Source organism: Sphingomonas phyllosphaerae, assembly GCF_036946485.1.
Taxonomy (GTDB): Bacteria; Pseudomonadota; Alphaproteobacteria; order Sphingomonadales; family Sphingomonadaceae; genus Sphingomonas; species Sphingomonas phyllosphaerae_E.
Window position 1 is genome coordinate 740,138 of record NZ_JAQIJA010000006.1, and the last position, 43,175, is coordinate 783,312.

The window sequence follows — 43,175 nt, forward strand, 5'->3', positions numbered from 1 at the left end:
GTTGACGATGTCCTTGGCGTCGAACTCGAAGTCGAGCCACGAGCCGCGATACGGGATCACGCGCGCCGCGAAGAGATACTTGCCCGAGGCGTGGGTCTTGCCGCGGTCGTGATCGAACAGCACGCCCGGCGAGCGGTGCATCTGACTGACGATGACGCGCTCGGTGCCGTTGATGAAGAAGGTGCCGTTCTCGGTCATGAGCGGCATGTCGCCCATGTAGACGTCCTGCTCCTTAATATCGAGCACCGAGCGGGTTTCCGTATCCGGATCCACCTCGAACACGATCAGGCGCAGCGTGACGCGCATCGGCGCCGCATAGGTGATGCCGCGCTGACGGCATTCCTCGACGTCGAACTTCGGCGGCTCCAGCTCGTAATTGACGAAGTCCAGCTCGGCGGTGCCGGCGAAGTCGCGGATCGGGAACACGCTGCGCAGCGTCTTCTCGAGACCCGAGACATAGCCGATCGACGCGTCGGAGCGCAGGAACTGCTCATAGCTCTCGCGCTGGACCTCGATCAGGTTCGGCATCTGCACCACTTCGTGGATGTTGCCGAATACCTTGCGGATGCGACGCTTGCGCGTGCCCGCCTTGTCGGTCCGCGCGGAGCCCGCGTCGATCGGATTGGTCGCCATAAAAGCTTGTGCCTCGTCAGCCGTCAAAATGCAGGCGCAGGGTGGAACGAAGAAAAGCCGATCGCAAAGATGCGTCGGCTTTCAGCGTCCTGAACCGCGGCTTCCCAATCCGATCGACACGCTGCGCAAGGCGCGCCGTTTCCCGGAAGCTGTGGTGATGGTGCGGATATAGGAGCGGGGAGGGGGCGTGTCAAACGCGGGGGGCGCCTCCGTCATCCCGGACTTGATCCGGGATCCCGCTTTTTCTTCTTTTATCCAAGCCGGGAAGAAGCGGGGCCCCGGATCAAGTCCGGGGCGACGGCGAGCGCGCACGAAAAAGGGGCGGCACCCGCGTGGGTGTCGCCCCTTTTCTGCTGGCGGCCACGTCATGGGGCTGAGCCCCATGACGTCGAACGAGCGGGCTTGGGCCGCTCGTCGGCCGGCCTCGTGTGAGGGGCGCGCCCCTCACACTTCGGCTTACTTCAGCTCGACAGTCGCGCCGGCTTCTTCCAGCTGCTTCTTGACCTTCTCGGCCTCGTCCTTGCTCACGCCTTCCTTGACGGGCTTCGGCGCGCCTTCGACGAGCGCCTTGGCTTCGGTCAGGCCAAGGCCGGTGATCGCACGGACTTCCTTGATGACGTTGATCTTCTTGCCACCGTCGCCGGTCAGGATCACGTCGAACTCGGTCTTCTCTTCAGCGGCCGGGGCGCCAGCGCCGCCGCCAGCTGCCGGAGCAGCCGCAACCGCCGCCGCGGCCGAAACGCCCCACTTCTCTTCGAGCAGCTTCGAGAGCTCGGCGGCCTCGAGGACGGTCAGTTCGCTCAGCTGGTCAACCAGCGCGTTCAGGTCTGCCATGATCTTACTTCCTATCTAAGACGGGGACAGGTGCCCCAAATTCCAAACATCAACAGGATGCCGCCCGAAATCAGGCCGCCTCCTTCTCCGAATAAGCTGCCAGCACGCGCGCGATCTGCGCGGCCGGGGCCTGGGTGATGGTCGCCAGCTTCGTGGCAGGCGCCACGATGAGGCCGACGATCTTCGCACGCAGCTCGTCCAGCGACGGCAGCGTGGCCAGTGCCTGCACGCCCGCCACGTCGAGCGGGGTCGCGCCCATCGCACCGCCGACGATCTCGAACTTGTCGGTCGTCTTGGCGAACTCGGCGGCGACCTTGGCGGCTGCGACCGGATCGGTCGAGGTCGCCAGCCCGACCGGACCGGTCAGCATGTCGCTGATCGAACCGTAATCGGTGCCGTCGAGGGCGATTCTGGCAAGCTTGTTCTTCGAGACCTTGTAGGTCGCGCCGGCGTCCCGCATCCGGTTGCGCAAGTCGGTCGACTGCGCCACCGTCATCCCCAGGTTGCGGGTGACGACCACCACGCCGACCTCGGAGAAGGTACGGTTGAGCTCGGCGACGGCCGCGGTCTTCTGACTACGATCCATGCCATTCTCCACATTGGGAAGGGACGTGCCGGAACACGCATCCTTCCGGGTACGAACCACCAGTCGCGCGGAAGCGCGAGCGGTGGCAAAGTCCAGCGATGGGGAATGACCGGCAACCCGCCGCACGATCATCGTGCCGGCGCAGGGAGCATCGATCCTGTCCCCGTCTCGGCGGGGAATTAAGGCCCAAGGGGCCACCCGCTGTCTCGGACGGTGTGCCATGCCCGCGAGCGGACCGGCGACGCGGCGGCCTATAGCGGATCGGGCGACGCGGTCAAGCGGGTTCGGGGTGTCACAAAATCGACGTCGATCTGTCGTGCGCCCGTCGCCGAACCTTCACGGCGCTGCCTTTCAACGCCGCGATAGGCGCCCGGGAAACTTGTTTTCAGGGACATTGTTATGACCAGCTTGCGCCACGACGATCCGATCGTATTCACCGACGGCGACGTCGACACCAATCCGTCCACCACCACGACGCTCGGCGAGCTGGTCGATAAGCGCTACTCGCGTCGCCAGATGATGGGCGGGATGAGCGCGATGACCACCGCCGCCTTCGGCGCGTCGATGCTCAGCGGCTGCGGCTCCGACGACAAGGACGGCGACGTCATCACCGTGGCGGATGGCTCGACCGTTCAAACGCAGGGCGGCCGCGTCGTCACGCTGACCTCGACCGCCAGCAGCAACGCGACCAGCACGAGCTGGACGCAGGTGAGCGGGCCCAGCCTGGCGCTGACGACCAGCGGCACCTCGGTCAGCTTCGTCGCGCCGAACGTCACGACGCCGACCAACGTCGTGCTGGCGTTCACCGCCACCAACGGCGGCGGGTCGAGCACGGAGCGTTCGACCGTCGTCATCAATCCCGCCACGCTCGATTTCACCGCGGTCGCCAAGAACAAGAACGACATCGTGACGGTGCCGAGCGGCTATACCGCCTCGGTGATCTATCGCTGCGGCGATCCGCTCACCTCGGGGGTCGCGGCCTATGCCAACGACGGCACCGACAGCAACTTCGCGCAGCGCGCCGGCGACAATCATGACGGTATGAGCTATTTCGGCCTCGCCGCCAGCGGGACGGCTCCGGACAGCAGCAACAACACCCGCGGGCTGCTCGTGCTCAACCACGAATATATCAACCCGGGCTACATGCACGTCGCCGGGCAGACCGGTATCTTGACGGGCGTCCGCACCGTCGAGGCCGAGGTCATCAAGGAGATCGAGGCGCATGGCGTCTCGGTCGTCGAGGTCACCCGCGCCGGCAACACCGGAGCATGGAGCTACGTGCAGGCCAGCACGCTCAACCGCCGCGTCACGCCGAACACGCCGGTCGCTTTCAGCGGCCCGGTGAAGGGCGATGCGATGCTGCGCACCGTCTATTCGAAGGACGGCACCACCGGTCGCGGCACGATCAACAATTGCGCGAACGGCGCGCTGCCGTGGGGCGATTACGCGACCTGCGAGGAAAACTGGGCCGGCTATTTCCGCCGCGACGCCGGTGACGCCGCGGTGCGCACCGCCGCCGGCAACACCAAGCAGAACGTCTCGCTGTCACGCTACGGCATCGGCGAGGCCGCGAAGGGCAACCACCTGTGGTCGACGGTCACGCCGGCGGATGCCACCAGCACCGTCTACCGCCGCTGGAATGCCACCGCCTCGGCGTCGCTCGCGGCGGACGGCACCGCCGATTTCCGCAACGAGCCCTATACGTTCGGCTGGGTGGTCGAGATCGACCCGTACAATCCCGCCTCGACCCCGCGCAAGCGCACTGCGCTGGGCCGCATGGCGCATGAAGGCGTGATGCCGGGCCGCGTGATCGCGGGCGTCAAGCCGGCCTTCTACATGGGTGACGACGGCCGTAACGAATATATCTACAAGTTCGTCTCTGCGACCGCCTGGTCGGCCGCCGATGCGACCCCGTCGGATCGGCTGGCGACCGGTGACAAATATCTCGACACCGGCACGCTGTACGTCGCCAAGTTCAACGCCGACGGCACCGGGCAGTGGCTGCCGCTGGTGTTCGGCCAGAACGGCCTCGACGCGAACAACGCGCGCTATCCCTTCGCCAGCCAGGCCGACGTGCTCGCCAACGCGCGCCTCGCCGGGGACGCGCTGGGCGCGACGCCGATGGACCGTCCGGAATGGACCGCGGTGAACCCGGTCAACGGCGAGATGTATTGCACGCTGACCAACAACTCGAGCCGTCGCGGCGTCGCCAACAGCAGCGGCACGCGCTCGATCGACCCCGCCAACCCGCGCGCCTATGTCGATACCCGCACGGATGGCAAGAACCCTGCGACGGGCAATGCCAATGGCCATATCGTCCGGCTGCGCGAAGCCAACGACTCGACCGAGTCGCTGACCTTCACCTGGGACGTCTATGCCTTCGGTGCGCGGTCGGGGTCGGATGCGGCCAACGTCAACCTGTCGGGGCTGGACGCGACCAACGACTTCTCGTCGCCGGACGGTCTGTGGTTCGGGCTGCCGACCAACGCGGGCGGGCAGGCGTCGCCGCTGCTGTTCGTCGAAACCGACGACGGCGCTTATACGGACGTGACCAACTGCATGTTGTTGATCGGGATGCCGGGCCGGGTCGGTGACGGCACCACCAAGTCGGTGACCAGCTCGTTCGGCGGCACTGCCACCACGACCGCGCGGGTCGGCGCGGCGCCGGGGGCGAAGCTGAAGCGCTTCTTGGTCGGGCCGAAGGAGTGCGAGGTCACCGGCATCACCTCGACTCCCGATGGTCGCTCGATCTTCATCAACATCCAGCATCCGGGCGAAGACGGCGATTACGCCAACATCACCTCGAACTGGCCGCAGAGCCAGGCGACGGGCACCGGCACCGGCCGTCCGCGCGCCGCGACGGTGGTGATCACCAAGAACGACGGCGGGGTCGTCGGGCTGTAAGCCCGGCCATGCGAAAACGGCGGCCGCGGTTCGAAGCCGCGGCCGCCGCATCTTTCGACCTTACCGTTCACCCCGAGGAGAGGCTGAGCCTGTCGAAGCCTCGTCTCGAAAGGGCTCGCCCGTGGCCGTGCTTCCAGGCGGCATTTCGACGTTGCTCAATGCCTCCTCAGCAAGAACGGTCGAATAACATTACCGCCCCCGCCGCGGCCCTCCGCGCGGTGCACCGCCACCGCCGTGACGCCGCTGCGGCGGGCCGCCGGCATTGCGGATCGGCACCGCGCCGCTCGGCATCGGCTCGATCCGCACGCCGCTCTCATCCTCGCCGTCGGCGTTCGCGGTCGCCTTGACCGCCGCCGCGAAGCGCCCGGCAAGCGCACGCGGCACCTGGAACTGCGTCTCGGTCGCGCCGATGCGGATCGCGCCGATCTCGGCCTTGGTGACATGCCCGCGGCGGCACAGCAGCGGCAGCACCCAGCGCGGATCGGCGTTCTGACGGCGGCCCACGTTCATGTGGAACCACACCACGTCGTCGAAGCCGTCGCGATGACCTTTTTGCTGGCGCTCGGTCATCTCGCTGCGATCGGCGAGTTCCTCGGGCGCGGGCAGCGACGCGCGCTGCGCCGCGACCAGCGCCGCGGCGATCTCTTCAGGCGAACGCTGCTTGAGCAGCTCGGCCGCCAGCGCCTGATCGTCGTCATCGACCTCGACCGGCGCGAGCAGGCGTTCGAGCAACCGCTCGCGATCCTTGGCGCGGATCGCCTCGGCGCTCGGCACCTCGCCCCATTCGGCGGCGATGCGCGCGCCGCGCAGCATCATCTCGACCCGGCGTCGGCGCGGATAGGGGACGATCAGCACCGCGGTGCCCTTCTTCCCCGCGCGCCCGGTGCGGCCCGAGCGGTGCTGCAACACCTCGGCATCGCGCGGCATTTCGACGTGGATGACGAGGCTGAGCGTCGGCAGGTCGATCCCGCGCGCGGCGACGTCGGTCGCGACGCACACCCGCGCGCGGCGATCGCGCAACGCCTGCAACGCATGGTTGCGCTCGTTCTGCGAATGCTCGCCCGACAGCGCCACCGCCGCGAAGCCGCGCTCGACCAGCCCGGCGTGGAGGTGCCGGACATTGTCGCGCGTCGCGCAGAACAGGATCGCGGTTTCCGCCTCGTAGAAGCGCAGCAGGTTGATGACCGCGTGCTCGATCTCGGACGGCGAGACGGTCACCGCGCGATAGGTGATGTCGCCGTGCCCGCGCTGCTCGCTGACCGTCGAGATGCGCAGCGCGTCGCGCTGATACGCCTTGGCCAGCGCGACGATCGGGCGCGGCAGCGTCGCGGAGAACAGCAAGGTGCGGCGCTCGGTCGGCGTCTGGTCGAGCAGCGCCTGCAGGTCGTCGCGGAAGCCCATGTCGAGCATCTCGTCGGCCTCGTCGAGCACCGCGGCGCGGATCTGCGACAGGTTCAGTGCGCCGCGCTCGGCGTGGTCGCGCAAGCGGCCCGGCGTACCGACGACGATATGCGCGCCATGGCCCAGCGCGCGGCGCTCGCGGCTGGCGTCCATGCCGCCGACGCAGGTCGCGATGCGCGCCCCTGCATAGAGCCAGGTCAGCTCCTTGGCGACCTGCAACGCCAGTTCGCGCGTCGGCGCGATCACCAGCGCGAGCGGTGGGCCGGCGACGGGCAGATTGCCGTCCTCGCCCAGCAATTGCTCGGCCATCGCAAGGCCGAAGGCGACGGTCTTGCCGGAGCCGGTCTGTGCGGAGACGAGCAGGTCGCGACCGTGCGCGACCTCGGCGGTCACCTCGGCCTGAACGGGGGTGAGCGCGGTGTAACCACGCGTGGCGAGCGCGCTGGCGAGCGCGGGGGGGAGATTCGGGAAGTCCATGAAGGCTCCCACATGGGCCTTTTGCTCGACAAATGCCAGTGGGAACGCAGCCCAAACCCGCCGCGTTTGGCACGCTCACCCGATAATCATGGAAATTCGCGCATGACGCTCCCTGCCGATCCGGTCTGGTTCATCACCGGTTGTTCGACCGGCTTCGGTCGTGAACTGGCGAAGCTGGTGCTCGCGCGCGGCTGGCGCGTGGCGGCGACGGCGCGCGATGCGGCGCGGGTCGCGGATCTGGGTGAGGGACACGGCGAGCGGCTGCTCGCGCTCGCGCTCGACGTCACCGAAGCGGGAGCGATTACCGCCGCGGTTGCCGCTGCCGAGGACCATTTCGGGCGGGTCGACGTGCTCGTGAACAATGCCGGCTACGGCTATCAGTCCAGCATCGAGGAGGGCGAGGAGGACGAGATCCGCGCACAATTCGACGCCAACGTCTTCGGCCTGTTCGCGATGACCCGCGCAGTGCTGCCGGGGATGCGGGAACGCCGGCAGGGCGCGATCGTCAACATCACCTCGGTCGCCGGGCTCGTCGGCTTCCCGTCGTCGGGCTATTATGCCGCGTCGAAACATGCGGTGGAGGGCTTCTCCGACGCGCTCGCCGCCGAGGTCGCGCCGCTCGGCATCGCGGTGACCTGCGTCGAGCCGGGGCCGTTCCGCACCGACTGGGCCGGCCGCTCGCTGCGCCAGACCGAGAGCCATATCGCCGATTACGCGGACACCGCTGCGGCACGGATGGCGAGCACCAAAGGCTATTCGGGCAATCAGCCCGGCGACCCGGTGCGCGCGGGCGAGGCGATGATCGCGGCGGTCACCCGCGACACGCCGCCGCGGCATCTGGTGCTCGGCAAATGGGGCTATGACGCGGTCACCAAGCGGTTGCGCGCGCGCGTCGCCGAGATCGAGGGACTTCGCGACGAAGCGCTCGGCGCGGATTACCCCGACGCTACCAGCGGTAGTTGAAGCTGACGCTGATCCGCTCGGCCTTGGCGGTGCTGGTCATCACCTCGTGCCGCAGCCAGCTTTCCCACAGGAACAGCGCGCCGTTGCGCGGCTCGGCATAGACGAACGTGCCGTCGCGCGGCGGTGCGGCCATCAGCATCGGCAGCCGCGGGTCCTCCAGCTTGAGCGCCCCCGATCCCTCGGGCACCGCGACATAGAAGGTGCCGGAGACGACGCTGTGCGGGTGGAGATGCCCGGAGTGCGTGCCACCCGGCTTCATGACGTTGACCCACAGGCTGTCGAGCTTGAGCCTGCGCCCGCCGAGATCGAACCCGGCCTCCTTGGCGAAGGCGGCGACATGGCGGTCGAGCAACTTCTTGAGGTCGGCGAACACCGGGTCCCGCAACGGCAGATCGTTGAGCGAGGCGTAGCTGGTGTAGCCGCGATAGCCATGCGCTTTCGACCAGCGCTTTCCTGCGACATCCTCCTCGGCGAGCGCGCGGCACGAGGCGTCGAGATCGGCGAGCAGCGCGGCGTCGGCGACGTCGGCGTCGTAGAACAGGGTCGGGAACAGCTGGCGGGTCGGCATCGTCATCATCCGTCGCGAGGGCATGGGCCTGTCCCGATCCGCCCTGAAAGCTGCGCGGCGTGGTGGCAAGCGCGAACACGCCTCGCACGGCGACGCGGCGCGCACCCCGCCACCTTCCGTCGCTCCTGCGAAGGCAGGAGCCTATGTCTGCTCGCCCCAGACGTGCGCGGCATGGGGAAGGAGAAGATTTGTTCGCGCAGAGGCGCAGAGGCGCAAAGAGGTGGCGCGAGATCGCGCCGTCAGCTTCGATCCGGACGCGTCACGCGGACGTCGTTGGTCGCTGCGCGAACCGTGCCAGCAGACGGCACCTCTCTGCGCCTCTGCGCCTCTGCGCCTCTGCGCCTCTGCGCCTCTGCGCGAATCAACCTACTTCTTCGGCCGAAGCGTGAAGAAGGTTTGTTCACGCGGAGGCGCGGAGAGTGCCGTGCGCGGCAATGTTTCGAGCTGGTCCGGCTGGCTCATGCCTTGCGCAAGTTGCTGAAGGTCTTCCGCTCGCCACGGGCACGTCAGCCTCCGCGTCTCCGCGCCTCCGCGTGAACCCCTGCTTTCGTACCCGACAGGATCACCCCAGCCGCAGCGCCACGTCGTTCATGAACCGCACGTCGTCGCCCTGCGCGAGCCACTCCGCCTCGGCCGCCAGCGCGCCGAGCACGTCGCTCAGCGCGTCGATCTCGCTCTTCGCATAATTGCCGAGGACGTGCCCGGTGACGCGATCCTTGTGCCCCGGATGCCCGATCCCGATCCGCACGCGGCGGAAGTCCGCCCCGAGATGCTGGTCGATCGAGCGCAGCCCGTTATGCCCGGCGGTGCCGCCGCCCTGCTTCACCTTGACCTTCATCGGCGCAAGGTCGAGTTCGTCGTGGAAGACGGTCAGCGCATCGGTGCCGAGCTTGTAGAAGCGGAGCGCCTCGCCCACCGAGCGGCCGCTGTCGTTCATGAAGGTCGCGGGCTTGAGCAACAGCACCTTGGTCGTGCTGATCCGGCCTTCCTGCAACCAGCCCTGGAACTTCTTGGCCGGCGCGGCGAAGCCATGAACCTCGGCGATCGCATCGACCGCCATGAAGCCGACATTGTGGCGGTGCATCGCATATTGCGCGCCCGGATTGCCGAGCCCCACCCACAATTGCATCGCTGATCCTTCTCTCCAAAACGAAAGGGCAGGGGAGCGTCGCCGCTGCCCTGCCCCCGAACAAGGGTCCGCACCAGATCGGCGGACCGGCGATTACTCGCCCTTGTCCTCGCCTTCGCCAGCTTCCTCGGCGGCTTCGGCAGCCTGCGCCTCTGCGACTTCGGCGTCGGCCTGCTCGTCCGCGGCGGTCGGAACGGTCGGCGCCACCAGCGTAGCGACCGCGACCTCACCCTCGGCGGCCGGCTTCGCGCCCTTCGGCAGCTTCAGGTCGGAGATGTGGATCGTGTCGCCGATCTCCAGACCCTTCAGCGACACCGTGATCTCGCTGGGGATGTCGGCGGCGTCGACGACCAGCTCGACATCGTGCTGGACGATGTTGAGCACGCCGTTGCCCTTCTTGATGCCCGGCGCGTCGTCCTCGTCGGTGAACACGACCGGCACCGCGATCGTCACGGTCTCGTGCTCGCCGATGCGCAGGAAGTCGACGTGCGTCGGACGGTCGGTGACCGGGTGGAACGCCACGTCCTTGGCCAAAGTGCGCGTGCCGCCGACCATGATGACCGAGTTCATGAAGTGGCCGGTCATCAGCGCCTTGACGAGTGCCTTCTCCTCGAGATGGATCGAGGTCGGCTCCTTGTTCTGGCCATAGATCACGGCGGGGACGCGGCCGTCGCGACGGAGTGCACGGGAGGCTCCCTTGCCAACCCGGTCACGCGTCTCGGCTGCGAGCGTAATGGTGTCGCTCATCTCAATGCTCCGAAATACGGTGATATGCCTTCCGGACCACGCCTCCAGGGATGACCATGACCGGAAGCCCGCGCGCTTAGCCGGGCAGGGCGCGAAATGCAAGATGCGCCCGCATGCCGTCGCCTCCACACGCCGTCGCCCCCCACGTACCGTCGCCCCTGCGCAGGCAGGGGCCCATGTCTGCGTCGTCATGGCAGAAGGTTTGACACAAAGCGGTAGGGCTATGTGTCGACGTTGCGCGAGCACGACACAGCCATAGGCCCCTGCCTTCGCAGGGGCGACGGTAAGTGAGGGGCGGCCATGCGACGGCTCAGTATTTCACCCGCACCGCCTTGAGCTTGTACGCCCCGAGCTGATCCTGTACGCTGCCCGCGCCGGCGAGATGCCCCGCGCCGACCGCGATGAACACCGTCCCCGGCCGCTTCATCCGCTCGGCGATCCACGCCGCCCAGCGCTTGTTGCGGTCGGTGAGCAGCACCCTAGCGACCTCGGGCGAGTCCTTCAGCGACTCGTTCATCTCCTTCGCCACGCCCTCGGGCTTTCCGCTCGCCCAGGCGTCGACCAGCGTCGTGAACGTCGCATCGACCTTGGGCAGTTCGTCGAGCGTGCTCTCCAGCAACTGCACCTGCGCGGCCTTCGACAAGCCGCCGAACACCCCCAATTGCCCCTCGAACGTCTCCAGCCCGACGACCGGCTTGCCCGCCGCCTTCGCCGCGTCGCTCAGCACCTTCTCGGGGCCGTTGGCGGGATCATAGCCGAGCTGGCGCACCGGCAGCAGCGACAGCGTCACCGCCGCGAACCACGGACGCATCTTCTCGTACACCGCCGGCTGGACCTGTCCGTCGCCCATCGCCTTGGCGAAGGCGGCGCGGTAATTGGGCGAGAGCTGCTGCGTCAGCGGCGTGCCGTTCGGATCGAAGGCGGCGGCGCTCACCACGCGCTGCTGCGTGGCGGCATCGGGCTCGACCATCTCCAGCACCAGCGTCTGCGAGCGATCGAAGGCGGTCTTCACCGCCTCGTCGAACCACGACAGCCCCGGCTTCAGGACGTGGATCGTCCCGAACAGATAAATGGTCGTGTCCTTGTCCTTGACCACCCACAAGGCCGGATCGGCATCCTGCGTCGTCGCGGCAGGCGCGGGGGCCGGCTGCGCACAGGCGGGCAGTGGCAAAGCGAGGAGCAGCGCGAGCAGGGAAGCGGCGATCTTCATGCCAATCCCCATGGCGAGCCGCGGCGTGAAAGTGAAGCTTCACCGTTTTGTTGATTCCGCGCCGCCCTTGCGCCACAGGCTCGGCGCGTGACCGACATCAGCGCTCCCCGCCCGCTCAGCTTCCAGGCGATGATCCTGCGGCTCCACCAATATTGGTCGGAGCGCGGCTGTGCGATCCTCCAGCCCTATGACATGGAATTGGGGGCCGGCACCTTCCACCCCGCCACCACGCTGCGCGCGCTGGGGCCGGACACGTGGAACGCCGCCTATGTCCAGCCGTGCCGCCGCCCGACCGACGGCCGCTACGGCGAGAATCCCAACCGGCTCCAGCATTATTACCAATATCAGGTGATCCTGAAGCCGAGCCCGCCCGACCTGCAGGAGCTGTACCTCGGCAGCCTCGCCGCGATCGGCGTCGACACCGGGCTGCACGACATCCGCTTCGTCGAGGACGATTGGGAAAGCCCGACGCTCGGCGCGTGGGGGCTGGGCTGGGAGGTCTGGTGCGACGGGATGGAGGTGACGCAATTCACCTATTTCCAGCAGATGGGCGGCTTCGACATGAAGCCGGTCGCGGGCGAGCTGACCTACGGGCTCGAACGGCTGGCGATGTACATCCAGAACGTCGACAACGTCTACGATCTGGCGTTCAACGATGCCGGCGTCTCCTATGGCGACGTGTTCCTCGAGAACGAACGCCAGATGTCGACGTGGAATTTCGAGGTCGCCGACACCGACGCGCTGTTCGACCTGTTCAAGAAAGCCGCGGCGGAATGCGAGCGCAGCCTCGCCGCCAATCTGCCGATCCCGGCCTATGAGCAGGCGATCAAGGCCAGCCACACCTTCAACCTGTTGCAGGCGCGCGGCGTGATCTCGGTCGCCGAGCGGCAGGCCTATATCGGCCGCGTCCGCGATCTCGCAAAGGCGGCGTGCGCGGCGTATATGGAAAAGAACGGCTGGGCGGAGCCGCTCAAGGTCCCGGCCGCGTGACGCGCTGCCGACTCGCCGCGCAGAGATTGTTCGCGCAGAGGCGCAGAGGCGCAGAGATGGAGCGCGCGCGGCGCATGTCCGCAACAGCAATCTCGTCAAGCGCCGGCGATGCGTTGGCCGCTGACGGGCCCTCTCTGCGCCTCCGCGCCTCTGCGCGAACCAACCTTATTCTTCCTCTTCGCGTCCTCGCGGCTTCGCGTGACCCCAACCAAACGGCCCGCCCAGCATGACCGACTTCCTTCTCGAACTCCGCTCCGAGGAAATCCCCGCGCGGATGCAGGCAAAGGCGCGTGAGGATCTCGCGCGGCTGTTCGCGGCCGAACTGGCGAAGGCTGGGCTTACCGCCGCAGCCACCGTCACCTGCGCCACCCCGCGCCGCCTCGCGCTGATCCTGCGCGACCTGCCCGACGCCACGCAGGCGGTCAGCGAGGAAGTGAAGGGCCCGCGCGCCTCCGCGCCGCCACAGGCGCTGGAGGGCTTCCTCCGCAAGACCGGGCTCACCGCCGAGCAGCTCACCGAGCGCGACGGCGTGCTCTACGCGATTACCGAAAAGCCGGGCCGCGCGACCGCCGACGTGCTCGCCGAGGCGATCCCCGCCGTCATCCGCGCCTTTCCGTGGCCGAAGTCGATGCGCTGGGGCGCGGCCTCGCTGTCGACCGAGAGCCTGCGCTGGGTCCGCCCGCTGCAAGGCATCGTCGCCTTGTTCGGCGAGGAGGTCGTGCCGGTGTCGATCGCCGGCGTCGAGAGCGGCGCGGCGACGCTCGGGCATCGCTTCCACCATCCGGGTGCGATCACGATCGGCTCGGCGGTGGACTATGTCGAGAAGCTGCGCGCCTGCCACGTCATCGTCGATCAGGACGAGCGCGCCGCGCTGATCCGCGACCGCGCGACCGCGCTCGCGGCGGAGGCCGGGCTGGTGCTGGTCGAGGACGAGGGGCTGGTCGCCGAAAATGCCGGGCTGACCGAATGGCCCGTGCCGTTGCTCGGCCGCTTCGACGCGGAGTTCCTGTCGGTCCCGCCCGAGGTCATCCAGTTGACTGCGCGGGTGAACCAGAAATATTTCGTGTGCCGCGACGGGACGGGGAAGCTGGCGAACGCGTTCGTCTGTACCGCTAACATCGACGCGCATGATGGCGGCGCGAAGATCGTCGAGGGCAACCGCAAGGTGCTCGCTGCCCGGCTGAGCGATGCGCGCTTCTTCTACGACACCGATCTGAAGGTGCCGCTGGCGGAGCAGGCGAAGAAGCTCGACCGGATCGTCTTCCACGAGAAGCTCGGGACGGTCGCCGACAAGGTCGAGCGCGTCGCCAAGCTGGCGCGCTGGCTGGTCGAAGAGGGCGTGGTTAAGCCCTCTCCCCTCCGGGGAGAGGGTTTGGGTGAGGGGCCGGTGTCTCACCGAGACGCCGGTCTCCATGAGACCCCAACCCCTCACCCCAGCCCTCTCCCCGAGGGGGAGAGGGAGCAACTCGCCGAGCAAGCGTACCGCGCCGCACGACTTGCGAAGGCCGATCTCGTCACCGGCATGGTCGGCGAGTTCCCCGAGCTACAAGGCCTGATGGGCGGCTATTACGCCGCCGCCCAAGGCGAGGACGAAGCCGTCGCGAACGCAATCCGCGACCATTACAAGCCGGGCGGGCAGGGCGACGACGTACCGGCCGATCCCGTGACGGTGGCGGTGTCGCTGGCGGACAAGCTGGATAGCCTGCAGCAGTTCTTCGCGATCGGTCAGGCGCCGACCGGCTCGAAGGACCCGTTCGCGCTCCGTCGCTCGGCGCTGGGCGTCATCCGGCTGATCACCGAGAATGCGCTGCGCTATCGTGTGCCGGCCGACCTGCTCGACTTCTTCGCCGACCGCCTCAAGGTCCAGCAACGCGAGGCCGGCGTCCGCCACGACCTTATCGACGCGGTGTTTGCGCTCGGCGGCGAGGACGATCTCGTCCGCCTGCTCGCCCGCGTCAGCGCGCTCCAGTCGTTCATCGGCACCGACGACGGCGCGAACCTGCTCGCCGGCTACAAGCGCGCTGCCAACATCCTGAAGAAAGAAAACTTCCCCGTCGCCCCTGCGCAGGCAGGGGCCCATGTCTCTGTCGATCACGCGGCATCGCCCGAGGAAGCAGACATGGCTTCCCGCCTGCGCGGGAACGACGAACCGCTGTCCTACACGCCCGAAAAGGACGAAGCTGCGTTGATCGCGGCGCTCGACGCCGCCGAGCCCGCCGCCGCGCAGGCGATTGAACGCGAGGACTTCGAGGGCGCGATGGCCGCGCTCGCGACGCTCCGCGCGCCGATCGACGCGTTCTTTGATAGCGTTACCGTGAACGATGCCGATCCAGAAAAGCGTTCAACACGTTTAATCCTGCTGGCGCGCGTCCGCGCCGCAGTGCACAAGGTCGCCGATTTCTCGAGAATCGAGGGCTGACGAACACCCGCCAGCGTCTCAACTTTCGCAACATTCGCGCGGTCAACCGACGCGAGATCAAGGACTTGGCAGGATGACCCAGCGTTACGTCTATCGCTTCGGTGGCGGCGTCTCCGACGGGGGCAAGGGCGACAAGAACCTGCTCGGCGGCAAGGGTGCGAACCTCGCCGAAATGGCGTCGATCGACCTGCCGGTGCCGCCTGGCTTCACGATCTCGACCGCGATGTGCGCGCGTTACTACGAGGAAGGCGAGCGCTTCCCCGACTCGCTCAAGACCGAAGTCGCCGAGGGGATCGCGCATATCGAGCGCGTCACCGGCAAGCGCTTCGGCGACGCCGCCGACCCGCTGCTGGTGTCGGTGCGCTCGGGCGCGCGGGTGTCGATGCCGGGGATGATGGACACCGTCCTCAACCTCGGGCTCAACGACCAGACGGTCGAGGGGCTGGCGTCCGCGAGCGGCGACGAGCGCTTCGCCTGGGACAGCTATCGCCGCTTCATCCAGATGTATTCGGACGTGGTGCTCGAACTCGATCACGGCGCGTTCGAGGAAGCGCTGGAGATCGCAAAGGAGGATCGCGGCTATACGCTCGATACCGAGCTGTCGGCGGCGGACTGGCGCGAACTGGTCGCCGAATACAAGCGGCTGGTCGAGAAGGAATGGGGCAAGCCGTTCCCGCAGGACGTGCATGACCAGCTCTGGGGGGCGGTCGGCGCGGTGTTCGGCTCGTGGCAGTCGGAGCGCGCCAAGGTCTATCGCCGCCTCAACCACATCCCCGGCGACTGGGGCACCGCGGTCAACGTGCAGGCAATGGTGTTCGGCAACATGGGCGACACCAGCGCGACCGGCGTCGCCTTCACCCGCGATCCCGCCAAGGGCGACCGCGCCTATTACGGCGAATTCCTCATCAATGCGCAGGGCGAGGATGTCGTCGCCGGCATCCGCACCCCGCAATATCTGACCAAGGCGGCGCGTGAGGAAGCCGGGGCCAAGCCGCTGTCGATGGAAGAGGCGCTGCCCGAGGTTTATACCGAGCTGGCTTCGGTCTTCGACAAGCTCGAGACGCATTACCGCGACATGCAGGACATCGAGTTCACCGTCGAGCGCGGCAAGCTGTGGATGCTCCAGACCCGCTCGGGCAAGCGCACCGCCAAGGCCGCGCTCAAGATCGCGGTCGACATGGCGAGCGAGGGGCTGATCACGCGGGAGGAAGCGATCGCGCGCGTCGAGCCGCAGGCGCTCGACCAGTTGCTCCATCCGACGCTTGATCCCGATGCGCCCCGCGACGTGCTGACCAAGGGGCTGCCCGCCTCGCCGGGCGCGGCGAGCGGTCTGGTGGTGTTCGACGCCGACACCGCCGAGCGGATGGCGGCGGACGGCAAGGCGGTGATCCTCGTCCGCACCGAGACCAGCCCCGAGGACATTCACGGGATGCACGCCGCGAAGGGCATCCTCACCGCGCGCGGCGGAATGACCAGCCACGCCGCGGTGGTCGCGCGCGGCATGGGGCGACCGTGCGTGTCGGGCGCTGGGTCGCTGGCGATCTCGGCGAAGGACAAGGTGTTGCGCGTCGGCAATCGCGAGGTGCGCGAGGGCGAGACGCTGACGATCGACGGCGCGACCGGCGAGGTGATGGTCGGTGAGGTCGCGACGATCCAGCCCGAGCTGGCCGGTGATTTCGGGACGTTGATGGAATGGGCCGACGGCGTGCGCCGCCTCAAGGTCCGCGCCAATGCCGAGACGCCGCTCGACTGCCGCACCGCCCGCGACTTTGGCGCGGAGGGCGTCGGGCTGTGCCGCACCGAACATATGTTCTTCGACGCGGCGCGGATCACCGCGGTGCGCCAGATGATCCTCGCCGAGGACGAGGCGGGGCGGCGCGCGGCGCTGGAGAAATTGCTCCCCGAACAGCGCGCTGATTTCACTGCGATCTTCGAGGTGATGGCGGGGCTGCCGGTGACGGTGCGGCTGCTCGACCCGCCGCTCCACGAATTCCTGCCGCATGAGGAGAACGAGTTCGCCGAGGTCGGTAAGGCGACCGGGCTGTCGGTCGAGCAGCTGAAGCGCCGCGCGGCCGAGCTACATGAATTCAACCCGATGCTCGGGCATCGTGGCTGTCGGCTCGGCGTGACCTATCCCGAAATCTACGAGATGCAGGCGCGCGCGATCTTCGAGGCGGCGATCGACGTTGCCGAGAAATCCGGCGAGGCGCCGATCCCCGAGGTGATGATTCCGCTGGTCGGCACCAAGCGCGAGCTGGAGTTGATGAAGACCGTCGTCGACGCCGCCGCAAGGGCAGTGTTCGCCGAGCGCGGGCGGACGCTCGACTATCTGGTCGGGACGATGATCGAGCTGCCGCGCGCGGCGCTGCGTGCGGGCGAGATCGCCGAGGCGGGCGAGTTCTTCTCGTTCGGCACCAACGACCTGACGCAGACGACGCTGGGCGTCAGCCGCGACGACGCTAGCCGCTTCCTCGGCGCCTATGTCGAAAAGGGTATCTACGCCCGGGATCCGTTCGTCAGCCTCGATGTCGAGGGCGTCGGCGAATTGGTCGAGATCGCCGCCGAGCGCGGGCGCAAGACGCGGCCGGGGATCAAGCTCGGCATCTGCGGCGAGCATGGCGGAGACCCGGCGTCGATCGCTTTTTGCGAACAGGTCGGGCTCGATTATGTTTCCGCCTCGCCGTATCGCGTGCCGATCGCACGACTGGCGGCGGCGCAGGCGGCGTTGCAGGCGCGCACGTGATCTTGCGCGTCGTGGCGGCGGTCCTCGTGCTGGCACCGTCGGCGGCGAGCGCTGCGGTGACCGTTGGCACGCAGATCGTCGACACCCGCCTGGCGGGCACGATCGCCATGGCGCCGGTCGATTCGTCGGGAAGCGACGCGGCAACGCGCGCAGGCACGATCCGTGCGGCGGCGCAGCTGGTAGAGCGCGGAGAAGGCGGAGTTTTCGCGGTGCGCGGACGGTCGTCGGTGGTGGCGGAACTGGGCAGCGCCGAGCGGGGGCGGGTGACGTTCCAGCGCACGTTGACGCCCGGCGGGAACGCGGTAACCGCCAGCAGCGCGAACTACCGATACTTCTTCACCACCGATTCAGAAGCGGTATTCGAGGTGGATTGGGGCGTTGCGGCGTTCGGCGAGGGCGCGGACGGGCAGTTGCCGGGGCAATCGGTATCACTTGCCGCACGTGACGGTGCCGCTGCGTTGCTGAAAATAGCGCCCTTGGGGAACGGTTCGAGCGGCGATACGCAGCTTTTGCTCGCACCCGGTAGCTATGAATTCCGCATCGAGGACGCGTTCGCGCCGCAAGCGTCGGCCGGACAGAGCAGTGGCCTGTCGAGCCAGTACAGCTTCACGATCCGCGCGGTGCCGGAGCCGGCGACATGGGTGATGATGCTGGTCGGCTTCGGTGCGGTCGGCACGGCGGCAAGGCGGGCGCGGAAGGGCTCTACCTTTTCGGTGCGTCGGACGTGATGTGGTTTCGCTACCATTGAGCGATGCCAGAAGAAGCGAAGCCCCGGATCAGGTCCGGGGCGACGACAATGGCTGCGATGTGATTGCTGGGCGACGCGCCGGATAAAGCTGGTTTGGACCGTTGAACCCCTATCGCGAGCGTAATGGGGCAAGCGAGAGCTGGATCAGGACGCCCTTGATTGCTTCGCTACGCTCGCAATGACGGAGCGAGTTGGTGTCATGGGCTTCTGATTGGCGAAGTTAGATCAAGCCCCGATCTCGCGGGTGGCCCGGAGCAAGACGATCGCCTTCGAACCGATCTCCGTCGAACGGGCGGTCGTCGCGGACGTAGCGATCGTCGGCGATCGGCCGCGCGGCGGACAGGCGGCTGTTCTCGCGCTCGAGTTCGTCATTCTCGCGCTTCAACTCCGCGACACGCTCGTTGGCGAGATCGCGCTCGCGCTCCAGCTCCGTGACGCGCGTGCCGACCGTGCCGTGATCGCGCTCCAGCTCGGCGGTGCGCTTCGTGGCGGTGTCGTGGTCGCGTTCCAGCTCGCTGACGCGCTTGCTGGTGACCGCATGCGCGTCGCGTTCGGCGACGTAGCGCGCCTTCCACTTGCGCCCGCCGGGATGGCTGGCGAGGCCGAACAGCCATCCGGCGACCAGCGCGACCGCCAGCGCGATATATTGCGTCGTCGTGGTGAACAGCATGACGGTCCTCCGTTCGTGATCGTCGCTGAACGACGGAGGCGGGTGGCTGTTCCTACGGCTTGGCGTTGATGAACGAGTCGTTGAGCGAGCAGGCGGCAGGGCCGAGGATGACGATGAACAGCACCGGCAGGATGAACATGATCAGCGGCACTGTCATGATCGCCGGCAGCCGCGCCGCCTTTTCCTCGGCGCGCATCATGCGTTCGTGACGGAACTCCGCCGACAAGACGCGCAGCGCGCTGGCGAGCGGGGTGCCGTATTTCTCGGTCTGGATCATGGTCGTGACCACGCCGCGCACCGCTTCGAGATCGACGCGATTGGCGAGGTTCTCGAACGCCTGACGCCGGTCGGTCAGGAAGCCAAGCTCGATTGCGGTCAGCGCGAATTCCTCGCCAAGCTCGGGGTACGCCTTGCCCAATTCGCGCGAGACGCGGTGGAAGGCGGCGTCAACGGTCAACCCGGCCTCGGCGCAGATCACGAGCAGGTCGAGTGCGTCGGGCAGCCCCTTGCGGATGCCATCGGTGCGCTTCGTGATCTTGTTCTTCAGGAAGATGTCCGGCGCCTTATAGGCGAGCACGAACGTCCCGGCGACCAGACCGTAGCGCTTGAGCGCCCCCCAATCGGGGAACGCGTCGAGCAGATAGACCCAGATGACCATCAGCCCGCCGAACACGATCGGCAGCACCAGCCGGCCGAAGATGACCGCGACCGCCCATTCCTTGTTGCGGATACCCGCCTGGATCAGCTTGCGCTGCGCCTCCTTGACCTGTTCGTCCTGCAAGACGCGCAGCGACGACAACAAGGCGCGAAGGCGGTCGGCGGCGTTGCTCTGGTGGACCAGCTTGGTGCGGCGCTTCGCGGTGGACGCGGTGATGCCCGCCTTCAGTTGCTCGCGCCGGTCGTTGAGCGCGCGTACGCGTCGCGTCATCGGATCGCGCAGGCTGCGCGTCGCATAGGCCCCGACCAGCAGCGCCGCGCCAAGGGCGGGCAGCAGGGTGAGAAGCATCAGCAGGTCGAGGCCGAAGATCACGGGCATATCAGATCTCGAAGCTCACCATACGGGCCATGATGAAGGCACCGATCGCCATCCAGATCAGCCCGCCGACCGCCGTGACCGTCAGCCGCATGTCGCTGAAGAACGTCTGCATATAGGGCGGGTTGATGGAGTAGATCAGTCCGAAGACGATGAAGGGCAGCGAGCCGATGATATAGGCCGACGCCTTCGATTCCGACGACATCGCCTTGATCTTCAGCTTCATCTGACCGCGCTGGCGTAGCACCGTCGCGAGGTTCTGGAGCGTTTCGGCCAGATTGCCGCCGGTTTCGCGCTGGATCGAGATGGTGATGACGAAGAACTGGAATTCGGCGGTCATCAGCCGGTCGGCGGTTTCCTGCAATGCGACGTCCATCGACCGGCCGATGCGCATCTTGTCCGACACCGAACGGAATTCCTCGCCGACCGGGCCGGGCACCTCGGCAGCGACGACCTGCATCGTCTCCGAGATCGGCAAGCCGGAGCGCAGACCGCGCACCAACAGCTCGATCGCGTCGGGGAACTTGGCGATGAACGCGGCGATGCGACGCTTGATGAGGAACGCCACCGCGAGATGCGGGATCAGGGCGCCCAGCAACATCCCGGCGAACAGCGCGATCAGTACCGGCACCCCCTGCAGCAGCAACAGCAGCAACGTGACGACGCCGATGATCGCAGCGGCGATGCCATATTGGCCGACGGTCCACGGCTTGCCGGTCATCGACAGCCGCTTCCGCAATTCCTCGGCATTGGGCAGGATGCGCGTCACGGCGAGGTCGGCGCGCGTCGCGCTTCGCCCGGTGATGCGGCGCATCTGCGCCTCGATCGTGTTGGTCGGCGCGGGGACGTGCCGTTCGCGCAGCATCGCGAGCCGGCGGGTGCCGGCCTTTTGCGTCGAGGGCCCGGCCAGCGCGAAGACGAGCAGGCCGAGCGTCAACGCGCCCGCGAGCAGCAGCAGGATCAGCGGGGACATGGCGGCTCCGCGTCGAGAGGGGCGGGGCCGGTCACTTCCGCGCCGGCTTCTTCGCAACCAGCTCGGTGATCCGCGCGAGCAGCGAGCCGCCACGCGCGCCGCCGCCGTTCAGCGGCACCGGATCGTCGCCCGTCGCGGCGAGCAAGCGGTCGGCCAGTTCCGCCAGCGGCGCGATGGTCTTCGAATTCTTGCCAACCGCCGCCATCGGCTTGCCCAGCTTCGCCGCCTGCGCCGCCAGCTTGTGGTCGTACGGAACGGCAACGTCGATCTTGCGCTCGATCGAGCCTTCGAAGTCCTTGCGCGCCACCTCCTGCTGCGCGCCGGGATGGACGCGATTGGCCAGCACGCAGACCTGAGCCTGCGGCGCGTTGGTGCGCAGCCACGACAGCAAGCGGATCGTGTCGCGCGCCGCGGCGAGGGTCAGGTCGGTGACGAGCACCACCGCCTGCACCTCGGTCATCAAATGCGGATGCTGGATCAGCATCGCGCGCGGCAGGTCCATCACGCTCATGTCGAACGCGCCGCGCAGCTCTTCCTGCAGCTGGTAATAGGCCGCGCCATCGGTGACGATCGGGTTGCTGATCGGCGCCTCCGCCGACAGCACCGACAAGGTATCCGACGCACGGACGAGCGCGCGTTCGAGGAACAGCCCGTCGATGCGGCTGGGATTGTCGATCGCGTCGATCAGGCCGCGCCCCGGCTCGAGGTCCATCGCCAGGGCGTTGGTGCCGAAATGCACGTCGAGATCGAGCAGCGCGGTCGAGCGCTTGCCCGTCTCGCTCATCTGCCAGGCGAGCGACGTCGCGATCGTCGATGCGCCGACGCCGCCGCGGCAGCCGATCACCGCCAGCGCGGCGTGGACGCGCTCCGCCGCGCCATCGGTGTAGCGCGGCGCGTTGAGCATCGCCTGTGCCGAAGCGAAGGCGTCGCGCACCGCGTCCACGCCGAGCGGTTTGAGCAGATAATCGTGGATGCCGCTGGCCAACAGGTCGCGATAGAGCCGGACGTCGTTGACCTGCCCGGCGGCGATCACGATCGTGCCGGGTTCGCACACTTCGGCGAGGCTGTTGATGTCGGCGAGCGGATCGCTGGTTTCGCTGAGGTCGACGAACAGCAATTGCGGGCTGGAGGAAACCGCGAGCGTCTGCACCGCCTGACGCAGACCGCCCTTGTAGACATTTTCCTGCGGCCAGCCGAGTTCGTCGACGATGGCGCGCAGCGTCATGCTGGCATTGTCGTCGCAGCAGAAGGCCAGGAACGGCGCGCGGGCGGTGGCGCCCGCGACTTTCCACGGTGCGTTCATATCAGCGGCCCCCCGTCGATTCGCTCTTCACGACGGTGCCGCCGCCGCCGGTCGGTGCGGCCTTGCGCCACACGCCGATCGCCTTGGCGCCGGTGGTCGCGGCGCCGACGCCATCGTCGCTCTTGCCGCGGATCAGGTCGTTCGGATCGGCGATCATCGCCGCGAGCGTGCCGTTGATCGCGCAGCCGAACGCCCCGCTGGTGTGCGCGTCGAAATTGACGAGCGTGGCGGAGGCGCCCGGTGCCTGGCAGCTCGGCACCGACGCGGTGGCGCGGGTCACCACGACGCGCAGCGTGCCGGGGGGCGGTGTGTCGCCGTGCGACGCGGTATCGGGCGCGAGGCGCAGGCCACGTGCGCGCGCCAGCGCCGCGATCTCGCCGCGCGCCGCGAGCGAGGCGGCGGGATCGTCGATCGCGATCGTCGCGCCGGCGGCAGGAGCGAGCACATCGAGCCAGCCACGCAGCCGTTGCGCTTCGCCGCCGCCCAGACCCTCCGTTCCGGCGAGCAGGTCGAGCGCATAGTCGGTCTGCGCGACGACGGGCTGGTGAACGGTTTCCAGCCCGCGATACTCACCGCACGCGGCGAGTGGCAGCGCGGCGACGAGGGCGCACAGGAGGAGCGGACGCGGGGTCATGAAGAGCATCCTCACTTGATCGAGAAGCCGGGCGCGGCCGGCGCGGGCGGGGTCGCGAGCTTGGGCTTGGGGCGGTCGACCGCACGATCGCCGCTGTCGAGCTTGCCCAGCAGCGCGCGTTCGAGATCGGTCGGCGCCTTGTAGCCGTCGGTCGGCAGCTTGATGTCGGCGGCGTCGACCGGGCGGACGAGATACGGGGTGATGACGATCACCAGCTCGGTCTCGTTGCGCTGGAACCCGTTCGAACGGAACAGGGCGCCGAGGATCGGCAGGTCGCCGATGCCGGGCGTCTTGGTGTAGCTGTTGTTGTGCGTGTTCTGCATCAACCCGGCGATCATGAAGCTCTGGCCGGAGCCCAGCTCGACGGTGGTTTCCGCACGGCGCGTGGTGAGCGCGGGGACGCGCGCGCTGCCGACCGATACGGCGTTGCCATAGTCGAGCTGCGACACCTCGGGCTTCACGCGCAGCGAGATGCGCCCGTCCGACAGGACGGTCGGCGTATAGGCGAGGCTGACGCCGAACTGCTTGTATTCGATCGAGTTGGTGCCGAGCGCCTGTGCGATCGGGATCGGGATCTCGCCGCCGGCCAGGAAGGTGCCGGTCTCGCCCGACAGCGCGGTCAGGTTCGGGCTGGCGAGCGTCGTCACCTGACCCAGCGTCTCGCCGAGATCGAGCGCGTTGATGAAGTCGGTGCCGAGCAGGCTGCCGAACAGGCTGAACGTACCGCCGCTGCTGCTGACCGCGGGCAGGGTGAAGCTGGTGCCGCCGTTCTGCAGGTTCGGATCGGCGCCGGGCAGCACGTTGGTGATCGTGCCCTGGCGCCCGAAGCCGAGCCCAAGCAGCGGGTTCTTGCGGCCTAGCGTGCGGGTAGTGATGTTGTTGGCGATGTTCTTCAGGAACGAGCGGCTGACCTCGGCGAACTTCACCTGCAGGTTGACCTGGAGCGGGGTCGCCACCTTGATGCGATTGATGACGCCGATCTTGAACGTGGCACCGTCCGCGCTGGGATCGACGCCGGGGTTCAGCAGGCCGGTCACCAGCCGCTGCGCCTGCTCGGCATCGGCGGGGGCGGCAGCGTTGCCGTTCAGCACCGCGATCTGCCCGACCAGCGTGACGTGGAAGTCGCTGCCCGGCAGCGCGGCCTGAAGCATCCGGTCAATCTGCGTCGCATTCTGCGCGACGCGGACGGACGCGGAATAGATGACCGCCCCACCGCGATCGGTGGCGAAGATCGTCGCCTCGCCGTCCGCCTTGCCGAACAGGTGGATCTGGCGGGGATTGGCGACATAGACGTCGGCAGCGGCGGCGTTCGACGTCCACACCTCGGTCACCGCGGCGGGCAGGGTGATAAGCTCGCCCTCGCCGATCGACAGCCACTTCTCGATGCTCGGCTTGGTGACGCCGACCGGGGGCAGGCCGCTGCGCACGACCGGCCGCGCGGCCGCGGCACGCTGGGCCGCGCGCGGGGCGGCGACGACCGGGGCGGGCGAGAGCGCCGCCGTCAGCGCGACGGCCAGCGCCGCGCCATGAAACAGGGGGGAGCGCATCTCAGTTCTTTCCTGCGACGGAGACTTCGGTCACGGCATTGCCGCGGGCGATCCGCACCTTGGGGCCGGCGGCGATGGCGGTGGCGACGGGCGCGCCAGGGAGCGAGGGACCGGTGGGCTGCGTGTTCGCGCGGGGCGGCGCGGTGCGGCGCTGGAAGCGCGAGACGTCGGCACCGACCGCATAGGTGGTGTTGCCGGTCTGCGGCGTGTTCTCGAGGCGATCGAGCACCGCTTCCTCCCCCTTCGCGTCGTGCGTGTCGCCGACGCTGACGCTGCCCGACGCGATCGCACGATCGAGTTCGGAGGCGTTGTCGGCGATCGAGCGCAGCGACAGCGACAGCGTGCCGATCGTCTGCGCAACCGCGATCTGCTCGGCGATCTTCGGCGTCGCCTCGACGGTGATCGTCGAGAAGGTCTGGACGACGGTGTTCCCCTGATCGTCCTTCTGGTCCGTGGTGCGCTGATCGGTGGCGAGCACGCGCAGGTTGCGCATCACCGTCTCGCTGGCGCGCAGCGGCGGGCCGTCGCCCTCGACCGACTGGGTCAGGATCAGATCGATATGGTCGCCCGGGAAGACGAAGCCGGCGACGCTGGTCTGCGCCGACACCGGCACCGTCACCGCGCGCATCCCCGGCCCGAGCGCGGCCGCCAGGAAGCCGCGGTCGCCGGGCTTGACGAGCTGGCCCTGCGTCACCGGCTGTCCGGCGGTGATCGGCAGCCGGACGACCGTGCCGATCAGCTTGGACAGATCGGTGCCGCTGCGCATGTAATAAGCGTTCTCGACCAGCTCCTTCGGCCACGGCTGAAACTTCAGCGCGCTGGCGTCGAGAATCGTGCCGACCGGCAGCGCGCGGGTGGCGACCAGCACCTCCGGCCCGTCGATCTTCGGCGCGGCGACGCCCATGGCCGCGGCTTCGGGCGCGGGCGAGCCGACCAGCATCGAGCGTGCGGCAAACGCGGTGATCGCGGCGACCATCAGCGCTCCGACCAGCAGAATGAGCTTGCGACTGTCCATGAATGACCCTGTCCCCGCGCCGCACCGGCAGCGCCTGTGTGTCTGCGATTATTGGGTAAATTGGTTAAGGAGCGGTTCGCCAAGCGCGAGCAGACCGGCCAGAGCGATCGCGACGCCATACGGCACCTCGATCGCGCGATCGTCCCGCCGGACACGATGCTCGATCAGCATCGCCAGCGTCAGCGCGCCGCCGATCACCGACATCACCAGCAGCATGTCGAGCAGGTGCAGCGGCGCGAGCCACAGCGACAGCGCACCGATCAGCTTGACGTCGCCACCGCCCATCTGCCCGAGCGCGAACGCGCCGACGAACACGGCGAAGACGAGCAGGGCGACCCCGAATTGCACCGCCATGCCCGGCCATGGATCCAGCCCGATCGCCAACCACCAGAGCGGGGCAAGCAGTGCGATCGCCGCATTCTTCCAATTGGCGATCTCGCGCGAGCGGACGTCCTGGATTCCCGCCGACAACAGCAGCGCTCCCATCAGCGCGGGCAACAGCCATGTGAGAAATCCCCAGCTCATGCCGCATGGCGCTAGACGGAATGGTTTGAGAAAACGTAACCATGCCCGCGATGCCGACGATGATCGATACCGCCGCGGTGCGCCGCGCCCTGCCGGCCGACGCGCGCCTGTCGTTCGATGTCGCCGCCGACGGCTGGCGACTGCGGCGCTTTGCCCGAGCGGGAGCCGGGCGCGGGGCGCTGATGTTTCAGGGCGGGCGCGGCGACATGATCGAAAAGTATCTGGAGGCCTTTTCCGATTGGCACGCGCGCGGCTGGTCGGTGACCGCGTTCGATTGGCGCGGGCAGGGCGGGTCGGGGCGGCTGTGCCCGAACCCGCATGTTGGCCATTGCAGCGACTTCACGCCGTTGATCGACGATCTGGCCGAGGTCTGGCGACGCTGGACCGCGGAGCAGGACGGCCCGCATGTGATCGTCGGGCATTCGATGGGCGCCTATATGGTGCTGCGCGCATTGCTCGACGACGCGATCCGCGCCGATGCGGTGGTGCTGGTGGCGCCGATGCTCGGTCTGCGCTCGCCCGTCGGATCGTGGTTGGGGGCGCGGGTGGCGCGGGCGATGCTGCGGCTCGGTGACCCGACGCGGGCGGCATGGAAGAGCCATGAGCGACCGGGAATGTTGCCACGCCAGCGTTTGTTGACGGCGGATGCCGCACGCTATGCGGACGAGGAATGGTGGCTGACCGCGCAGCCCGACCTGCGGCTCGGCCCGCCGAGTTGGGCATGGTTGGCCGAGGCGTTCGCGGCGACCGCGCGGCTGCGGACCGACCCCAAGCTGGCGACGCTGACGACACCGGTGTTGATGCTGGTTGCCGATAACGACCGGCTGGTCGACCCGCGCGCGGCGGCGCAGGTGGCGGTGCAGCTTCCGGACGCGACGCTGGTACGGTTCGGGCCGGACGCCGCGCACGAATTGCTGCGCGAGGCCGATCCCGTGCGGCAGCGCGCGATGGCGGAGATCGACGCCTTCCTCGATCGGCACGCGGCATGAGCTTCGACATCGCCATCGTCGGCGCAGGGATGGCCGGCGCGAGCCTCGCCGCGGCGATCGGCGATCGCGCGCGGGTGCTGCTGCTGGAGGGTGAAGAGCGGCCGGGTTATCACGCCACCGGGCGCTCGGCGGCCTTTTGGTCCGAAACCTATGGCGGCCCCGATATCCAGCCGTTGACCACCGCATCGGGGGCGGCATTGCAGGCGGGCGGCTATCTCGATCCGCTCGGCGCGGTGCATATCGGACGCGACGAGGATGCGGCGGCGATCGACGCACTGCTCGACGAGTTCGCCGCGACGCCGGTCGCCTTGGCAGGGATCGACCCGCGGCCGCTCATTCCCGGGCTGCGCCCGGAATGGACGCGGGGGGTGAGCGAGCCGACCTGCGCCTATATCGACGTCGCGCGGCTGCACGGCGACTATCTGGCGCAAGCGGCACGCAGCGGCACGACGCTGGTGAACGGCGCGCGGCTTGCGGCGGCGACGCGGCGCGACGGCAGGTGGCGTATCGAGACCGAGGACAAGCGCTCGTTCGACGCCGCGATCCTGGTCGATGCGGCGGGAGCATGGGCGGACGAGATCGCGATCCGCAGCGGCGTCGCGCCGATCGGCATCACGCCGTACCGCCGGACGATGGTGCAATTGCAGACCGACCCATCAGCCCCGTCGACACTGCCGTTCGTCATCGACGTGAGCGGGGGCTTCTATTTCAAACCGGAGGCCGGCGGTCGCCTGTGGCTGAGCCCGCATGACGAGCATCCGGTGGTGGCGCATGACGTCGCGGCGGAGGAGCTGGATGTCGCGATCGCCATCGACCGGTTCGAGCGGGCGGTCGACTGGCGCGTGGTGCGGGTGGAGCGGCGCTGGGCCGGGTTGCGGTCGTTCGCGCCGGACCGGTTGCCGGTCTATGGCATGGCCGAGCCCGGCTTCTTCTGGTTCGCGGGGCAGGGCGGGTTCGGTATCCAGACCGCGCCGGCCGCCGCACAGATCGGCGCGGCGCTGATCCTGGGGGAAGGGTCCGCGGGCGACATCGACCCCGAACGCTACGTGCCGCAGCGTTTCCGGGGCTGAGTGCGTCGGTTCAGCGGCGCTCTCGCTCCGGTACTGCGGGAACCTGTGCCAGCAAGGTGAGCAGGGTGGGGATGTCGCCGGTGATATAGGTGTCGGTCGGAACGCGCAGGCTGGAGCGCAGCGCCCTTCCCATGTTGCTCAATTGCTCCTGACGCTCCCGCTCCTTCGCCTGCACGATGTACTTCCTACGCTTCGACAATGATGCCGCGTTCGACGGAGCGGCGAGTGATGGAAGAACCTGCCGGTCGCGGTGGTGTTCCGGCGCCATCGCCTCAACTCGTCGCAACGGAGAGGCCGGTCGGCGGATCGAAATTCGTTCAGCGTGGCGCAACCTTTGGCCGCGGCAGCGATTGTGCAGCCATCGACGATAACGGCTCGCAAAGGTCGCCATGTTGAAGACGCTCACGCCCCTCGCTCTCGCGCTTCTGCCGCTCGTTGCGGTGGTCGGTGCTGTCTGGAACGTGCCCTGATCCCAAGGTTTGACGGCCCCCCGAAGGCACCGCCGTCCCCCCCCCCCCCCCCCCCCCCGAAGTGGCGGTGCCCCAAAGGAAAGGCCCGCCCGGAGCGATCCGGGCGGGCCTTTTTTCTTGCAGGCGATGCGTGGGGCGATCAGCCCTGCGCGTCGTCCGACTGCGCCTCGGCGGTCGCGCCCGGCTCGGCATTCGGATCGTAATCCTCGGTGAAGCCGCCCTGATCGCGGCCTTCCTCGAAGACCTGCTGCATGACGTCAACGCCGGCCGACTGCATCTCGGCCTCTTCGGGCGAGCGCGCGACGTTGACCTTGACGGTCACGGCGACTTCCGGGTGCAGCTGCACCTTGACGTCGTACAGGCCGATCGACTTGATCGGACGGTCCAGCACCACCTGGCTCTTGGTCACCTTGTGACCGTCGGCCACCAGCGCCTCGACCAGATCGCGCACCGCAACCGAGCCGTACAGCTGGCCGGTGTTCGACGACTGGCGGATCAGCGTGATCTGCGCGTCCTTGAACGAGCCCGCTTCCTTCTCGGCCTCGCCGCGACGGTTGGCGTTCTCGCTCTCGATGCGGGCGCGGTTCGCCTCGAACACCTTGCGGTTGGCTTCGTTGGCGCGCAGCGCCTTCTTGTTCGGCAGCAGGTAGTTACGGGCGAACCCGTCCTTGACCTTCACCACGTCGCCGATGCCGCCGAGCTTCTCGACGCGCTCAAGCAGGATGATATCCATCTGCTCTTCTCCTTACTTCACGACGTAGGGCAGCAGGCCCAGGTGGCGGGCGCGCTTGATCGCCTGCGCCAGCTCGCGCTGCTTCTTGGCGCTCACCGAAGTGATGCGCGACGGAACGATCTTGCCACGCTCGGACACGAAGCCCTGGAGCAGACGGACGTCCTTATAGTCGATCCGGGGCGCATCCTTGGCGCTGAACGGGCACGACTTGCGGCGGCGGAAAAACGGACGCGCCATTATGCGGCCTCCTCTTCACGGTCACGACGGGGGCCACGATCGCCGCGGTCACCACGCTCGCCACGGCCGCCTTCGCGGTCGCTGCGGCGCTCACGGTCGCGCTCCTGCTTGCGCATCATCACGGTCGGGCCTTCTTCATGGCCGTCGACGCGGACGGTCATGTAGCGGATCACGTCCTCGTTGATGCTGGTCTGACGCTCCAGCTCGGCGACGGTGTCGCCCGGTGCGTCGATCTCGAGCATCACGTAGTGCGCCTTGCGGTTCTTCGCGATGCGATAGGCGAGCGAGCGCAGGCCCCAGGTCTCGGTCTTGACGACCTTGCCGCCACGTTCCTCGACGATCTTGGTGGCGGTTTCCGCCAGCGTGTCCACCTGCGCCTGTGCCAGATCCTGGCGCGCAAGGAACACATGCTCGTACAGAGCCATGCATGTACCTTCATGTTGGCCGATCGCTGACGTGCGCCCCATGCGCAACGCCCCTCCGGCTGTCGTTCCAATGGCAAAGGGCGGCAAGGGTGATTCCCTTCCGCCCGACGCCGTCGCGCTATGACGGCAAATCGCGTCCGGCGCAACCGAATGTTGAGGCGCGAATGTTGCGAATGTTGAGACGATCGCGCGTTGGATTCAACGTTCGGGACTTGTGGCATCCCTATGCCAGAAAGCGCGCCGAATCGCCAGTGGTTGACCCGATGCGGGCGCGCGGCCTAGCAGCGCGGCCTTCATACGGAGACACATCATGCGTGCGTTCATCTTTCCGGGTCAGGGCAGCCAGGCGGTCGGCATGGGCGTGGCGCTGGCCGATGCCTCGGCGGTGGCGCGCGAGGTGTTCGGCGAGGTCGACGAGGCGCTGGGGCAGAATCTGCGCCGGCTGATGGCGGAAGGTCCGGCCGACGAACTGACGCTGACCGAGAATGCGCAGCCCGCCATCATGGCCAATGCGATCGCGACGCTGCGCGTGCTGACCCGCGAGGGCAACGTGCGGCTGTCCGAGAAGGCCGATTATGTCGCCGGCCACTCGCTGGGGGAATATAGCGCGCTGTGCGCGGCGGAGACGTTCGATCTGGGCACCACCGCGCGGCTGCTCAAAACGCGCGGGCGGGCGATGCAGGCGGCGGTGCCGGTCGGTGAAGGCGCGATGGCGGCGTTGCTCGGCGCGGACGTCGAGAAGGCGCAGGCGATCGCGGGCGCAGCGGTCGATCTGCTCCTGACCGAGACCGGCGAGACGTTGGTGTGCACGGTCGCCAACGACAACGATCCGTCGCAGGTGGTGATCTCCGGGCATCGCGTCGCGGTGGAGCGGGCGGTGGCGCTCGCCAAGGAAATGGGCGCGAAGCGCGCGGTGCTGTTGCCGGTGTCGGCGCCGTTCCACTGCGCGCTGATGGAGGATGCGGCGCGGGCGATGGAGGGGGCGCTGGCCGAGGCCGATCTGCGCGCGCCGCTGGTGCCGGTGTTCGCCAACGTCGACGCCGCGGCGGTGGCCGATCCGGGGGCGATCCGGCGGCTGTTGGTAGAGCAGGTGACGGGGCGCGTGCGGTGGCGCGAGTCGGTGCTGGCGATGGTCGAGGCGGGGGTGACCGAGTTCGTCGAATTCGGCGGCAAGGTGCTGGCCCCAATGGTCAAGCGCATCGCGCCGGATGTCGAGGCGGTGAGCGTGGTGTCGATGGACGATATCGAGGCGGTGTTGAAGAAGTTTTGATCTCGCGCAGAGACGCGGAGGCGCAGAGAGGTGGTGGCTCGCGATATTGACCGCATCAGCGGCGACGTGGTCGATGTCGCGATCAGGTTGCATCGTGACCTCGGGCCGGGGTTGCTTGAGGGCGTCTATGAAACGGTGTTGGCGGCCAAGCTCGCCCGCATGGGCTACACGGTGCAAACACAGGTTCCGGTCACGATCCGCTTCGAAGATATGCGGTTCGAGAACGCGTTCCGCATCGATCTGCTGGTGGACGATCGACTGATCGTCGAGATCAAGTCCGTCGAGCGGCCGACGGCCGCTCATGCCAAGCAGTTGCTGACGTACCTGCGCCTCACCGATCGACGGGTTGGATTGCTTATCAATTTCGGCGGAGCCACCCTGAAGGAAGGCATTCGCCGACTGGTCAACAATCACCAACCCCTCTGCGCCTCCGCGTCTCTGCGCGAACAATCAATCTGAGCTACAGGAGTAACCAATGTTCGACCTTACAGGCATGACCGCGCTGGTGACCGGCGCTTCGGGGGGGATCGGGTCGGCGATCGCCAAGGGGCTCGCGGCGCAGGGCGCGCGGCTGGCGGTGTCGGGGTCGAACGTCGCCAAGCTGGAGGCGTTCCTCGGCGAGCTGGGCGGGGAGGGGCATGTCGCGGTCCCGTGCGATCTGTCGGATGCCGCCGCGGTCGACGCGCTGGTGCCGCAGGCGGTGGCGGCGCTGGGCGGGCGGATCGACGTGCTGGTCAACAATGCCGGCGTCACGCGCGACAATCTGGCGATGCGGATGAAGGACGACGAATGGGATCAGGTGATCCGCGTCAATCTCGAAGCGGCGTTCCGGCTGATCCGCGCCGCGGCCAAGCCGATGATGAAGCAGCGCTTCGGCCGGGTGATCTCGATCACCTCGGTCGTCGGGCAGACCGGCAATCCGGGGCAGGCGAATTATGCCGCGTCGAAGGCCGGGCTGGTCGGCATGTCGAAGGCGCTGGCGCAGGAACTGGCGAGCCGCAACATCACCGTCAATTGCGTCGCGCCCGGCTTCATCCGCTCGGCGATGACCGACGGTCTGCCCGAGGCGCAGAAAACGCAATTGACGGCGCGCATCCCGGCGGGCGATCTGGGGACGGGCGAGGACATCGCCGCCGCGGTCGTGTATCTGGCGTCCAAGGAGGCCGGTTACGTCACCGGGCAGACCATCCACGTCAACGGCGGGATGGCGATGGTTTGAGCCTTCCGCCCGGCAGGCACCGCACGCGCGGACTTGTCAGGCGGGTCGACGGGCTCTACCTGCGTTCAGGAAATTTAAATCACCCCCCCAAATCGAAAGAGGGAAAGTTATGAGCGAGACCGCCGACCGCGTGAAGAAGATCGTCGTCGAGCATCTCGGCGTCGAAGCCGACAAGGTGACCGAGGACGCCAGCTTCATCGACGATCTGGGCGCGGACAGCCTCGACATCGTCGAGCTGGTCATGGCGTTCGAGGAAGAATTCGGGGTGGAAATCCCGGACGACGCCGCCGAGAAGATCTCGACCGTCAAGGACGCGATCACCTATATCGACGAGCACAAGGGCTAAGGCCTTGATGCGCCGGGTGGCGGGGCGTTGCGCCCCTGCCGACGCCCGGTCGTCGAACAGATTTGAGCGGCTTCCCGTCCTTCGCTAGAGGATGGGGAGCCGTTTCGTTTATGAAGACCGCCGGATGCGTGGGAGAGGCGCAAGGGGCGGGAAGAAGGGAAGCCTATGCGTCGCGTCGTCGTCACCGGACTTGGTCTCGTCACCCCGCTCGGGGCGGATGTGGAAACCGCCTGGGCGAACCTGATCGCCGGGAAATCGGGCGCGGGTCCGATCACGCGCTTCGACACCACCGGGCAGAAGTGCCTGATCGCGTGCGAGGTGAAGCCGAAGGACCATGAGTTCGGTTTCGACCCCGACAAGCGCGTCGACCACAAGGTCCAGCGGCAGGTCGACCCGTTCATCGTCTATGGGATCGACGCCGCGGGGCAGGCGCTGGAAGACGCCGGGCTGACCGAGATGGACGAAGAGACGCGGATGCGCGCGGGCGTGTCGATCGGCTCGGGGATCGGCGGGCTGCCGGGGATCGAGATCGAGTCGGTCAATTTGCACGAGCGCGGTCCGGGCCGCGTGAGCCCGCATTTCGTCCACGGTCGCCTCATCAACCTGATTTCGGGGCAGGTTTCGATCAAATACGGCTTGATGGGGCCGAATCACGCGGTGGTCACCGCCTGTTCGACCGGTGCGCATTCGATCGGCGACGCGGCGCGGATGATCCGCGACGACGACGCCGACATCATGCTGGCGGGCGGTGCGGAGAGCACGGTCAACCCGCTCGGCGTCGCCGGCTTCGCGCAGGCGCGCGCGCTCAACACCAGCATGAACGATCGCCCCGAACAGGCCAGCCGTCCGTACGACAAGGATCGCGACGGCTTCGTGATGGGCGAGGGCGCGGGCGTGATCGTGCTCGAGGAATATGAGCACGCCAAGGCGCGCGGCGCGAAAATCTATGCCGAGGTGGTCGGTTACGGCCTGTCGGGCGACGCCTATCACGTCACCGCGCCACACCCCGAGGGCAAGGGCGCGGAGCTGGCGATGCGGATGGCGCTGCGCAAGGCGGGGATGACCCCGGCCGACATCGACTATATCAACGCGCACGGCACCTCCACGATGGCCGACACGATCGAACTGGCGGCGGCGAAGCGCGTGTTCGGCGACGATCTGTCGGGGGCGTCGATGTCGAGCACCAAGTCGGCGATCGGGCATCTGCTGGGCGGCGCGGGCGCGGTAGAGAGCATCTTCTGCATCCTCGCGCTGCGCGACCAGATCGTGCCGCCGACGCTCAACCTCGACAATCCCGACGAGGGCACCGAGGGCGTCGATCTGGTGCCGCATCATGCCAAGAAGCGCGAGGTGCGCGCGGTGCTGAACAATTCGTTCGGCTTCGGCGGCACCAATGCGTCGCTGGTGATGAAGGCGCTCTGAGGCTCGACCCATGCGCAGGCTCGGCTGCTTCGCTCTTGTCGCCGGCCTGCTGCTGATCGCGGCCGGCTTCTGGGTCGGATATGGCTGGAAGGGCGCGGGGCCGTTGCCGCGCGCCGCCAATGTCGAGATCGCCGAAGGATCGAGCCTCGCCGCCGCGGCACGGACGCTGGAGAAGGCCGGGGTGATCGGCTCGGCCGGCCGCTTCCGGTTGCAGGCGCGCATCTTCGGGTCGGGCGCGCCGATCAAGGCGGGTGAATATGCCTTCCCCGAGCACGCCAGCGCGGCGCAGGTGCTCGCGATCCTGCAGGGCGGAAAGGCGGTGCAGCGGCTGGTGGTGGTGCCGGAGGGGCTGCCGTCGGTGATGGTGCGCGACGCGCTGATGAAGGCGGAAACGCTGACCGGCGACGTCAAGGTGCCCGCCGAAGGCTCGGTGCTGCCCGACGGTTATGCGTTCGAGCGCGGGGAGCCGCGCGCGGCGGTGCTGGCGCGGATGCAGGCGGCGATGACGAAATATCTCGCCGCGGCGTGGAAGACGCGCAAGCCGGGCGCGGTGGTCACGACGCCCGCGCAGGCGATCATCCTCGCGTCGATCGTCGAGAAGGAAACCGCCAAGCCGGAGGAGCGGCGGACGGTCGCCGCGGTCTATGGCAACCGCCTGCGGCTCGGGATGCCGTTGCAGGCCGATCCGACCGTGATCTATCCGATTACCAAGGGGCGGCCGCTGGGACGGCGCATCCGCCAGTCGGAGCTGCGCGCCAAGAACGGATATAACACCTATGCCTCGCCGGGACTGCCGGTCGGGCCGATCGCCAATCCGGGACGGCTGTCGATCGACGCGGTGCTCGACCCGGCGCAGACCAAGGCGCTGTATTTCGTCGCGGACGGCAGCGGCGGGCACGTCTTCGCCGACACGCTGGCCGAGCATAATGCGAATGTGAAGAAGTGGTATGCGATCCGCCACGCGCGCGGGGAGATGTAGGCGGCGGAGCGCTCTTTGACCGAAGATCGATTGGGTCGGGGGCGTCGAGAAGGCCCGCGGGCCTTGTGTTTCTTCGTCAGGGCGAGCGCTTCGCCAGGCTTGCGATGACGGACGTTCAGAGTGTGATGACCTCGGGTTGATCCGTCATTGCGGGCGTCGCGAAGCAATCCGGAGCCTGATCAGGACGCCCTGGATTGCTTCGCTACGCTCGCAATGACGGATCAAGTGGACGTCGTCACGCTCTAGGGCGCGGCAGACGGCTCGGGAGCCGAGCCTGTCGGCGGCGTGGTCGCGGGCTGCCAGATTGCGCGCAGGCGGCCGGTAGCGGGGCCGGGTTCCGCTCGTGCGCCGCGGGCGATCAGGCCCTCGGTCACCGCTCGGCGCTGCGCCGTGGTGCCGCCTTCGATCGACAGCGCGCGATCGAGGCGGATCGCGCCCCATGCCAGCGCGTCCAGCGTGGCGACGTCGATCACGCCCTGATCGACCGTGATCGCGGGCAGCGGGGTGTCGGCGGGCGGGGCAAGCAGGATGCGCCATTGCGTCAGCAGGCGATCGGCGCGCGCCTCCAGCGCGCGATAGCCGGTCAACCCCAGTCCGGGCAGCGGCGCGGCGGTGACCCGCAACGTGCGGTCGCCCGCGTCGATCGCCACCGCATTCTGTGCAACCCCGGCGATGAGCGCGAGATCGGCCGCCGCGCGGTCGCGATTATCGCTCGGCCCATTGTCGCGGGGGGTGGTGGCGCGTGCGATCTGCGCGGCCTCGACCCCGCTGGCATCGGGGGAGACGCGCAACTGATCGACGTGCAGGTCGATCGGACGCTGGAGCCGCGCGCGCAGGTCGGCGATCAGCACGCGATCGGCCTGCGGGTCGAGCGTCGGGGTCAGCACGACGGCGCGGACGCGGATCGGATCGCGGGCATAATCGATGTCGAGCTGCCCGAGCCGCGCCGCATCGGGAAAGCGATCGCGGATCGTATCGCGGACCTGCCGCTGCGCGACCGCCTCGAAGGCGATCTGGCGCAGGGCGGCGCCGAGCGGTAGCGACAGCAGCCCGACCGCCCCGACGAACAAGGCAAGCTGCCACCCGGTATGGTGCCGCGACAGATGGCTGCCGAATCCATAGAGGCGCGCGACCAGCGCCGCGGTGAGCGCGATGGTGACCGCGTTGGTGGTGAACAGCAGCAGCGCGCCCGCGAAGACCGTCCAGTTGCGGGTCGCGATCCCGAAGCCGACGACGGCGAGCGGCGGCATCAATGCGATCGCGATCGCCACGCCGACGACCGTGCCGCCCCGCCCGCGGATCAGCGCATAGGCACCCGCCACCGCGGAGAGCAGGGCGACGAGCAGGTCAAACAGCGTCGGACGGGTGCGCCCGGCGATTTCGCTGGTGATGGTCTGGATCGGCGAGAGCGCGACGAACACCACCGACAGCGCGATCGCGATCGCCGCGCCCGCGAGCAGCGCGGTGGCGCTGCGCCGCATCGCGACGGTATCGAAGGTGGCGATGCCGAAGCCGAGCCCGATGATCGGCATCATCAGGGGCGAGAGCAGCATCGCGCCGATCAGCACCGCGACCGAGGGCATGAGCAGTCCCAGCAACGAGATCGCCGCCGAGATGACGATCAGAAAGGCATAGCGCCCCGACCAGCCGGAGTCGCCCGCGATCTGGCGAAGCACCGCGTCGTGATCCACCCCGCCCGTCACCCACAGCGACCACCAGCGCTGCAATTTGTGCCGCCGCGCGGAAGGCGCTTGAGCGAGCGTCGTCATTCCCTGTCCCGCCAAATCGCCATCGTCCGAGTCGTTACACCTTTGTAGCGATGGAACGGTCGGCGCGGCGGCGGGGTCCCTGCTGGCCATTTGGCGGCGCGCGCGTGTAAGGCGACGGTATGGCGGAGCAATCTTCATCGCGCGGCGGGCTCTTTGGCTGGACGCCGGCGCGGATGCGGGCCTTGCGCCGGTCGCAGCGCCCGCGCGCGCGGCGGCTGCGGGCGCGGCTCGCGATCCTGATGGGCGCGGTGGCGATCGGGCTGGCGGCGACCGTCTTCGCGCTGGCGGCGGATGCGTGCGGCGAATTGTTCGCGGGGCTGGCAAAACAGCATCGCTGGGTGCCGTTGCTGACGACGCCGCTGACCTTCGGGGCGTTGGTGTGGTTGACGCGGCGATATGTCCCGCTGGCGCGCGGATCGGGCATTCCGCAGGTGATGGCGGCGCAGGCCGATCCCGAGGCGGCGACACGCTCGCTGGTGTCGCTTCCCACCGTCATCGGCAAAACCGTGCTGACGCTGGCCGCGGTGCTGGCAGGTGCATCGGTGGGGCGCGAGGGGCCGACGGTGCAGATCGCCGCCGCGATCATGGGGCTGACGCACCGTATCCTACGCGTGCCGCTGCGCGCGGGCGTGCTGATCGCGGGCGGCGCGGCGGGAGTGGCGGCGGCCTTCAACACGCCGCTGGCTGGTTTGCTGTTCGCGATCGAGGAACTCGCCTCCGCCTATGAGCAGAAGGTGACGCTGCTGGTGGTGGGCGCGATCGTGATCGCGGGAATGGTCGCGCAGTCGGTGCAGGGCGATTACGTCTATTTCGGGCTGGTCGGCGCACATATGCCGATCGGATCGGCGTTGGTGGTCGCGGGGGTCGCCGGGCTGGTCGGCGGCCTTTCGGGCGGCGCGTTCGCGCGCGTGATGCTGGCGCTGGTGAATGGCGCGCATCCGTTGGCGGCATGGAGCAAGCACCGCCCGGTCTGGTTCGCGATCGGCTGCGGCGTGGTGGTCGCGGCGCTGGGATGCGGAACCGGGCTGACCTGGGGCACCGGCTATGGCGCGGCGCGGGCGATGATCGGCGGGGTCGACGCGCCGCTGTGGTTCGGGCCGGCCAAGCTGCTGGCGACGCTTGCAACCGCGATCGCCGGATTGCCGGGCGGGATCTTCGCGCCATCGCTGGCGGTGGGAGCGGGGATCGGCAATCTGCTGCGCCCGATCTTCGCCGGCTCACCCGCCTCGGCGGTCGTGATCCTCGGCATGGTCGGCTATTTCACCGGGGTGGTGCGCGCACCCTTGACGGCGGTCATCATCCTGGCCGAGACCACCGGCAGCCGCTGACTGATGCTGCCGATGTTCGCCACCGCCTTTGTCGCCGATGGCGCCAGCCAGTTCATTTGTCGTGAGAAACTATATCACGGCCTGGCGCGGACGTTTGCAGTGCACCTGCACAATTAGCTTGGAGAACCTGACCTTATATCGTATACGAACATCATTGTTCAGGAGGATGATGTGGTTTCAGGTTCGAGCATGTGGACGGGCGTCTATCCCGCAGCGACGACGCAGTTCGCGGCTGATGGTTCGGTCGATATCGATGCGACGCAGCGCGGTCTGGTGGCGCTGGTCGAAGACGGCGTGGACGGGCTGATCCTGCTCGGTACCTGTGGCGAGAACAACTCGCTAGACGTCGAAGAGAAGCATGCGGTGCTGCGGGCGGGCGTCGAGGCGGTTGGCGGCCGCGTGCCGCTGGTATGCGGCGTGTCGGAATTCACGACGCGTCGCGCTGCGGCGTTTGCGAAGGAAGTCGAGGAGATCGGCATCGACGCACTGATGCTGCTGCCGGCAATGGTCTATGTCCCGACGCCGAACGAGCTGGCGACGCACTTCCGCACCGTCGCCGAGGCGACCGGGCTGCCGATCATGCTCTACAACAACCCCCCGGCATATCGCGTCTCGGTCGATTTCAACACGCTGGAGCTGCTGGAGCCGGTCAAGAACATCGTCGCGGTCAAGGAAAGCGCACCCGATCCGCGCCGCTTCACCGACGTCATCAACCGTTTCGGCGACCGTTATGTCGTGATGGCGGGGCTGGACGACGTTGCGCTGGAGGGCATGTTGCTCGGCGCGACCGGCTGGGTTTCGGGGCTGACCAGCGCCTTCCCGCAGGAATCGGTCGCGCTGATCGCGGCAGTCTATCGTGGCGACTGGGAAGAGGCGCGGCGCATCTACCGCTGGTTCATGCCGCTGCTCCACCTGGATGCCGAGCATGATCTGGTCCAGTCGATCAAGCTGGCCGAAGAGATCATGGGCCGCGGGTCGGAGCGCGTGCGTCTGCCGCGTCTGCCGCTGGAAGGCGCACGCCGCGCCGAGGTGATCGCGATGGTCGAGAAGTGCGCGGCGACGCGGCCGGTCCTCAAGGAAGCAGTCGCGGCCTGATGCGCCACACGTTCTTCTGCATCGACGGCCACACGGCGGGCAATCCCGTCCGTCTGGTGGCCGGCGGCGCTCCGCTGCTGCGGGGCGCCAGCATGGCGGAGCGACGGCAGGATTTCCTGGCGCGGTTCGACTGGATCCGCACCGGCCTGTGCTTCGAGCCGCGCGGGCACGACATGATGTCGGGCGGGTTCCTCTACCCGCCATGCGGCGATGCGGATGCGGCGATCCTGTTCATCGAAACGTCCGGGTGCCTGCCGATGTGCGGGCACGGGACGATCGGGATGATCACCTTCGGGCTGGAGAACGGCCTGATCACCCCGCGCGAGCCCGGGCGGCTGCGCGTCGAGGTGCCCGCCGGGGTCATCGACATCGAGTATGTCGCGGAGGGCAACCGGGTTCGCTCGGTGAAGATCCGCAACGTGCCCGCCTATCTCGCGACGCAGGGATTGAAGATCGACGTGCCGGGGTTCGGCGCGCTGTCGATCGATGTCGCATATGGCGGCAATTACTACGCGATCATCGAGCCGCAGGGCGCGTACACCGGGCTCGACGATCTCGGCGCGGCGCGGATCGTCGAGTTGAGCCGGACGATCCGCGAGCTGGTGCGCGCGGTCTATGAGCCGGTCCATCCGCTCGAGCCGACGATCCGCGGGGTCAGCCATGTGCTGTGGGCCGACAAGCCGAAGGGCGAGGGCGCGGATGGGCGCAACGCGGTGTTCTACGGCGAGCGCGCGATCGACCGCAGCCCGTGCGGGACCGGCACCTCGGCGCGGCTGGCGCATCTGGCGGCGACCGGGCGGCTGAAGGTCGGCGACCGCTTCGTGCATGAGAGCTATATCGGCAGCCGCTTCATCGGGCGGGTCGAGGCGGAGACGGTGATCGGCGAGCAGGCCGCGATCGTGCCGTCGATCGAAGGCTCGGCGATCGCGACCGGGTTCAACACGATCTGGATCGACCGCGAGGATCCGTTCTGGAGCGGGTTCACGGTGGTTTGAACAACCTTGCCGTCATTGCGAGCGAAGCGAAGCAATCCAGAGTCCGGCGCGTGACGCCCTGGATTGCTTCGCTTCGCTCGCAATGGCGGCTTGATAGATGACAAAACGGGAGGGGCATGTGGCACGAGGGATATTGGGGCCGCGGAAGCCGCTCGATGCGCGGGAAGCCGATCCGGACCGCAAGCTGCGCAAGACGCTGAGCTGGCCGCATCTGATCGCGCTTGGGATCGGCGCGATCGTCGGCACCGGCATCTACACGCTGACCGGAGTCGGCGCGGACCGGGCGGGGCCGGCGGTGATCCTGTCGTTCGCGATCGCCGGCGCGGTCTGTGCCTGTGCCGCATTGGCGTATGCGGAGATGGCGACGCTGATCCCGACCGCGGGCAGCGCCTATACCTATACCTATTCGGTGATCGGCGAGAGCATCGCGTGGATCGTCGGATGGAGCCTGATCCTCGAATATTCGCTGGCCTGTTCGACGGTGGCGGTCGGCTGGTCGGCCTATCTGGTCGGCTGGTTGCAGAGCGCGGGCGTGCATTTGCCCGCGGTGCTGCTGTCCGGGCCGCATGGCGGGGGGATCGTCAATCTGCCGGCGGTGCTGGTCGCGCTGGGGATCGCGGGAATGCTGGTCGCCGGGACCAAGGAGAGCGCAACGTTCAACATCGTGTTGGTCGCGATCAAGATGGTCGCGCTGGGCGTGTTCGTCGTCGTCGCGCTGCCGGCGTTCAACGGCGGCAATTTCGAGCCGTTCATGCCCTATGGCTTCGGCAGCCATGTCGAGGGCGGCGCGACGCGCGGGGTGATGGCGGCGGCGGCGATCGTGTTCTTCGCCTTTTACGGCTTCGACGCGGTCGCGACTTCGGCAGAGGAGGCGCGCAATCCCGGGCGCGACCTGACGATCGGGATCGTCGGATCGATGGCGGCGTGCACCGCCATCTATATGGGCGTCGCGGTCGCGGCGATCGGCGCGGTGAGCTATATCGATCTTGGCAAATCGGCCGAGCCGCTCGCCTATGTGCTGCGCACGCTTCAGCATCCGTTCGCGGCGTGGGCGATCGGGCTGGCGGCGCTGATCGCGCTGCCCTCGGTGATCCTTGTCATGATGTACGGGCAGAGCCGCATCTTCTTCGTGATGTCGCGCGACGGGCTGCTGCCGCGATCCCTGAGCCGCGTGTCGGCGCGGACCGGCTCGCCCGCGCTGGTGACGATGGTGACCGGCGTGTTCGTCGCAGCGGTGGCGGGGTTCTTCCGGCTCGACGAGATCGCCGAACTGGCGAACGCAGGGACGCTGCTGGCGTTCATCGCGGTGGCGGCGTGCATGATGGTGCTGCGCAAGCGTGCGCCCGAGCTGAAGCGCGTGTTCCGCTGTCCGGCGCCGATGCTGGTCGGGACGCTGGCGATCCTCGGCTGCATCTATTTGCTGGTCAGCCTGCCGACGCATACGCTGGAGCGGTTCGCCTTGTGGAACGTGCTCGGCGTCGTCTTCTATCTCGCCTACGGCCGCACGCGTAGTCTGGTGCGGGCGCAGGCATGATCCGCTCGACGATCGTCGTCGGGGACGGGGTGGTGGCGCTCAATGTCGCGCTGGCGCTCCAGCGGCGCGGCACGCAGGTGACGATCGTCGCCCCCGATGCCCCGTGGCGCGGCGCGTCGTGGGGCAATGCCGGGCATATCGCGGTCGAGCAGGTCGAGCCGCTCGCGTCGCTGGCGACGGTGAAGAGCGTGCCGAAGCGGCTGTTCTCGCGCGGCGGGGCGCTGGCATTGCCGGCGCGTGCGATCCGGCGCTGGCTGCCGTTCACGGTACGGCTGTTGCGCGCCAGCACGCCGGCGCGGTTCGCGCGCGGGAAGACCGCATTGTCGGCGATGCTCGCCACCGCGATCCCGGCGTGGCAGCGCGTCCTGGCGGAGGCGGGAGCGCCCGAGCTGTTGCGGCTCGACGGGCATTTCATCGTCTGGGAGACACCGGAAAGCGCGGCGCAGGGCCGCGCTTCGTGGCTGGCGGCGGACACGGGCGGGGCGACGGTGCGCGACGTGACCGCAGAGGAATTCGCGCGGCTGCGCACGCTGACGACCGCGCCGATCGCGGGGGCGGTGCGCGTCGAGGGCAGCGGGCAGATCACCGACACGGGCGCGCTGGGCGCGACGCTGGCCGCGCGCTTTGCCGCGCAGGGCGGCGCACGGGTCTATGGCCGCGCGCGGTCGATCGCGGCGGCTGCCGATGGCGCGACCGTGACGCTGGAAGATGGCAGCCACTGGGACGCGGATGTCGTGGTGGTCGCGGCGGGTGCCGCATCCGCGCCGCTGGTTGAGTCGCAGGGACTGCGTGCCCCGCTGATCGCCGAGCGCGGCTATCATATCGAGGGGGAGCCCGGCGACTGGCCCGCCGATCAGCCGCCGGTGGTGTTCGAGGACCGCTCGATGATCGTCACCCGCTTCGCCGGACGGCTGCGCGCGGCGAGCATCGTCGAGTTCGCGGCGGTCGAAACCCCCGCCGATCCGCGCAAATGGGCGCGGGCTGCGCGCGCATGTGGCGGCGCTGGGGCTGCCGCTGCGCGATCCGATCGAACCGTGGATGGGCGCCCGGCCGACGTTGCCCGACTATCTGCCCGCGATCGGGCGCAAGGGCGCGATCGCCTATGCGTTCGGCCACCAGCATCTGGGGCTGACGCTGTCGGCGACCACGGGCGAGGCGCTGGCGGCGTCGCTACTGGGCGAGGTGCCGGCTTACGATCTTTCCCCGTTCGATCTGTCGCGGTTCGGGTAATCCGCGCCGGCT

The 43,175-nt window shown here is 68.2% G+C and carries 39 protein-coding genes and 1 pseudogene (1 of these 40 cut by a window edge); 19 read left to right on the forward strand and 21 right to left on the reverse strand.

Features of this window, described 5'->3' with window-relative positions:
• The 3 genes from rpoB to rplJ all read right to left on the reverse strand — a co-directional run.
• Nucleotides 1–633 carry the 5' portion of a DNA-directed RNA polymerase subunit beta gene (gene rpoB, locus PGN16_RS19205; RefSeq protein WP_335310940.1) on the reverse strand. 3,546 nt of this gene lie to the left of the window's left edge, so the window shows 633 of its 4,179 coding nt (coding positions 1–633); the start codon lies at nt 631–633; its stop codon lies off the left edge, out of view.
• A gap of 456 nt (nt 634–1,089) precedes the next feature.
• Nucleotides 1,090–1,467: a 50S ribosomal protein L7/L12 gene (gene rplL, locus PGN16_RS19210; RefSeq protein WP_058756378.1), complete on the reverse strand. Its 378-nt coding sequence runs from the start codon at nt 1,465–1,467 to the stop codon at nt 1,090–1,092.
• Between the two features lie 70 nt (nt 1,468–1,537).
• Nucleotides 1,538–2,053 (reverse strand): 50S ribosomal protein L10, encoded by a 516-nt coding sequence (gene rplJ, locus PGN16_RS19215; RefSeq protein ID WP_058756377.1) that lies wholly within the window; start codon nt 2,051–2,053, stop codon nt 1,538–1,540.
• Nucleotides 2,054–2,452: 399 nt separating this feature from the next.
• Here rplJ and PGN16_RS19220 point away from each other — a divergent pair, with 399 nt between their 5' ends.
• Nucleotides 2,453–4,957, forward strand: a complete 2,505-nt coding sequence (locus PGN16_RS19220) for a PhoX family protein (RefSeq protein WP_335310941.1) — start codon at nt 2,453–2,455, stop codon at nt 4,955–4,957.
• Nucleotides 4,958–5,146: 189 nt separating this feature from the next.
• Here the strand turns inward: PGN16_RS19220 and PGN16_RS19225 are convergent, their stop codons facing one another.
• Complete coding sequence (locus PGN16_RS19225; protein WP_335310942.1) at nt 5,147–6,835, reverse strand: DEAD/DEAH box helicase; 1,689 nt, start codon at nt 6,833–6,835, stop codon at nt 5,147–5,149.
• Nucleotides 6,836–6,937: 102 nt separating this feature from the next.
• Here PGN16_RS19225 and PGN16_RS19230 point away from each other — a divergent pair, with 102 nt between their 5' ends.
• Entirely contained in the window at nt 6,938–7,798 is an 861-nt protein-coding gene (locus PGN16_RS19230) for an oxidoreductase (RefSeq protein WP_335310943.1), read from the forward strand.
• Here the strand turns inward: PGN16_RS19230 and PGN16_RS19235 are convergent.
• The 4 genes from PGN16_RS19235 to PGN16_RS19250 form a co-directional block, all read right to left on the reverse strand.
• Nucleotides 7,782–8,366, reverse strand: a complete 585-nt coding sequence (locus PGN16_RS19235; protein WP_335310944.1) for a TIGR02466 family protein — start codon at nt 8,364–8,366, stop codon at nt 7,782–7,784. The genes PGN16_RS19230 and PGN16_RS19235 overlap by 17 nt on opposite strands.
• Nucleotides 8,367–8,928: 562 nt before the next feature.
• A complete protein-coding gene (gene pth / locus PGN16_RS19240; protein ID WP_335310945.1) occupies nt 8,929–9,495 on the reverse strand; it encodes an aminoacyl-tRNA hydrolase in 567 nt (188 codons plus the stop codon).
• Nucleotides 9,496–9,588: 93 nt separating this feature from the next.
• On the reverse strand, nt 9,589–10,242 hold the full coding sequence (locus tag PGN16_RS19245; RefSeq protein ID WP_335310946.1) for a 50S ribosomal protein L25/general stress protein Ctc: 654 nt from the start codon (nt 10,240–10,242) through the stop codon (nt 9,589–9,591).
• Between the two features lie 310 nt (nt 10,243–10,552).
• Entirely contained in the window at nt 10,553–11,452 is a 900-nt protein-coding gene (locus PGN16_RS19250; protein WP_335310947.1) for a TraB/GumN family protein, read from the reverse strand.
• A gap of 129 nt (nt 11,453–11,581) precedes the next feature.
• Here PGN16_RS19250 and PGN16_RS19255 point away from each other — a divergent pair, with 129 nt between their 5' ends.
• From PGN16_RS19255 to PGN16_RS19270, 4 genes are all read left to right on the forward strand, one after another.
• A complete protein-coding gene (locus PGN16_RS19255) occupies nt 11,582–12,442 on the forward strand; it encodes a glycine--tRNA ligase subunit alpha (protein WP_335310997.1) in 861 nt (286 codons plus the stop codon).
• A gap of 226 nt (nt 12,443–12,668) precedes the next feature.
• Entirely contained in the window at nt 12,669–14,861 is a 2,193-nt protein-coding gene (gene glyS / locus PGN16_RS19260; protein ID WP_335310948.1) for a glycine--tRNA ligase subunit beta, read from the forward strand.
• 73 nt (nt 14,862–14,934) lie between these two features.
• Nucleotides 14,935–17,604 carry a pyruvate, phosphate dikinase gene (ppdK, locus tag PGN16_RS19265; protein WP_335310949.1) on the forward strand — a complete coding sequence of 890 codons (2,670 nt, stop codon included), beginning with the start codon at nt 14,935–14,937 and terminating at the stop codon, nt 17,602–17,604.
• Nucleotides 17,601–18,332, forward strand: a complete 732-nt coding sequence (locus PGN16_RS19270) for a PEPxxWA-CTERM sorting domain-containing protein (RefSeq protein ID WP_335310950.1) — start codon at nt 17,601–17,603, stop codon at nt 18,330–18,332. The genes ppdK and PGN16_RS19270 overlap by 4 nt, the downstream gene beginning before the upstream one ends.
• 240 nt (nt 18,333–18,572) lie before the next feature.
• On the opposite strand, the gene PGN16_RS19275 is transcribed toward PGN16_RS19270, so the two are convergent.
• Genes PGN16_RS19275 through PGN16_RS19310 form a run of 8 tightly spaced genes read right to left on the reverse strand, consistent with a single transcriptional unit; the run spans nt 18,573 to nt 26,052 of the window.
• A complete protein-coding gene (locus PGN16_RS19275) occupies nt 18,573–19,022 on the reverse strand; it encodes a hypothetical protein (RefSeq protein WP_335310951.1) in 450 nt (149 codons plus the stop codon).
• Nucleotides 19,023–19,074: 52 nt separating this feature from the next.
• Nucleotides 19,075–20,058 (reverse strand): type II secretion system F family protein, encoded by a 984-nt coding sequence (locus PGN16_RS19280; protein WP_335310952.1) that lies wholly within the window; start codon nt 20,056–20,058, stop codon nt 19,075–19,077.
• 1 nt (nt 20,059) lies between these two features.
• Nucleotides 20,060–21,028: a type II secretion system F family protein gene (locus tag PGN16_RS19285; protein ID WP_335310953.1), complete on the reverse strand. Its 969-nt coding sequence runs from the start codon at nt 21,026–21,028 to the stop codon at nt 20,060–20,062.
• 31 nt (nt 21,029–21,059) lie between these two features.
• On the reverse strand, nt 21,060–22,331 hold the full coding sequence (locus tag PGN16_RS19290; protein ID WP_335310954.1) for a P-loop NTPase: 1,272 nt from the start codon (nt 22,329–22,331) through the stop codon (nt 21,060–21,062).
• 1 nt (nt 22,332) lies between these two features.
• The gene (locus PGN16_RS19295) at nt 22,333–22,965 is read right to left on the reverse strand and encodes a CpaD family pilus assembly lipoprotein (RefSeq protein WP_335310955.1); all 633 of its coding nucleotides are present in this window, start codon (nt 22,963–22,965) and stop codon (nt 22,333–22,335) included.
• A gap of 11 nt (nt 22,966–22,976) precedes the next feature.
• Nucleotides 22,977–24,512, reverse strand: coding sequence for a type II and III secretion system protein family protein (locus PGN16_RS19300; protein WP_335310956.1), 1,536 nt, complete (start codon nt 24,510–24,512; stop codon nt 22,977–22,979).
• 1 nt (nt 24,513) lies between these two features.
• Nucleotides 24,514–25,527, reverse strand: a complete 1,014-nt coding sequence (cpaB, locus tag PGN16_RS19305; protein WP_335310957.1) for a Flp pilus assembly protein CpaB — start codon at nt 25,525–25,527, stop codon at nt 24,514–24,516.
• A gap of 48 nt (nt 25,528–25,575) precedes the next feature.
• Nucleotides 25,576–26,052, reverse strand: a complete 477-nt coding sequence (locus tag PGN16_RS19310) for an A24 family peptidase (protein WP_335310958.1) — start codon at nt 26,050–26,052, stop codon at nt 25,576–25,578.
• Between the two features lie 41 nt (nt 26,053–26,093).
• On the opposite strand from PGN16_RS19310, the gene PGN16_RS19315 reads away from it, so the two are divergent.
• Both PGN16_RS19315 and PGN16_RS19320 read left to right on the forward strand, forming a co-directional pair.
• Nucleotides 26,094–27,041 carry an alpha/beta hydrolase gene (locus tag PGN16_RS19315; protein ID WP_335310959.1) on the forward strand — a complete coding sequence of 316 codons (948 nt, stop codon included), beginning with the start codon at nt 26,094–26,096 and terminating at the stop codon, nt 27,039–27,041.
• Nucleotides 27,038–28,111, forward strand: coding sequence for an NAD(P)/FAD-dependent oxidoreductase (locus PGN16_RS19320; RefSeq protein ID WP_335310960.1), 1,074 nt, complete (start codon nt 27,038–27,040; stop codon nt 28,109–28,111). Before PGN16_RS19315 ends, PGN16_RS19320 begins: the two co-directional genes overlap by 4 nt.
• 10 nt (nt 28,112–28,121) lie before the next feature.
• Here PGN16_RS19320 and PGN16_RS19325 read toward each other — a convergent pair whose 3' ends face one another.
• The 4 genes from PGN16_RS19325 to rpsF all read right to left on the reverse strand — a co-directional run bounded on the left by PGN16_RS19325 (nt 28,122) and on the right by rpsF (nt 29,976).
• Complete coding sequence (locus PGN16_RS19325) at nt 28,122–28,517, reverse strand: hypothetical protein (RefSeq protein WP_335310961.1); 396 nt, start codon at nt 28,515–28,517, stop codon at nt 28,122–28,124.
• Nucleotides 28,518–28,720: 203 nt separating this feature from the next.
• On the reverse strand, nt 28,721–29,314 hold the full coding sequence (gene rplI, locus PGN16_RS19330; RefSeq protein WP_335310962.1) for a 50S ribosomal protein L9: 594 nt from the start codon (nt 29,312–29,314) through the stop codon (nt 28,721–28,723).
• A 12-nt stretch (nt 29,315–29,326) separates the two neighbouring features.
• On the reverse strand, nt 29,327–29,551 hold the full coding sequence (rpsR, locus tag PGN16_RS19335) for a 30S ribosomal protein S18 (RefSeq protein ID WP_007403456.1): 225 nt from the start codon (nt 29,549–29,551) through the stop codon (nt 29,327–29,329).
• Nucleotides 29,551–29,976: a 30S ribosomal protein S6 gene (gene rpsF / locus PGN16_RS19340; RefSeq protein WP_184504386.1), complete on the reverse strand. Its 426-nt coding sequence runs from the start codon at nt 29,974–29,976 to the stop codon at nt 29,551–29,553. The genes rpsR and rpsF overlap by 1 nt, the downstream gene beginning before the upstream one ends.
• Nucleotides 29,977–30,286: 310 nt before the next feature.
• Between rpsF and fabD the strand changes: the two genes are divergently transcribed.
• The 6 genes from fabD to mltG all read left to right on the forward strand — a co-directional run bounded on the left by fabD (nt 30,287) and on the right by mltG (nt 35,212).
• Nucleotides 30,287–31,246 carry an ACP S-malonyltransferase gene (gene fabD, locus PGN16_RS19345; RefSeq protein ID WP_335310963.1) on the forward strand — a complete coding sequence of 320 codons (960 nt, stop codon included), beginning with the start codon at nt 30,287–30,289 and terminating at the stop codon, nt 31,244–31,246.
• A 33-nt stretch (nt 31,247–31,279) separates the two neighbouring features.
• On the forward strand, nt 31,280–31,705 hold the full coding sequence (locus PGN16_RS19350) for a GxxExxY protein (protein ID WP_335310964.1): 426 nt from the start codon (nt 31,280–31,282) through the stop codon (nt 31,703–31,705).
• Nucleotides 31,706–31,721: 16 nt separating this feature from the next.
• Complete coding sequence (gene fabG, locus PGN16_RS19355) at nt 31,722–32,465, forward strand: 3-oxoacyl-[acyl-carrier-protein] reductase (RefSeq protein WP_335310965.1); 744 nt, start codon at nt 31,722–31,724, stop codon at nt 32,463–32,465.
• 109 nt (nt 32,466–32,574) lie between these two features.
• Entirely contained in the window at nt 32,575–32,811 is a 237-nt protein-coding gene (locus tag PGN16_RS19360; RefSeq protein ID WP_028056834.1) for an acyl carrier protein, read from the forward strand.
• Between the two features lie 165 nt (nt 32,812–32,976).
• Nucleotides 32,977–34,233, forward strand: coding sequence for a beta-ketoacyl-ACP synthase II (gene fabF / locus PGN16_RS19365; protein ID WP_335310966.1), 1,257 nt, complete (start codon nt 32,977–32,979; stop codon nt 34,231–34,233).
• Nucleotides 34,234–34,243: 10 nt separating this feature from the next.
• Nucleotides 34,244–35,212, forward strand: coding sequence for an endolytic transglycosylase MltG (mltG, locus tag PGN16_RS19370; RefSeq protein ID WP_335310967.1), 969 nt, complete (start codon nt 34,244–34,246; stop codon nt 35,210–35,212).
• A gap of 242 nt (nt 35,213–35,454) precedes the next feature.
• On the opposite strand, the gene PGN16_RS19375 is transcribed toward mltG, so the two are convergent.
• Nucleotides 35,455–36,981, reverse strand: coding sequence for a DUF389 domain-containing protein (locus tag PGN16_RS19375; RefSeq protein ID WP_335310968.1), 1,527 nt, complete (start codon nt 36,979–36,981; stop codon nt 35,455–35,457).
• A gap of 173 nt (nt 36,982–37,154) precedes the next feature.
• Between PGN16_RS19375 and PGN16_RS19380 the strand changes: the two are divergent.
• The 5 genes and pseudogenes from PGN16_RS19380 to PGN16_RS19400 form a co-directional block, all read left to right on the forward strand.
• A pseudogene (locus tag PGN16_RS19380) lies at nt 37,155–38,426 on the forward strand (chloride channel protein).
• Nucleotides 38,427–38,498: 72 nt separating this feature from the next.
• Nucleotides 38,499–39,404 (forward strand): dihydrodipicolinate synthase family protein, encoded by a 906-nt coding sequence (locus tag PGN16_RS19385; protein ID WP_335310998.1) that lies wholly within the window; start codon nt 38,499–38,501, stop codon nt 39,402–39,404.
• Nucleotides 39,404–40,399 carry a 4-hydroxyproline epimerase gene (locus PGN16_RS19390; RefSeq protein WP_335310969.1) on the forward strand — a complete coding sequence of 332 codons (996 nt, stop codon included), beginning with the start codon at nt 39,404–39,406 and terminating at the stop codon, nt 40,397–40,399. The genes PGN16_RS19385 and PGN16_RS19390 overlap by 1 nt, the downstream gene beginning before the upstream one ends.
• 97 nt (nt 40,400–40,496) lie before the next feature.
• A complete protein-coding gene (locus PGN16_RS19395; protein ID WP_443019687.1) occupies nt 40,497–41,933 on the forward strand; it encodes an amino acid permease in 1,437 nt (478 codons plus the stop codon).
• Nucleotides 41,930–43,175: NAD(P)/FAD-dependent oxidoreductase (locus PGN16_RS19400; RefSeq protein WP_335310970.1), on the forward strand; the 1,246-nt coding region annotated here is incomplete at its 3' end. The genes PGN16_RS19395 and PGN16_RS19400, both read left to right, overlap by 4 nt.

Excerpts from the sequence above, each read along its gene's own strand:
- PGN16_RS19275 (WP_335310951.1), bottom strand. The coding sequence starts at position 19,022 with ATGCTGTTCACCACGACGACGCAATATATCGCGCTGGCGGTCGCGCTG.
- PGN16_RS19230 (WP_335310943.1), top strand. The coding sequence starts at position 6,938 with ATGACGCTCCCTGCCGATCCGGTCTGGTTCATCACCGGTTGTTCGACC.
- ppdK (WP_335310949.1), top strand. The coding sequence starts at position 14,935 with ATGACCCAGCGTTACGTCTATCGCTTCGGTGGCGGCGTCTCCGACGGG.
- PGN16_RS19285 (WP_335310953.1), bottom strand. The coding sequence starts at position 21,028 with ATGTCCCCGCTGATCCTGCTGCTGCTCGCGGGCGCGTTGACGCTCGGC.
- pth (WP_335310945.1), bottom strand. The coding sequence starts at position 9,495 with ATGCAATTGTGGGTGGGGCTCGGCAATCCGGGCGCGCAATATGCGATG.
- PGN16_RS19255 (WP_335310997.1), top strand. The coding sequence starts at position 11,582 with ATGATCCTGCGGCTCCACCAATATTGGTCGGAGCGCGGCTGTGCGATC.
- fabF (WP_335310966.1), top strand. The coding sequence starts at position 32,977 with ATGCGTCGCGTCGTCGTCACCGGACTTGGTCTCGTCACCCCGCTCGGG.
- PGN16_RS19295 (WP_335310955.1), bottom strand. The coding sequence starts at position 22,965 with ATGACCCCGCGTCCGCTCCTCCTGTGCGCCCTCGTCGCCGCGCTGCCA.
- rpsF (WP_184504386.1), bottom strand. The coding sequence starts at position 29,976 with ATGGCTCTGTACGAGCATGTGTTCCTTGCGCGCCAGGATCTGGCACAG.
- glyS (WP_335310948.1), top strand. The coding sequence starts at position 12,669 with ATGACCGACTTCCTTCTCGAACTCCGCTCCGAGGAAATCCCCGCGCGG.
- PGN16_RS19245 (WP_335310946.1), bottom strand. The coding sequence starts at position 10,242 with ATGAGCGACACCATTACGCTCGCAGCCGAGACGCGTGACCGGGTTGGC.
- fabG (WP_335310965.1), top strand. The coding sequence starts at position 31,722 with ATGTTCGACCTTACAGGCATGACCGCGCTGGTGACCGGCGCTTCGGGG.
- rplI (WP_335310962.1), bottom strand. The coding sequence starts at position 29,314 with ATGGATATCATCCTGCTTGAGCGCGTCGAGAAGCTCGGCGGCATCGGC.
- PGN16_RS19280 (WP_335310952.1), bottom strand. The coding sequence starts at position 20,058 with ATGCCCGTGATCTTCGGCCTCGACCTGCTGATGCTTCTCACCCTGCTG.
- PGN16_RS19375 (WP_335310968.1), bottom strand. The coding sequence starts at position 36,981 with ATGACGACGCTCGCTCAAGCGCCTTCCGCGCGGCGGCACAAATTGCAG.
- PGN16_RS19395 (WP_443019687.1), top strand. The coding sequence starts at position 40,497 with ATGACAAAACGGGAGGGGCATGTGGCACGAGGGATATTGGGGCCGCGG.
- PGN16_RS19390 (WP_335310969.1), top strand. The coding sequence starts at position 39,404 with ATGCGCCACACGTTCTTCTGCATCGACGGCCACACGGCGGGCAATCCC.
- PGN16_RS19225 (WP_335310942.1), bottom strand. The coding sequence starts at position 6,835 with ATGGACTTCCCGAATCTCCCCCCCGCGCTCGCCAGCGCGCTCGCCACG.
- PGN16_RS19290 (WP_335310954.1), bottom strand. The coding sequence starts at position 22,331 with ATGAACGCACCGTGGAAAGTCGCGGGCGCCACCGCCCGCGCGCCGTTC.
- PGN16_RS19315 (WP_335310959.1), top strand. The coding sequence starts at position 26,094 with ATGCCCGCGATGCCGACGATGATCGATACCGCCGCGGTGCGCCGCGCC.
- cpaB (WP_335310957.1), bottom strand. The coding sequence starts at position 25,527 with ATGGACAGTCGCAAGCTCATTCTGCTGGTCGGAGCGCTGATGGTCGCC.
- rplL (WP_058756378.1), bottom strand. The coding sequence starts at position 1,467 with ATGGCAGACCTGAACGCGCTGGTTGACCAGCTGAGCGAACTGACCGTC.
- PGN16_RS19385 (WP_335310998.1), top strand. The coding sequence starts at position 38,499 with ATGTGGACGGGCGTCTATCCCGCAGCGACGACGCAGTTCGCGGCTGAT.
- PGN16_RS19220 (WP_335310941.1), top strand. The coding sequence starts at position 2,453 with ATGACCAGCTTGCGCCACGACGATCCGATCGTATTCACCGACGGCGAC.
- rpsR (WP_007403456.1), bottom strand. The coding sequence starts at position 29,551 with ATGGCGCGTCCGTTTTTCCGCCGCCGCAAGTCGTGCCCGTTCAGCGCC.
- mltG (WP_335310967.1), top strand. The coding sequence starts at position 34,244 with ATGCGCAGGCTCGGCTGCTTCGCTCTTGTCGCCGGCCTGCTGCTGATC.
- PGN16_RS19360 (WP_028056834.1), top strand. The coding sequence starts at position 32,575 with ATGAGCGAGACCGCCGACCGCGTGAAGAAGATCGTCGTCGAGCATCTC.
- fabD (WP_335310963.1), top strand. The coding sequence starts at position 30,287 with ATGCGTGCGTTCATCTTTCCGGGTCAGGGCAGCCAGGCGGTCGGCATG.
- PGN16_RS19320 (WP_335310960.1), top strand. The coding sequence starts at position 27,038 with ATGAGCTTCGACATCGCCATCGTCGGCGCAGGGATGGCCGGCGCGAGC.
- PGN16_RS19300 (WP_335310956.1), bottom strand. The coding sequence starts at position 24,512 with ATGCGCTCCCCCCTGTTTCATGGCGCGGCGCTGGCCGTCGCGCTGACG.
- PGN16_RS19310 (WP_335310958.1), bottom strand. The coding sequence starts at position 26,052 with ATGAGCTGGGGATTTCTCACATGGCTGTTGCCCGCGCTGATGGGAGCG.
- rplJ (WP_058756377.1), bottom strand. The coding sequence starts at position 2,053 with ATGGATCGTAGTCAGAAGACCGCGGCCGTCGCCGAGCTCAACCGTACC.
- PGN16_RS19235 (WP_335310944.1), bottom strand. The coding sequence starts at position 8,366 with ATGCCGACCCGCCAGCTGTTCCCGACCCTGTTCTACGACGCCGACGTC.
- PGN16_RS19250 (WP_335310947.1), bottom strand. The coding sequence starts at position 11,452 with ATGAAGATCGCCGCTTCCCTGCTCGCGCTGCTCCTCGCTTTGCCACTG.